Annotated in this window: 46 protein-coding genes (1 of these 46 running past the window's edge); 20 read left to right on the top strand and 26 right to left on the bottom strand. The window is 71.3% G+C overall.

Features of this window, described 5'->3' with window-relative positions; all coding sequences use genetic code 11:
* Nucleotides 1–89: 89 nt before the first annotated feature.
* Nucleotides 90–2,456 (bottom strand): LPXTG cell wall anchor domain-containing protein, encoded by a 2,367-nt coding sequence (locus IE263_RS25570; protein WP_189940099.1) that lies wholly within the window; start codon nucleotides 2,454–2,456, stop codon nucleotides 90–92.
* A 204-nt stretch (nucleotides 2,457–2,660) separates the two neighbouring features.
* Here IE263_RS25570 and IE263_RS25565 point away from each other — a divergent pair, with 204 nt between their 5' ends.
* Entirely contained in the window at nucleotides 2,661–3,656 is a 996-nt protein-coding gene (locus IE263_RS25565; RefSeq protein ID WP_189940098.1) for a hypothetical protein, read from the top strand.
* Nucleotides 3,657–3,678: 22 nt separating this feature from the next.
* Here IE263_RS25565 and IE263_RS25560 read toward each other — a convergent pair whose 3' ends face one another.
* Genes IE263_RS25560 through IE263_RS25515 form a run of 10 tightly spaced genes read right to left on the bottom strand, consistent with a single transcriptional unit; the run spans nucleotide 3,679 to nucleotide 14,929 of the window.
* Nucleotides 3,679–5,223, bottom strand: a complete 1,545-nt coding sequence (locus IE263_RS25560; protein ID WP_189940097.1) for an ABC transporter ATP-binding protein — start codon at nucleotides 5,221–5,223, stop codon at nucleotides 3,679–3,681.
* Nucleotides 5,220–6,083 carry an ABC transporter permease gene (locus IE263_RS25555; RefSeq protein WP_229911150.1) on the bottom strand — a complete coding sequence of 288 codons (864 nt, stop codon included), beginning with the start codon at nucleotides 6,081–6,083 and terminating at the stop codon, nucleotides 5,220–5,222. Before IE263_RS25555 ends, IE263_RS25560 begins: the two co-directional genes overlap by 4 nt.
* A complete protein-coding gene (locus IE263_RS25550; protein ID WP_189940159.1) occupies nucleotides 6,080–7,033 on the bottom strand; it encodes an ABC transporter permease in 954 nt (317 codons plus the stop codon). The genes IE263_RS25555 and IE263_RS25550 overlap by 4 nt, the downstream gene beginning before the upstream one ends.
* Before the next feature lie 2 nt (nucleotides 7,034–7,035).
* On the bottom strand, nucleotides 7,036–8,616 hold the full coding sequence (locus IE263_RS25545) for an ABC transporter substrate-binding protein (RefSeq protein ID WP_189940096.1): 1,581 nt from the start codon (nucleotides 8,614–8,616) through the stop codon (nucleotides 7,036–7,038).
* 43 nt (nucleotides 8,617–8,659) lie between these two features.
* Entirely contained in the window at nucleotides 8,660–9,445 is a 786-nt protein-coding gene (locus IE263_RS25540; protein WP_189940158.1) for a class I SAM-dependent DNA methyltransferase, read from the bottom strand.
* 23 nt (nucleotides 9,446–9,468) lie between these two features.
* Nucleotides 9,469–10,731, bottom strand: a complete 1,263-nt coding sequence (locus tag IE263_RS25535) for an MFS transporter (protein WP_189940095.1) — start codon at nucleotides 10,729–10,731, stop codon at nucleotides 9,469–9,471.
* A complete protein-coding gene (locus IE263_RS25530; RefSeq protein WP_189940094.1) occupies nucleotides 10,715–11,767 on the bottom strand; it encodes an enolase C-terminal domain-like protein in 1,053 nt (350 codons plus the stop codon). The genes IE263_RS25535 and IE263_RS25530 overlap by 17 nt, the downstream gene beginning before the upstream one ends.
* A complete protein-coding gene (locus IE263_RS25525) occupies nucleotides 11,764–12,852 on the bottom strand; it encodes a PLP-dependent cysteine synthase family protein (protein ID WP_189940093.1) in 1,089 nt (362 codons plus the stop codon). Before IE263_RS25525 ends, IE263_RS25530 begins: the two co-directional genes overlap by 4 nt.
* Complete coding sequence (locus tag IE263_RS25520) at nucleotides 12,849–13,676, bottom strand: Rossmann-like domain-containing protein (protein WP_189940092.1); 828 nt, start codon at nucleotides 13,674–13,676, stop codon at nucleotides 12,849–12,851. Before IE263_RS25520 ends, IE263_RS25525 begins: the two co-directional genes overlap by 4 nt.
* Nucleotides 13,673–14,929, bottom strand: a complete 1,257-nt coding sequence (locus IE263_RS25515; RefSeq protein ID WP_189940091.1) for an ATP-grasp domain-containing protein — start codon at nucleotides 14,927–14,929, stop codon at nucleotides 13,673–13,675. The genes IE263_RS25520 and IE263_RS25515 overlap by 4 nt, the downstream gene beginning before the upstream one ends.
* A 240-nt stretch (nucleotides 14,930–15,169) precedes the next feature.
* Here IE263_RS25515 and IE263_RS25510 point away from each other — a divergent pair, with 240 nt between their 5' ends.
* Nucleotides 15,170–16,735, top strand: a complete 1,566-nt coding sequence (locus IE263_RS25510; RefSeq protein WP_189940090.1) for a hypothetical protein — start codon at nucleotides 15,170–15,172, stop codon at nucleotides 16,733–16,735.
* A 7-nt stretch (nucleotides 16,736–16,742) separates the two neighbouring features.
* Here the strand turns inward: IE263_RS25510 and IE263_RS25505 are convergent, their stop codons facing one another.
* Entirely contained in the window at nucleotides 16,743–18,257 is a 1,515-nt protein-coding gene (locus IE263_RS25505; RefSeq protein ID WP_189940089.1) for a carboxylesterase/lipase family protein, read from the bottom strand.
* Nucleotides 18,258–18,391: 134 nt separating this feature from the next.
* Here IE263_RS25505 and IE263_RS25500 point away from each other — a divergent pair, with 134 nt between their 5' ends.
* Nucleotides 18,392–18,967: a GNAT family N-acetyltransferase gene (locus IE263_RS25500; protein WP_189940088.1), complete on the top strand. Its 576-nt coding sequence runs from the start codon at nucleotides 18,392–18,394 to the stop codon at nucleotides 18,965–18,967.
* 111 nt (nucleotides 18,968–19,078) lie between these two features.
* Here the strand turns inward: IE263_RS25500 and IE263_RS25495 are convergent, their stop codons facing one another.
* The gene (locus tag IE263_RS25495; RefSeq protein WP_189940087.1) at nucleotides 19,079–19,369 is read right to left on the bottom strand and encodes a DUF6355 family natural product biosynthesis protein; all 291 of its coding nucleotides are present in this window, start codon (nucleotides 19,367–19,369) and stop codon (nucleotides 19,079–19,081) included.
* A 298-nt stretch (nucleotides 19,370–19,667) separates the two neighbouring features.
* Between IE263_RS25495 and IE263_RS25490 the strand changes: the two genes are divergently transcribed.
* The gene (locus IE263_RS25490; protein WP_189940086.1) at nucleotides 19,668–21,428 is read left to right on the top strand and encodes a serine/threonine-protein kinase; all 1,761 of its coding nucleotides are present in this window, start codon (nucleotides 19,668–19,670) and stop codon (nucleotides 21,426–21,428) included.
* A gap of 16 nt (nucleotides 21,429–21,444) precedes the next feature.
* On the opposite strand, the gene IE263_RS25485 is transcribed toward IE263_RS25490, so the two are convergent.
* A complete protein-coding gene (locus tag IE263_RS25485; RefSeq protein ID WP_189940085.1) occupies nucleotides 21,445–22,899 on the bottom strand; it encodes a WGR domain-containing protein in 1,455 nt (484 codons plus the stop codon).
* 179 nt (nucleotides 22,900–23,078) lie between these two features.
* Here IE263_RS25485 and rfbA point away from each other — a divergent pair, with 179 nt between their 5' ends.
* Together rfbA and IE263_RS25475 are read left to right on the top strand one after the other, a co-directional pair.
* Nucleotides 23,079–24,020 (top strand): glucose-1-phosphate thymidylyltransferase RfbA, encoded by a 942-nt coding sequence (gene rfbA, locus IE263_RS25480; RefSeq protein ID WP_189940084.1) that lies wholly within the window; start codon nucleotides 23,079–23,081, stop codon nucleotides 24,018–24,020.
* Nucleotide 24,021: 1 nt separating this feature from the next.
* Nucleotides 24,022–24,621, top strand: coding sequence for a dTDP-4-dehydrorhamnose 3,5-epimerase family protein (locus tag IE263_RS25475; protein WP_189940083.1), 600 nt, complete (start codon nucleotides 24,022–24,024; stop codon nucleotides 24,619–24,621).
* Nucleotides 24,622–25,040: 419 nt separating this feature from the next.
* Here IE263_RS25475 and IE263_RS48765 read toward each other — a convergent pair whose 3' ends face one another.
* Complete coding sequence (locus tag IE263_RS48765; RefSeq protein WP_229911149.1) at nucleotides 25,041–25,427, bottom strand: hypothetical protein; 387 nt, start codon at nucleotides 25,425–25,427, stop codon at nucleotides 25,041–25,043.
* A gap of 156 nt (nucleotides 25,428–25,583) precedes the next feature.
* Here IE263_RS48765 and IE263_RS48760 point away from each other — a divergent pair, with 156 nt between their 5' ends.
* The 3 genes from IE263_RS48760 (at nucleotide 25,584) to rfbD (ending at nucleotide 27,729) form a co-directional block, all read left to right on the top strand.
* Nucleotides 25,584–25,766 (top strand): hypothetical protein, encoded by a 183-nt coding sequence (locus IE263_RS48760; RefSeq protein WP_229911148.1) that lies wholly within the window; start codon nucleotides 25,584–25,586, stop codon nucleotides 25,764–25,766.
* Between the two features lie 77 nt (nucleotides 25,767–25,843).
* The gene (gene rfbB, locus IE263_RS25465) at nucleotides 25,844–26,818 is read left to right on the top strand and encodes a dTDP-glucose 4,6-dehydratase (protein ID WP_189940081.1); all 975 of its coding nucleotides are present in this window, start codon (nucleotides 25,844–25,846) and stop codon (nucleotides 26,816–26,818) included.
* Entirely contained in the window at nucleotides 26,815–27,729 is a 915-nt protein-coding gene (gene rfbD, locus IE263_RS25460; protein ID WP_189940080.1) for a dTDP-4-dehydrorhamnose reductase, read from the top strand. The genes rfbB and rfbD overlap by 4 nt, the downstream gene beginning before the upstream one ends.
* Here the strand turns inward: rfbD and IE263_RS25455 are convergent.
* Nucleotides 27,726–29,000, bottom strand: coding sequence for a glycosyltransferase (locus IE263_RS25455; RefSeq protein ID WP_189940079.1), 1,275 nt, complete (start codon nucleotides 28,998–29,000; stop codon nucleotides 27,726–27,728). The genes rfbD and IE263_RS25455 overlap by 4 nt on opposite strands.
* Nucleotides 29,001–29,433: 433 nt before the next feature.
* Here IE263_RS25455 and IE263_RS25450 point away from each other — a divergent pair, with 433 nt between their 5' ends.
* The 4 genes from IE263_RS25450 to IE263_RS25435 are packed head-to-tail and all read left to right on the top strand — an operon-like array spanning nucleotide 29,434 to nucleotide 32,426.
* The gene (locus IE263_RS25450; protein ID WP_373312074.1) at nucleotides 29,434–29,925 is read left to right on the top strand and encodes a DUF2617 family protein; all 492 of its coding nucleotides are present in this window, start codon (nucleotides 29,434–29,436) and stop codon (nucleotides 29,923–29,925) included.
* Complete coding sequence (locus IE263_RS25445) at nucleotides 29,922–30,323, top strand: DUF4247 domain-containing protein (protein WP_189940078.1); 402 nt, start codon at nucleotides 29,922–29,924, stop codon at nucleotides 30,321–30,323. Before IE263_RS25450 ends, IE263_RS25445 begins: the two co-directional genes overlap by 4 nt.
* A gap of 58 nt (nucleotides 30,324–30,381) precedes the next feature.
* The gene (locus tag IE263_RS25440) at nucleotides 30,382–30,819 is read left to right on the top strand and encodes a DUF350 domain-containing protein (RefSeq protein ID WP_189940077.1); all 438 of its coding nucleotides are present in this window, start codon (nucleotides 30,382–30,384) and stop codon (nucleotides 30,817–30,819) included.
* 11 nt (nucleotides 30,820–30,830) lie between these two features.
* Nucleotides 30,831–32,426, top strand: a complete 1,596-nt coding sequence (locus IE263_RS25435; protein ID WP_189940076.1) for a polyamine aminopropyltransferase — start codon at nucleotides 30,831–30,833, stop codon at nucleotides 32,424–32,426.
* A gap of 49 nt (nucleotides 32,427–32,475) precedes the next feature.
* Here the strand turns inward: IE263_RS25435 and IE263_RS25430 are convergent, their stop codons facing one another.
* From IE263_RS25430 to IE263_RS25420, 3 genes are all read right to left on the bottom strand, one after another.
* Nucleotides 32,476–33,180, bottom strand: coding sequence for an SDR family oxidoreductase (locus IE263_RS25430; protein ID WP_189940075.1), 705 nt, complete (start codon nucleotides 33,178–33,180; stop codon nucleotides 32,476–32,478).
* A gap of 174 nt (nucleotides 33,181–33,354) precedes the next feature.
* Nucleotides 33,355–34,464: an amidinotransferase gene (locus tag IE263_RS25425; protein WP_189940156.1), complete on the bottom strand. Its 1,110-nt coding sequence runs from the start codon at nucleotides 34,462–34,464 to the stop codon at nucleotides 33,355–33,357.
* Nucleotides 34,465–34,767: 303 nt separating this feature from the next.
* Nucleotides 34,768–35,706: an SCO4651 family lipoprotein gene (locus IE263_RS25420; protein WP_229911147.1), complete on the bottom strand. Its 939-nt coding sequence runs from the start codon at nucleotides 35,704–35,706 to the stop codon at nucleotides 34,768–34,770.
* A 413-nt stretch (nucleotides 35,707–36,119) separates the two neighbouring features.
* On the opposite strand from IE263_RS25420, the gene IE263_RS25415 reads away from it, so the two are divergent.
* Nucleotides 36,120–37,748: an ABC-F family ATP-binding cassette domain-containing protein gene (locus tag IE263_RS25415; RefSeq protein WP_308430662.1), complete on the top strand. Its 1,629-nt coding sequence runs from the start codon at nucleotides 36,120–36,122 to the stop codon at nucleotides 37,746–37,748.
* Nucleotides 37,749–37,757: 9 nt separating this feature from the next.
* Here the strand turns inward: IE263_RS25415 and IE263_RS25410 are convergent, their stop codons facing one another.
* Nucleotides 37,758–38,699 carry a DMT family transporter gene (locus IE263_RS25410; protein WP_189940073.1) on the bottom strand — a complete coding sequence of 314 codons (942 nt, stop codon included), beginning with the start codon at nucleotides 38,697–38,699 and terminating at the stop codon, nucleotides 37,758–37,760.
* An 81-nt stretch (nucleotides 38,700–38,780) separates the two neighbouring features.
* On the opposite strand from IE263_RS25410, the gene IE263_RS25405 reads away from it, so the two are divergent.
* Nucleotides 38,781–39,713 (top strand): LysR family transcriptional regulator, encoded by a 933-nt coding sequence (locus IE263_RS25405; RefSeq protein WP_189940072.1) that lies wholly within the window; start codon nucleotides 38,781–38,783, stop codon nucleotides 39,711–39,713.
* Here IE263_RS25405 and IE263_RS25400 read toward each other — a convergent pair.
* The gene (locus tag IE263_RS25400) at nucleotides 39,637–40,446 is read right to left on the bottom strand and encodes an NADAR family protein (protein ID WP_229911146.1); all 810 of its coding nucleotides are present in this window, start codon (nucleotides 40,444–40,446) and stop codon (nucleotides 39,637–39,639) included. The genes IE263_RS25405 and IE263_RS25400 overlap by 77 nt on opposite strands.
* Nucleotides 40,447–40,552: 106 nt before the next feature.
* Nucleotides 40,553–41,005 carry an SRPBCC family protein gene (locus IE263_RS25395; protein WP_189940071.1) on the bottom strand — a complete coding sequence of 151 codons (453 nt, stop codon included), beginning with the start codon at nucleotides 41,003–41,005 and terminating at the stop codon, nucleotides 40,553–40,555.
* A 475-nt stretch (nucleotides 41,006–41,480) separates the two neighbouring features.
* Between IE263_RS25395 and IE263_RS25390 the strand changes: the two genes are divergently transcribed.
* The 4 genes from IE263_RS25390 (at nucleotide 41,481) to IE263_RS25375 (ending at nucleotide 50,182) form a co-directional block, all read left to right on the top strand.
* A complete protein-coding gene (locus IE263_RS25390) occupies nucleotides 41,481–47,675 on the top strand; it encodes a DNRLRE domain-containing protein (RefSeq protein WP_189940154.1) in 6,195 nt (2,064 codons plus the stop codon).
* A gap of 35 nt (nucleotides 47,676–47,710) precedes the next feature.
* Nucleotides 47,711–47,884 (top strand): hypothetical protein, encoded by a 174-nt coding sequence (locus IE263_RS25385; RefSeq protein ID WP_189940070.1) that lies wholly within the window; start codon nucleotides 47,711–47,713, stop codon nucleotides 47,882–47,884.
* A gap of 184 nt (nucleotides 47,885–48,068) precedes the next feature.
* On the top strand, nucleotides 48,069–49,106 hold the full coding sequence (locus IE263_RS25380; RefSeq protein ID WP_229911145.1) for a glycoside hydrolase family 5 protein: 1,038 nt from the start codon (nucleotides 48,069–48,071) through the stop codon (nucleotides 49,104–49,106).
* Nucleotides 49,107–49,132: 26 nt separating this feature from the next.
* Nucleotides 49,133–50,182: a PQQ-dependent sugar dehydrogenase gene (locus IE263_RS25375; protein WP_308430661.1), complete on the top strand. Its 1,050-nt coding sequence runs from the start codon at nucleotides 49,133–49,135 to the stop codon at nucleotides 50,180–50,182.
* 38 nt (nucleotides 50,183–50,220) lie between these two features.
* Here IE263_RS25375 and IE263_RS25370 read toward each other — a convergent pair whose 3' ends face one another.
* The 4 genes from IE263_RS25370 to IE263_RS25355 form a co-directional block, all read right to left on the bottom strand.
* Nucleotides 50,221–52,641 carry a serine/threonine-protein kinase gene (locus IE263_RS25370; RefSeq protein ID WP_189940069.1) on the bottom strand — a complete coding sequence of 807 codons (2,421 nt, stop codon included), beginning with the start codon at nucleotides 52,639–52,641 and terminating at the stop codon, nucleotides 50,221–50,223.
* 328 nt (nucleotides 52,642–52,969) lie between these two features.
* On the bottom strand, nucleotides 52,970–54,682 hold the full coding sequence (locus IE263_RS25365) for a VanW family protein (protein ID WP_189940068.1): 1,713 nt from the start codon (nucleotides 54,680–54,682) through the stop codon (nucleotides 52,970–52,972).
* 201 nt (nucleotides 54,683–54,883) lie between these two features.
* Nucleotides 54,884–55,573 (bottom strand): polysaccharide lyase family protein, encoded by a 690-nt coding sequence (locus tag IE263_RS25360; RefSeq protein WP_189940067.1) that lies wholly within the window; start codon nucleotides 55,571–55,573, stop codon nucleotides 54,884–54,886.
* A gap of 117 nt (nucleotides 55,574–55,690) precedes the next feature.
* The gene (locus IE263_RS25355) at nucleotides 55,691–56,974 is read right to left on the bottom strand and encodes an ROK family transcriptional regulator (protein WP_189940066.1); all 1,284 of its coding nucleotides are present in this window, start codon (nucleotides 56,972–56,974) and stop codon (nucleotides 55,691–55,693) included.
* Nucleotides 56,975–57,198: 224 nt separating this feature from the next.
* Here IE263_RS25355 and IE263_RS25350 point away from each other — a divergent pair, with 224 nt between their 5' ends.
* A protein-coding gene (locus IE263_RS25350) for an ABC transporter substrate-binding protein (protein WP_189940065.1) crosses the window boundary here: on the top strand, nucleotides 57,199–57,671 show its start. The gene runs 886 nt beyond the window's last position; the window shows 473 of its 1,359 coding nt (coding positions 1–473); it begins with the start codon at nucleotides 57,199–57,201; the stop codon falls past the right edge of the window.

Here is a 57,671-nt window from a genome sequence, read left to right as displayed (position 1 = left end):
CCACGCCCGCGGGTCCCCCACGCAGCGGACAGCCCCACCCCCTGGAAGCAAGGGGTGGGGCCGGGGTGTCCGGGTGCCGCTCCGTCAGGTCAGCCGGTGGCCGCCCTGCGCCGGCGCAGCCACCACACGAGGGCTCCGCCGACGGCGGCGAGCGCCGCGGCGAGCCCGGCGATCAGCCCGACGGGGGTGTCGGACCCGGTGTCGGCGAGGTTTCCGTCCGGGCCGTGCGCCGGCGGAGTGGGCTTGCCCTGACCGCCGCCGCCCGAGGCGGACGGTTCCGGCGCCGGGGTCGTGGGGTCGTCGTCGCCGGGCTTCGACGGGGTCGGCGTCGGGGCGGGCGACGGGTCGCCGCCACCCCCGCCGGTGTCGTTGGTGCCGCCGACGCCGGCGCCGAGATAGGCGGTGTCGGTGTCCCGGTAGGACGTGTCGTCGGCCTTCATCGACGTCTTCGTCGTCTGGTCCAGCGTCGGGTTCTCCACGTTGAACTGGGTGCGGGAGATGTTCTGCTTGGGCGACTTGGAGAAGTCGACGCCGCCGACGATGTAGATCTGGGTGGTGCCGTTGGCGGGGATCTCGTACTGGAACTCACCCTCGGTGTAGATCTTCCGGTACTTCTGGAAGAGCTCGTTCTTGTCCCAGTTCTGGTTCGGGGCGCGCAGCGGCCACCGGTCGACCTTGTTGCTGTTGATGATCGGCCGGAAGTCGGTCTCCTTCCGCGTGTCCTGCTGGCGGATCCACTCCGCGGCGACCCGGGAGGTGTAGACGCGGCGCAGGTCGGCGTACTGCGGCGCGGTGTTGATGGTCTTCTCGACCGCGGGGACGATCATCCGGTCGATGACGGCCTGGGCCGCCTTGGTCTCGGCCTCGTCGGGGGTGCAGATCGGCTCGCCCGGGCCGGGGGTGACCGTGGTCTGCGCGGTCGACTTCAGGGCCAGCGGGGCGTCGAGGATGTAGATGCCGCCGTCCTGTTCCCGGACCTTGGCGGGCTTGGGCTCGATCCAGTTCCGCAGGCCCGGCATGCACGGGTAGCCGTTCTCCTTGGGGAGGGCCGCCCAGTACTGCTTGCCGAGGTCGGTCTTGGGGTCCATGGCCTTGTAGAAGTCGTGCTTCATCTGAAGGTCGGCTTCCAGCAGGATCCGTCCGGCGTCGGTGGAGGCGAACGTGTCGTCCATGATCCGGTCGGGCTCGTCCGGGTTGAGGTTCACCCAGAACTTGTCCGGGGTGAGCGCGAGCCAGGTGAAGAAGCTGTCGGAGGCCAGTGTCATCTTGGCCTCGCCGCCCCAGCCCGGGTTCGTGTCCGGGTCGGGCACGTGGTCGGCCTTCATCGAGTACGTCATGCCCTTGCCCTTGACGGGGTCGCCGACGTACCGGAGTTCGAGGGTGGAGAAGTCGATGCCGCCGGGGCCGCCGCGCGGGAGGGTGCCGCGGGTGTCGATGTTGCGTGCGGCGCCCTGCTGACGGCGGGCGTCCTCCGGGGTGGGCGCGGAGTCACGGATGCGGTCGTTGGCCGGTCCGCGGGTGCCCTGGTTCGGGTCGGGGCTGAACCAGGTGTCGTAGCGGCTGTAGCCCCGGATCGGCTTGGTCTGCGGGATGCCGTTGTACTGGCGCTCGAAGATCCGGACCTGGTTGGGCTTGCCGCGCTCCCGCTCCAGTTCCGCGTTGAACTCGCGGAGTTTGGCGAGGGTGTTCGGCGGCACCTTCTTCCCGCCGACCAGACGGAAGGTGTGGTCCTTGGTCTCCGGCTGCCGGGCGATGATCCTGTCGGCGGCGAGCTGGTCGGCCCGGTGCGTGCCGTTCGACTTGAACTCGTTGAACTCCTTGATCCGCTGGTTGTACGCGTCGTACTTCCGGCGGGCCAGCAGCTTGCCGTTCTCGTCGCGGACCTCGACGGTGACCTCGCACAGCCAGTCCGGGCCGATCAGGTTGAAGTCCTTGACGACGCGCTGCTCGAAGGCGCTGCCCTTGTGGTTGTTGATCTCGTTGCGGATGAAGATCTTGTCGAACCAGTTGTTGAACTCACTGACCGGGCGCCCGGTGGACAGGAAGCGGGCGTAGATCTCCATGGCCTTGTCGGCGGGTTCGCCCGACGCCGCGGCCTGCTTCTTCCACTGCTCGACCGACTTGGACCGCGCCTTCTCCGCCTCCGCCCTGGTGGGCGGCTTCAGTCCGTCGAACGCCTTGCCCTGCAAGGGGAAGTTGTAGTTCTTCGGATTGCCCCGCCACTGCTCGTACAGGTCGGTCCCGGCGGGGAAGCCGGAGGTGGACGGAGTGCTGTCGTACTTCTTCTTCAACCACTTCTGGTCGCAGCGCTGGCCCTTGATGGTGGTCGCGGCGCTGGCACTGTCGACGCCGACGCCGGGAAGACCGGTCAGCGTCAGTGTGCCGGCCAGCCCGAGCGCCGCGGCGAGGCGAACGACCAGGCGCAGCCTGCGTGGTGGTCGGATGAGTGCTCTCAAGTTGTGGTTCCTCTTCCCTCGCTGGTGGGGGGCATATGAGGGGTTCGGGTGCGGCATATGAGGCCCCCGTGACGTCCGCCGCGCGGCCACGATAGACCCGCGCACCTATGAATCACACAGCAATTCGACAGCTTTGGCAGACAACTTGCGTGAATCCACAGGCACTTCACACAGCCCACGAGTCACGGTCTCTACAGTGGCCCCATGACCCGATCCGACGACCACGGCGGCGAAGCGTCCGAGCGTGAACTCGGCCTGTGGATCGCCGAGATCCCGGCGGTGCTCCGGGAGATGCGTGCCGAAGTGCTGCCCGAGGACTTCCCGTTCGACTTCCGAGCCGCCTCGCTGGAAGCGCTCGAGGCGTTCCTGCTCGACGCGTACCGGTCGGCCGACGAGAAGGTCGGCATGGACTTCCGGCCGACCGTGTGCGCGATGGTCTACCTCGGTGAGGTGCTCCTGGGCGTCGGGGGCGGACGGTGGGACTGGGAACCGCGCAAGGTGCGCGGTTCCTCGACGGGCCGGCCCGTCGTCCGGCCCGACCCCGCCCTCGGCCTCGGCCCCGTCTCCCCCCTGGCGCTCATCGCGCGCGCGACCCGCACGCGCACCGGCCGCGTCCTCACCGACGAGGTGGCCGGGCTCCAGGACGCCGTCGCACGGAGGCAGGAACAGGCTCCGGGCTGGAAGCCGGTCACCACGCTCCATCCCGAGCAGGCCGCGCACCGCACCGGCGCGGAGCACCCGGAACTCACGCGGTGGCTCGACCGGCGCGCCGAGGAGTTCCCCGCCTGGGCGCAGGAGGCGGGGGCGGCCGGGCCTTGGGACTTCTCCCCCGAGTCCCTCGACCGGCTCGAGGCCGTCCTGCGCGACCGGTTCGCCGACAGCGCCGCGATCCTCGCCGCGAAGAGCGGCTCGTTCGTCCAGGGCGCCGTCTGGTACGTCGGCGAGGTCGTCCGCCGCACCCGGGACGGCGTGGTGTGGCAGTACCGGCCCCGCACCCAGTTCGACGAGCCGCTCGAGGCGGCCATGTTCCACGCGGACGAGATCTACCTCGACACGCCGAGGGTGGCGCAGCCCGGCCTGCCCGACGGCGGGTCGGCGTACCCGATGGCGCTGCTGAACGTGCTCTTCTGGGAGACGGACGAACTCGACAACCCGATCGAGCCCCGTCTGGTCGACTTCCTCGACGACTTCGCCGGCTGAGTCCGCCTCCCGGGGGCCCGCCTCAGGGCCGTGTTCCCGCCTCCAGGCGTGCCGTCGTCTCCATGAGCGACACGGTGAAGGGATGCCGCGGCTCGGTCAGAACGCGCTGGGCCGGGCCCTGTTCGACGACCTCACCCGCGTCCAGTACGGCGATGCGGTCGGCCAGGCGGGCGGTGTCCAGGTCGTGGGTGATGAGGACGAGGGTCAGGTCGTCGCGCTCGCGCAGCAGGCCGACGAGGAGGTCGAGGAGGGCGCGCCGGGTGACCGTGTCGAGGCCGGAGGTGATTTCGTCGCAGATCAGGATCCTGGGCCGGGCGAGGAGGGCGCGGGCGAGGGCGGCGCGCTGGAGTTCTCCGCCGGAGAGCCGGGCGGGGAGGCGGTGGGGCACGTCGGGCGACAGGCCGAGGCGCGTCAGGGTGGCCAGGGCCTCCTCCCGTGCTGTCGCGGGGTCCGTGCCGCGCAGGCGTACCGCGGTGCGGGCGACTTGGTCGAGGACGGGGCGGTACTCGTCGAAGGCGGCGCGCACGTCCTGGAACACGTACTGCACGGCGGCCAGTTGGGCGTGCGAGCGCCGTCGTACGCTGCGCGGCAGCGGAGTGCCGTCGAGGAGGATCTCGCCGTCGTGGTCGCGGTGGAGGCCGGCCAGGCAGCGGGCCAGGGTGGTCTTGCCGCTGCCCGAGCGGCCGACGACGGCCAGGGAGGTGCCGGGGTGCAGGGCCAGCTCCGGCGTGCGCAGCACGACGACGCCGTGGTGGCGGGCGGTGAGGTCGCGGACGCGCAGGGCGGGCCGGAGGGTGTACGGCGACGGCTCGTGGTCCGCGGGCGGCTGCCGTGCGTCGAGCAGTCTGCGGGTCCATTCATGGCGAGGGGCGAGCCACAGCCGCTCGGCCGGGCCCGACTCCACGACCCGGCCCGCCCGCAGGACGAGCACGTCGTCGGCGAGGGCACGGACCACGTCGAGGTCGTGACTGAGCAGCACGACCGCGATCCCGCGGGCCGCGACCGACCTGAACCGGTCGACGATGCGGCTCTTGGTCAGCGCGTCCTGGCCGGTGGTGGGTTCGTCGGCGACGACGACGCGGGCGCCGAGCAGGAGCGCCTGGGCGAGGACGACGCGTTGCTGCTGTCCGCCGGAGAGCTGGTGCGGGTAGCGGCGCAGCAGGGCTTCGGCCTCGGGGAGCTGGGCGTCGGACAGGGCGCGCAGGACCAGAGCGCGGGCGGCGGTGCGGCGCCGGGCACGGGGCAGATGGCGGACCTGGGGGCGGGCGATGTCGTCGAGGAGCGCGGAGACGCGGCGGGCGGGGTTGAGGACGGCGCCGGGGTGCTGGGGCACGTAGCCGACCGGTCCGCCCCGGCCCAGGCGTACCTCGCCGGTGACACGGGCACCGGGCGGGTACTCGCCCAGCAGCGCCAGGCCCGTCGTGGTCTTGCCGCTGCCGGACGTGCCGACCAGGGCGGTCACCTTCCCGGCCGGCACACGCAGGTGCACGCCGTCGACGATCGTGCGGCCCTCGATCTCCACGCGCAGGTCGCGGATCTCGGCGACCAGGTCCGTCTCATGGCTCACGGGCGTCGTCCCCTCTTGCTCGGTCTCTTCTCCAGCGCGGCGTCGAAGAGCAGGTTGGTGCCCGTCGTCAGCGCCACGATCAGCAGCGCGGGCACCACCACGGCCCACGGCTGCACGAGCAGACCGGTGCGGTTGCGGTCGACCATGACCGCCCAGTCGGCGGCGTCCGGTGCGACACCGACCCCGAGGAAGGCGGCCGTGGACACCAGGTACAGCACACCGGTCAGCCGGACGCCGGCGTCGGCGGCCAGGGTCCGCAGGGTCGAGCGGCCGACGTGTCCGACGGCGATCCGCCACCAGGTCTCGCCCTGCATGCGCAGCGCCTCGACCGCCGGCCGGGCCGCCGCCTCGGCCGCCGCCGCCCGTACGATCCGGGCCGCGTCGGGGACGTTCACCAGCGCGACGAGCAGCGCGAGCCCGGCGGCTCCGGGCGAGAACACGGACGCCACCAGCAGGATCAGCAGCAGTGACGGCACGGCGAGCAGCACGTCCAGCGGCCGCATCAGCAGCTCCTCCAGCGCGCGCAGGCGGGTCAGCGCGCCGGCGAGCCCGACCGGCAGCGCGACCAGATACGCCAGGGCGGTGGCGACGAGCGCGGTCAACACGACGGTACGGCCGCCGTGCAACACCTGCCGCCACACATCCCGCCCCACGAAGTCGGTGCCGAGCCAGTGGCCGTCGCCGAGGGCGAAGGAGACGGTCCGGGGGCCGGGGTCGCCCGCGAACAGCGGTCCCAGGAGGGCGAGGACGAGGGGGACGGCGACGATCGTGAGGCCGAGGGCGAAGCGGCCGGGACTGCCGAGGCGCCACCGCCGTACGGTCGTGGGCGCGGGCTTCGGGGGCCGTGTCCCGGTCGTCATGCCGCCACCGCCGCCCTGGGCGTGAGCCGGTGGGTCACCAGGTCGGCCCCCAGGTTGAGGACGACGGTCAGCACCCCGAACACCACCGCCAGCCCTTGTACGACCGGCACGTCGCGTTCGGCGACGGCGTTGAGCAGGACGGTGCCGAGTCCCGGGATCACGAACAGGGCCTCCACCACGATGACGCCGCACAGCAGCCAGTCGACGGTGCGGGCGAGCTGCTGGACGGCCGGGGCGAGGGCGTTGGGCAGGGCGTGGGCGTAGCGGACGCGGGCGCCGGGGACGCCGTAGCGGCGGGCGTGGGCCGCGTACGGGGAGGCCAGGGCGTCGACCATGCCGGCCCGCACCAGGCGGCTCAGCGAGCAGACCGGGCGGGACAGCAGGACGAGGACGGGCAGGACGAGCGCGGCCGGATGGCCGAGCAGGTCGGTGCCGTAGCCGACGGCGGTGGGCGGCAGCCAGGCGAGCTCGAGCGCGAAGACCGTGACCAGGAGCACGCCGAGGGCGAACTCCGGGACCGCGTAGACAGCGAGCGTCACGGAGCTGACCAGGCGGTCGACCAGCCGTCCCTCGTGGCGGGCGGCGAGCACGCCGAGGCCGAAGCCGAGCGGGACAAGCAGCGTCAGGGTGAGGGTGGCCAGCAGCAGGGTCGGGCCGAATCCGTCGGTGAGGTACTGGCTCACCGGGCGGCCGGAGGTCAGGGACGTACCGAAGTCGCCGTGCAGCAGGCCCGCCGCCCAGTCGGTCAGCCGTTCGTACGCCGGCCGGTCCAGGTCCATCGCCTCGCGGATCGCGGCGATGCGCGCGGGGTCGGGCTGGTCGCCGGCGAGGGCGACGGCGGCGTCGCCCGGCAGCGCCTCGGTGAGCGCGAAGACCAGCAGCACCACGGCCACGGTCTGCAGGGCACCGAGGAGCAGCCGCCGGGCGACGAAGGAGCGCAGTCCGGTCACGCTCACGCGAGCCAGACCTTGTCGAAGCGGGCCCAGTCGAGCGTGTTGGCGGGCGCCTTGGCCTCAACCCCCTTCAGGTTCCGCGCCGTTCCGAGGATCCAGTCGGCGAAGCCCCAGATCAGGAAGCCGCCCTCGGCGTACAGACGGCGCTGCATCCGCTCGTAGACGGCGGCCCGTTCGGTCTTGTCGCGGGTGGACTGCGCCTGCTGGTACAGGGCGTCGAAGTCCTTGTGCTTCCACTTGGTGGCGTTGGTGGTGGAGTCGGTGAGGAGGCGTTGGGAGATATGAGCCTCGATGGGCATGGCGCCGGAGCGGTAGCAGCACAGGGTGCCGTTGTCGAGGATGTCGGCCCAGTAGGAGTCCTTGCTGCCCATCTTCACGTCGATGGTGACGCCCGCCTTGGCGGCCTGGTCGCGGAAGATGCCGGCGGCCTCGGTGAACCCGGCGGCGACGGCCGAGGTGTCCAGGGTGACCTTGAGCTTCTCGGCGCCGGCCTGCTTGAGCAGGGCGCGGGCCCTGTCGAGGTCCTGTGCGCGCTGCGGGAGGCCGTCGGCGTAGTACTCGTATCCCTTGCCGAACAGGTCGTTGCCGACCACACCCGCGCCGGACAGGGCGCCGTCGACGAGCTCCTGGCGGTCGGCGATCAGGAAGAACGCCTCGCGCACCCGCTTGTCGTCGAAGGGGGCCCGGTCGGTCTTCATGCAGAACGCCTGCATGGCGCTGCCCCGGAGCCGGACGATCTCGATCTGCCCCTTGCCCTCGTGGGCGCGGGCGGTGGTGGGATTGAGCTCGTGGGCGTACTCGACCTGGCCGCCGAGGAGCGCGTTGACGCGGGCGGACTCCTCGTTGGCGACGACGAACTCGAGCTCGTCGAGGTGCGGGGCGCCCTCCCAGTAGGCGTCGTAGCGGCGGAAGACGGCGGAGCGGCCGGGGGTGAAGGAGACGAAGCGGAAGGGGCCGGAGCCGATGGGCCTCTGGTCGAAGTCGGTCGCCTCCCCCGCGTTCTCCGGGACGATGTACGCGCCGAACGCGGCCAGGATGTTGGGGAATTCGGCGGTCGGCCGCTTGAGCACGAACTCGATGCTCCGCTCGCCGGTGGCGCGGCTGGCGTCGAGGTCGATGGGCTCCAGGGACGCCTTCGCGCGGAACGCCTGCTTCGGGTCGGCGATACGGCGGTAGCTGTACAGGACGTCCTTCGCGGTGACGGGCCTGCCGTCGTGGAAGGTGGCCTCGCGGAGGGTGATCCGCCAGCGGTCCAGCGTCTTGTCGGGCTCCCACCGGGTGGCGAGGCGGGGCTGGGCGGACAGGTCGGGGCCGTAGTCGGCGAGCTTGTCGTAGAGGGCCTTGGCGCGGGCCACGTCGGCGAACAGGTTGGCCAGGTGCGGGTCGAGGGTCTCGCTCGCGCCGCCGCCGGCGAAGGCGGCGCGCAGCCGTCCGCCCTTCTTGGGCTTGCCGTCGCCGGTGTCGGCCTTGTCGCCGTCGTCGGTGCCGCTCCCGCAGCCGACGAGGGCGAGGGCGGCGGCGCCGGTGGTGGCGGCGAGGAAGCCGCGGCGGCGCAGGCCGGGGAAGCGTTCGTCGTACATGAGGGTCCCTTGAAGTGAGTGAGGGTGTGTCGGTGGGTGGTGTTCAGGCGCTCAGGCGGGCCACGAGGTGCAGGCGGTCCCCGTCGGCGGTCACGCCGGGCGACTCGCCCTCCCGCCAGGCCGGCTCGGTGCGCGGGCCGGGTCCGTCGTGGAGGTCGAGGACCTCGAAGCCGTGCGCGGCGAGGAAGTGCCGCAGCTCCAGCGGGAACAACAGCCGCCACGCGGAGTGCTGTTCGACGGGCGGTGAGCCGTCGTCGGCCGACCAGACGCGGATACGGCGCAGAAGTTGGGCCGTGCGGTCCACGAACAGGTTCGTGGCGGACCGGTAGGTGGTCCCTTGCCAGGTGAAGGTGTCGACGGTCGGAATGTCGAGCAGGTCCGTACGGCCCAGGAAGTAGGCGCCGTTGCGCATCTCGGCGACGAGCAGTCCGCCCGGCGTGAGGGTGCGGCGGCAGGAGGCGAGGAAGCCGTCGAGCTGGGCGTTGGCGTGGCAGTACAGCAGGGAGCTGTCCAGGCAGACCACCGCGTCGAACACGCCCTCGCCCAGGTCGAAGCCGTGCAGGTCGGCCTGGACGTAGGCCGGTCCGGGGTGGTGGGTGCGGGCGTGCGCGAGCATCGCCTCGGAGAGGTCGGCGCCGGTCACCGCACGGCCGGCGCCGTGCAGGTGGGCGGCGTCGCGTCCGGTGCCGCAGCCCAGGTCGAGGACGCGTGGTCCGGCGCCGTGACGGCGCAGGCAGTCCTCGGCCCAGCGGCCGGCGAGGCGGTCGGGATCGGGGAAGCGGGCCTCGTAGAGGGCGGGGTTGTCGGTGAGGAGGTTTCCGCTGGTCATGGGGGTGCCGCTGGGATCGGCGGTCACGCGTTGCTCCTTTCCGCGTCGGGCACGGGGGCGACGGGTGCCGGGCTCCCGGGCAGCGCCCCGCGCCGGTGCAGCCACGCCACCCCGCCCGCCGACGCCGGCCCGAACAGCGCACAGCACACCCACGGCAGCCACCCGGCGTCGCTCCGCTCGCCCGTGTCCATGGCCCAGCCGACGACCGTGTTGCCGACGGCGGCGGCGACGCCCGAGACGACGTAGAAGATGCCGAAGTAGGTGCCGGTCAACTCGGGACGGCCGAAGCCGGGGATCAGCTCCATGACGAAGGGCGAGGCGACCATGACGCCGAGGTGGAGCAGCAGCGCGCCGAGCAGGACGGGCACGGCGTCGAGCCATCCGTCGGTCGCCGAGCCCGCCACCGTCGCCGGGGGCAGGAACGCCAGGCCCATCAGGGCGAGGCCCGCCGCGATCCAACGGGCCCTGCTGCCGTATGACGTGAGGTAGCGGGTGATGCGCAGCTGGAGGGCCAGGTTGGCGAGGGTGCCGACGAGGAAGACGAGGCCTGCCGCGCCGTCCCAGCCGGTCGCCTGCCGCGCGCCGTCGGGCAGCAGCAGGTAGAGCTGGTTCTCCAGGGTGAACATGCCGACCATGGCGAGGGCGAAGCCCAGGAAGGCACGGTTGCCGACCACCTCGCGCCAGTCCGCGAGGACGCTCCCCCCGCTGGGTTCCACCTTCCGCGCGGGCAGCACGAGGGCCTGCGCCACGGTGAGGACCGCGAAGATCCCGGCGGCGGTGAGCGCGGAGGTGCGGAAGTCGACGAGGAGCAGCGCGCTGCCCAGCAGCGGCCCGATCAGCGCACCGGTCGTGGCGAACACGTTGAACAACGCGAACGCCTCCGCTTTCCGCTCCCCCGCCTCCTGCGCCAGGTAGGCACGCACGGCCGGGTTGAAGAGCGCCCCCGCGAGCCCGCTGAGCACGGACGCGGCGAGCAGCACCGACAGCCCGTCCCCCAGCGCGAAAAGCGCGAACCCGACCGTCCGCAGGGCGCACCCGGCGATGATCACACCCCGTGCGCCGAGCCGGTCGGCCGCGGAGCCGCCGACGATGAACAGGCCCTGCTGGCTGAGGTTGCGCACGCCGAGGACGATGCCGACGACGGCCGCGGACATCCCCAGGTTCTCGCCGAGGTGGGTGGCGAGGTAGGGGATGAGCAGGTAGAAGCCGGTGTTGACACCCAGCTGGTTGACCAGCAGCAGCTGGACGGCGACCGGGAAGCGGCGCATCTCACGCCACGTCCTCACGTCCGGCCACCTCCTCGACTCCCAGCCCGGGACGGTCACCTGCGCGGACGACGCCGTCGGCGCCGCCGATCCCGGTCCACGGGTCGTGGGCGAGGAGCAGATGGCCGTCGAGGTCCGCCCAGCGCGCGCGGTCGGCAAGATGGACGGCGGGGGCGAGCCCGAGGGTGCTGGCGGTGAGGCAGCCCAGCATCAGCTCGGTGCCGCTGCCCTCGATCGACTCCGCGATGCGCAGGGCCGCGTGGACGCCGCCGCACTTGGCGAGCTTGACGTTGACGCCGTGCACGCGCCCGGCCAGCCGACGCGCGTCCTCGAGGCCGGCGGCGTCCTCGTCGGCGATCACAGGCAGGGGGGAGCGCTCGGCGAGAGCCGCCAGCGCCTCCGGGTCGCCGGGGGCCAGAGGCTGCTCGACGGCCTCGACACCGAGGTCCGCGAACCGGGGCAGCAGCGCCTCGGCCTGCCGCACGGGCCAGGCTCCGTTGGGGTCGAGGAGCAGCCTCACCCCGGGCGCCGCGTCGCGGATCACCCGTACGCGCTCCACGTCGTCCTCGGGGTCGGGGGTGCCCGCCTTGACCTTGATGACCTGGAAGCCGGTCGCGGCGAGGCGGCGGGCCTGCGCCGCCGCGTGCGCGGGTGCGGCGATGCCGATGGTGCGGGCGGTGGCGGCCACGGGAGGCGCACAGGCGCCGAGGAGACGGTGCACGGGGACGCCGGCGCGCTTGCCGGCGAGGTCGAGCAGCGCGGCCCCGGCAGCGGCGGTCACGGCGGGCGGGGTGTCGGCGGCGTTCAACTTCCCTTGTTCCAGGGCCTCCAGGGCCTCCTCCGGGTCAGTGAAGCGGCTCAGGTCGACGGCCAGGAGAAGCCGTGCGAGCGTGTCGGCGTCGAGGCCGTAGTACACGCTGGTGACGGCCTCGCCGTGGCCGTGGAGGCCGTCGTGTTCGACGGTGAGCCAGACGGCGTCGCGAGCGGTCATGGTGGAGCGGGAGATGCGCAGCGGCTCGGCGAGGTCGAGCCGTACGGTGCGCAGTCGGGCCTTCACTGGTCCCCTTTCCAGGGAGGGAGGCTCTTGAGCGGGTCGGCCACCCTGGTGCAGCGCACCCAGCCGGTCGCCTCGGCCGCGCAGGGGTGCGGGATCTCGACGGGCCGGGTGGCCGCGGCGGCGGGGTCGAGACCGTGGGCGGTGGTGAAGTCGTCGTCGTAGACGGTGCCGAGGTAGCGGTGCGGGCCGTCGGGGAAGACGGTGGCGACGACCGCCCCGGAGTGGACGCGGGCCGCCCAGGCGGCGACGCGGGCGGCCGCGCCGGTGCTCCAGCCGCCGGTGACGAAGCTGGAGCGGGCCAGCCTGCGGCAGCTGTCCACGGCCTCGGCGGGGCCGATCCAGTGGACCTCGTCGAAGGCGTCGTAGGCGACGTTGCGGGGGTGGATGCTGGAGCCGAGGCCGCGCATCAGGCGGGGGCGGGCGGGCTGGCCGAAGATGGTGGAGCCGGTGGCGTCGACGCCGATGAGACGCAGGGCGGGCCAGCGCCGGCGCAGGGGCGCGATGACGCCGGCGCTGTGACCGCCGGTGCCGACGCTGCACACCAGGATGTCCAAGTGATCGAGCTGGGAGGTGAGTTCGGCGGCGAGGGAGGCGTAACCGGCGGTGTTGTCGGGGTTGTTGTACTGGTCGGGCCAGTAGGCGCCGGGCAGTTCGGCGAGCAGTGCCCGCAGTCGGGCGAGGCGGGCGGCCTGCCAGCCTCCCTGGACCGCCGGACGGTCCACGATCTCCAGACGGGCTCCATGGGCGCGCAGCAACTGTCGCATGGAGGGCTCGAGTTCACTGTCGCCGACCAGCACGATCGGATGCCCGAGCGCCTGTCCCGCGAAGGCGAGGCCGATGCCGAGCGTCCCGGAGGTGGATTCCACCACCGGGTCACCGGGGAGCAGTTCTCCGCGCTCCCGCGCCCCCAGCAGCATCGACACGGCGGCCCGCGCCTTCATGCCCCCGGCCGCGAGCCCTTCGAGCTTGGCCCAGAATCCGGGGTGGGCCTCGGGCAGGCCGGTGGTGACCCGCACCACGGGCGTCCGGCCGAGCAGGGCGAGCAACTCCTGACGCGCGGTGGGCCGTACGGCGGTGGCGGTCATCGCTCGCCTCCCGCGTAACAGTGCAGGGTGCCGGGCCCGCCGTCGAGCCAGAAGAAGGGATACGGCTCCGCGCACACCGCGCTCACCCCGTGCCCGAGGAAGCGGGGCAGGACGGCGCTGCCGGTCTGGGCGAACATCACCAGCTGCTTGCCGTGCGCGAGGGCGTGCCGGCGGAGGGGCTCGAAGGTGCCGTTGCCCAGGGTCATGCCGGAGACGAGCAGCGCGTCGCAGCGGTCGGCCGCGGCGAGCGCGTCGGCGACGACGGGCTCGCCCCACTCCGTCAGCCCACCCTTGAGATCGCAGGGGACGTACTCGAGTTCGCGGGAACGCAGCGCCTCCAGAAGGGAGTTGACGACGCCGACCACGAGCACCGTGGCCCCGGCCGGCTGGTCGAGCAGCTCGACGACGGCCTTCGCCCGGGCCCGGGACTTCTCCAGGGAGGATCCGGCGGGCAGCGGAACCCGCAGGGCTCCGGCCTCCGGCCCGTGCGGGGTGACGTGCATGAGGTAGGCGTCGAGGGCGGCCACCCGCACCGGCGGCAGGGGGTGCTCCAGGAGACGGGCCACATCGGCACCGACGCAGTCGTCCAGCGCGCTCTCGGGCAGCTCGCCGGGTTCGACGGCGCAGGAGCCGACGGCTTCGGAGAGGCGCAGGCTGAGAACCTCGTTGCGATAGCCGGTGCCGCGCCCGTCGTGCCGTACGGCCTGGCGGGTGGTGAAGGCGACGGCGATCCGCTGGGTGGCCGGGTCGGGGCCGAGGGCGCCCGCGCGGACGTGGTCCACGAGAGCGTCGTACGACTGATCGGCGGGCGTGAGGACGGTCATCGGATCACCAGCTCCGCCCGTACCCGCGACAGCAGATCCTCGACGCGGTCGCGGGCGCCGAGCCCGTCGGGGTCGCCGGCCATGACGTGGCCCAGGTACTCGTTGTTGCTGCCCGCCGCCTTCACGGCTTTGCCGGACTCGGCCAGTTGGAGCTCCAACACCCCTTCTGCCCGGGCCAGTTCCTCCCCGCCCAGCGCTTCGAGCGTGCCCGCGCGCTCCGGTACGAGGAAGCCGATGGCGGCGCTGCGCAGCCCGGTGTCGGTGCGCCGCAGGTCGGGTGCGCGGCCCAGGGCGACTTCCACGAAGGCGGCGGCGAGGTCGATGCCGGTGACATGGCGGACGAGTTCGGTGATGCGATTGCCGGCGGGCCGGGGGTTGACCTCGACGACACGCGGTCCCCCGGAGGTCAGCTTGATCTCCGTGTGCGCCACGACACCGTCCGTCAGACCGAGCGCCTTGAGCGCGCCCAGGGTGGTCTGTTCGGCGGCCTCGGTGTCGGCGGACGTCAGGGCGGCGGGGAACATGTGGCCGGTCTCGATGAACGCGGGCGCCCCGCCGACACTCTTGTCGGTCACGCCGACCACATGGACCGTGCCCGCGTGCGACACGGTCTCGACGCTCACCTCGGGCCCGTCCAGCAACTCCTCCAGCAGGACGGCGGGCTCGCGCCGCTGCCCGCGGGCGTTGACCGGGAATCCCGCCAAATCGCGTACTGCTGCCGCGAGTTGGGTTTCGTCGTCGACGCGGCGGACGTACATGCCCGCGCACAGGTCGACGGGCTTGACCACGAGGGGGTAGCCGATCTCGCGTGCGGCCCGTGCGAGGTCGGCCCACTCCTCGTGCACGGCGAAGCGCGGGCCCGGCACGCCGGCGTCGGCGAGGACACGGCGGGTGGCGTCCTTGCGACAGGCGTTCCCGACCGCTTCCGGACCCGGGCCCGGCAGGCCGAGGTGACCGGCGATCCGTGCCACCGTCGGCAGGTAGTAGTCGCAGGAGGTGAGCACGCCGTCGAAGCCCAGCACCGCGTGCAGCCGCTCGACCTCGGGAAGCAGGGCCTTGATGTCGTTGGTGTCGGCTGCGATCACATTGCGGGCGCCGAGCAGCGGATGGGCCGTCCCCTCGGGCGCCGAGCGCAGGTAGTGGTGCAGGTCGCGGGTGAGGAACGTGAACTCGTGTCCGCCCTCCCGGATCGCCCGTGGCAGCAGTCTGCTCATCGACCCGACCCAGCTCTCGATCATCAGCAGATGAGCCACAACTCCCCTTTTCCGGCAGTGAGTTCAGACTTCAGGGCAGCCCGGAGCACCCCCGGAGGGGAAGGCGCCGGGCGGCGCGCACACATCCGTCACGCTATCGATAATCATTTTCATTTGCCAAGCCTTCCGGCGGACCACGGACCACAACTCCGGCTCGCCGCCACCCTGTTCGAACCTCGCTCTTCGCCCGTACACTGACAAATCAGAGGCTTGGGGGCGCTGTTGACGGGGGGAGCGGCCATGTCCGGCGATCAGTACGGCCTGCACAACCAGGGTTACTTCGTCCCACCGATGCCGCCGGCCCCGCCGCCGGCGCCGGCGGACGGCGCGCGGGCCGTCGCGGTGGCGGTGCTCAACCTCAGCGGTCTGGGCCTCGGGTACGCGCTCGTGCGCCGCTGGGGCCTCATGGCGCTCTGCTGGATCGCCACGGCCGCCCTGCTGCTCGTGGCACTGCCGGCCGACCCGGACGGTGTGCCGGGATTCGCCCTCGCCGTGTACGCCGTGTTCCTCGCCGCCGCGGCGGCGCACGGCGCGCGCGTGGGCCTGCGGACCCGGTTGGCGTGGCCCAGACAGGCGCCGATCGCCCTCGCGCTGGGGCTCGTCCTGCTCGCGGCCCCGGCCGGGGGTGTCGTGCTGTACGACGACGCGCGGGACGAGGCGGTGGAGCAGATGCTGCTCGACCGGCTGGACCAAGCCGACCGTCTGGTGGCGAAGTCCGGCAAGCAGACGTTCAGCCTCGGCAAGGACGGCTACCGCGAGGCCCTGTCCCTCTACGAGGACCTGAGCGCGGACCACTCCGGCTCTCGCGCGGCCGACCGGGTGCCCGCCCGGATGCGGACCTTCTACTCGACGGTCGGCGCCGCGTACGCGCAGGGCGACCACTGCGAGGCGATCGAGCCGCTGACCTATCTGCGCACGGTCCCGAAGAGCATGCCCGCGACGGACCTCGGGGAGCTGGAGTCCTGGCCCGACGACCGCCTGGCCACTTCGCTGTACGAGTGCGCGTCGCAGGACCTCGCGAGCGGCGGGTCCACCTGGACCGAGCGGTTCGGTGAACTGCTGACCGACTTCCCCGAGTCGGAGCAGGCCGCGAAGGTCGAGCCGGCGTTGGGCGCCGCCGTCACCCGGGCGGCGAAGGACCTGCGCGGCAACGAGCCCTGCACGGCGGTCGAACGGCTGCGGGGTCTCGCCTCGAAGATCGACGGCCTGCCCGGTGAGGAGGCGGGCGTCGACGACGCCCTCGCCAAGGACGCCGGACGGGCCACCGCCAACGCCGACTCGGGCACGTACCTGTGCGGCGTGGACCAGTACCAGGACGGTGAGTTCGAGGCCGCACAGACGACCATGAACGAGTTCGTCAAGGCCAACAGGAACCACAAGAACCGGGCCCGGGCGGAGAAGATCGCGATCGCCGCGGAGATCGCACAGACGGTACCGGCCGCCGGCAAGAGCCTGCCCACGACGCGGACCGGCGGCAGCATCTCGGTCACGGTGCAGAACGACAGCCCCGACGACATCACGGTCCTCTACACGGGCCCGGTCACCGGCCGCTTCACCCTCAAGGGCTGCGGCAGCTGCACGACGTACTCCTTCAGCAGCACCCTCTCACCGAGCTTCGAGCCGTGCAGCGACAGCGGCAAGAACTACCCGGAGCGCACCATCAGTCTGCCGCCCGGCACCACCTACTTCGTGCACAAGCCGAACAACAGTCTCTCCTCGCCGGCCTCGGACACGGCCAAGCTCCAGTCCGGCTACATCTACACGGAGTGCGCCTACGCGACGCAGACGCTGGGATCCGGGCTCTGAGGCCCCGTCACACCAGGGGCAGTGCCGCGAAGGGGTGCCGTTCCCAGAGCCGGCGGGAGGCCTCTTCCGGGTAGGGGGCGACGGTGGGCTCGGTGTCGAGGAGCTGGACGAGGCGGCGCTCGGTGTCATAGGCGGGCCAGCCCGGGTCGCCGGTGGCGGCGAACGCCGTCCAGGCGGCCCGGAAGCGGGCGGAGAGCGCCTCGGTCTCGGGGGACGGCACGGGGCCGATCAGCATGGCCCCGAGGCCGCTGTACGCGCCGAAGGTCAGGGACACGTCCAGTCCGTGGCAGGCGCCGAGCACGCCGCCGTTGGCCGGGGCGGACCAGGTGAGCTCGTACATGTGGGCCCGTCCGCCGCCGGCCACGTGCGCCTCCGCCAGGCGCAGGGAGGGCATGCGGAACAGCCAGTCGGACTGCACCAGCTCGAACAGGTGCTCCGGCGAGGCGTCGGGGAACGCTGCGCGGTAGGCCTGCTCGGCGTCCGGCGTCGGACCGAACAGGCCCAGCGCCGTCGACGCCAGCCGCTCGTCCACCCGGCCGAGCAGTCCGGCGAGGAGAAGGAAGAGGCGGTACTCGTCGCGGTTGTGCCCGGTGATCAGCTCCACGTGGCGGGCGGCGCCGCCCGCCAGGGCCTCCCACGGCGTGGTGGTCAGGACCTCACCGTCGACGACGGGCGAGAAGGGGGTCGGGGTGAGGGCCACCGGCCCCCACCGGTGCACGTACTCGCGCATCCGGGCCGTGACGGCGGCCCCCGCCTCGGGCAGCTTGCGCGGATCCACGCCGGACAGGTCGGCGACCGTCGGACGCAGGCCGAGCTCGCCGGCGAGGGTCTCGGCGATGTCGCCGGCCAGCGCGTCCGAGAAGAACGTGCCCGGCACGCTCTGCGCGACGGCCCGCCGGAACAGGCCCCTGGCCCGCTCCATGGCCATCAGCGCGGCGATGGACCCGGCGCCGGCCGACTCACCGAAGACGGTGACCTGCTCGGGGTCGCCGCCGAACGCGGTGATGTTCTCGCGCACCCACTCCAGGGCCGCGATCTGGTCGAGGAGCCCCCGGTTCGCCGGGGCGCCCTCGATCCACGCGAAGCCCTCGATGCCGACGCGGTAGTTGAGGGTGACGACGACGAGGCCGCCCTCGCGGGAGAGGCGGCTGCCGTCGTAGGCGGGGTCGTCGGCGGAGCCCCACTTGTAGGCACCCCCGTGGATCCACACCATCACGGGCCGTCGGGCCGCCGGATCCACGTCCGGTGTCCAGACGTTGACGGTCAGCCAGTCGTCACCGGCCGGCAGCCCCCCGGGCACAGCGGTGTCGGGCTCCATGGGCTCCTGCGGAGGAGGCGGCCCGAACGCGAACGCCTCCCGCACCCCGTCCCAGCGGGCCACCGGCCGCGGCGCAGCGAACCGCGCCTCACCCACCGGCGGCTGCGCGTACGGGATCCCGAGGAACACGGCCAGACCGCCCTCACGACGCCCGCAGAGCACCCCCGCCCCGGTCCTGACCTCGGGAAACTCGCCTGTGCTCATGGGTGACTCCTCGGAGGGGGCGCTGTCCGGGCGGTCATCATGCACCCAGCTTTCTTGAAAGATCAACCACCGTGCCGGAATTCTCCCCTCCTCCGCCAGACTCAACCCAGACACCGACACCCGAGGGGAGCACCATGCGTCACTTCGGCCAGGAAGTCCTCACCGTCGCCCACGAGTTCACAGAGGCGTACGCCGAGGTCTTCACCGCCCCGCCCTGGCAGCACCGGGACGTCGAGGAGACCCGGGCGGCGTTCCGGGAGCGGTTGGAGAGCGACGCGCACCGCCCCGGTTTCCGGGCGGTTCTCGCGCTGTCGGACGCCGGCGCGGTGGACGGCTTCGCGACCGGCTGGACCACCGGGAGGCCGTTCCGCTCGGACCGCGCCTACGGCAAGGTGACCCGACGGCTCGGCGCCGACCGGGTGGAGCGGCTGTTGGTCGGCGCGTTCGAGGTCGACGAACTGGGAGTGCGACCGCACGCGCGGGGCACGGGTCTGGGGCGACGCCTGCTGTCCGCGCTCACCGGCGCCGCACCCGACGGGCGGGCCTGGCTCCTGACCTGGAACGAGGCGCACGACACGCTCGCGTTCTACCGCCGCCTGGGCTGGCGGGAGCCCGAGCCCCTCCCGGGCGACGAGACGGACGTCGTCGTCTTCCTCTCCCCCGGCACGCCCCTCGAGACCGGCTCCTCGACGGCCACAGCCACGCCGTAGGCCGCGCCCGCGGCAGCGTCCACGCGCCCGCCGCCGGCGCGGGGACCCCGGCCGAACAGTCGATCCGGTACGGCTCCCGCACTCATGGGAGCCGTACCGCGGCCTGGCGCGTCAGCAGGTCCGGCCGACGTAGTAGGCGCCCTGGATCTTGTCGGCAGAGCCCAGCCACGTCCTGCCCGGCCCGACGCATCGCTCGTAGTCGGGCGCCAGGGCGACCTCGACCTTGACGACCACGTGGGAGCCGTCGGAGGTGCAGTGGTTGTAGAAGGCGTCCGAGCCGGTCTCGTAGAAACCGCACGGGTCGGCGGCCGCAGGCCCGGCGGTGACCGTCGTCGCGCCCAGCGACGCCAACACGAGGGTGGCGGCACCGAGGGCGCGGGTCACGATACGACGTACACGCACAGCAGAACTCCTTGCTGGTGAAGGGATCAGGACCGCCTCAGAATCGCCGTGCCGCACACCCGCGGTTGATCGAATACCGCCCGCTTCACCTGGTGGATCGTTTTGCTTGTCCGCCAAACGAGTGTCGACGGGGCTGATGACAGGCAGGGCACGGCAGGAGGGGTACGGCAGGAGCCGTGGATCCGCTCCGCCCCGGCAGAAGTAGGCGAAACCCCTGATCACAGGCCGCGGGCTGAGTTAGCCTCGTTCTCCCATCGAGTGCGAACTGACTTACGACGAACATCACTTCGGGAGTTGCGTGTCTGACCAGCGGCCATCACCGAACTCCGCGGCCGACGAAGCCGCCGCGCTCCGGCAGACCGGGGCCTCGCCGCTGCGGGTCGGCGACCCGGGCCGCGTCGGTCCCTTCGTGCCGCTGGCGCTGCTCGGCAGCGGCGGGATGGGCCGGGTCTATCTGGCACGGGCCGCCGACGACGGTCCCGGGCTGTTCGCGGTGAAGGTGATCCGGCCGGAGTACGCCGAGGACGTCCGGTTCCAGCGCCGGTTCGCACATGAGGCGGCGGTGCACGCCCGGCTGGGTCCGCCCCACACGCCGCGGTTACGCGGCACGGGGTGGGACGACGAACTGCTGTGGATGGCCACCGAGTACGTTCCCGGACTCGATCTGGCGGACGCCGTACGGCAGGACGGCGCCCTGACACCGGCCACCGTCTGGCGGTTGGTCACGGAGCTGGGGCGGGCGCTCGCCGCCCTGGCCGCCGCAGAGGTCGTGCACCGGGATCTGAAGCCGTCCAATGTGCTGCTGTCGCTCCAGGGCACGCATGTGATCGACTTCGGGATCTCGAAGGCCGCGGACGCCAGCGCGATCACGGGCACCGGCAACCGGGTCGGCACCCCGGCCTACATGTCGCCGGAGTATCTGCGGACGGGCCACTGCGACACGGCATCGGACGTGTTCTCGCTGGCCGGCACCCTGCTGTACGCGGCCACCGGACGTGCCCCCTTCGGCGACGGCACGGGCGTCGACGTGATGCACCGGGTGGCGTTCGAGGAGCCGAATCCGGAGGTGACCGGCGCGGTCACGGCGGCCGACCCGGAGCTGGGGGCGCTGCTGACCGCCTGTCTGGCCAAGGAGCCCGAGCGGCGCCCCACCCCGCAGGAGCTGATCGACACCGCCGAGGCGCAGACCGAGGCAGGTACATGGCCGGAGCCGCTGCACGGCCAGGTGCTGGCCCGGCAACGGGCGTACGAGACGCTGCACCGTCTCCCCGTGGAACGGGCGGCCCGCCTCCGGCCGTCGGACAACCGGATGAAGCCGGCGGCGGTGTCGGCGCCTCCACCCGTGCAGGCGGACCCGACGCCCGCACCCTCCGCCGAGACCGAACCGGCCCGGACGCGTCCGGCGGCGGCCCGGCCCTGGGTGCGCAGGAAGCGGGTCTGGGCCGTCGCCGCGGGCACCCTCCTGTGCGCCGTCGCCGCGACCCTCTTCGTCCTGCTGCCCGGGGACGGTCCGGCGACCGCCGCCTCACCGGAGACCGCCGCGTCGACGCCCGGTGCCTCGCCCGGCGATCCGTCCGGCAACGCCGCCCTGCCGGGCGCATCCGACGTCCCCGACGCGGCGTCCGCCGCGGGTGCGCCCAGCGGACGTGCCGTCGTGACCGACGACGGCGGCACAGCGCAGCCCGAGCCCTCCGTCGCGACCACCGGCAGCCGGACGGACGCCCCCACCGCCCCTGTCGGCGACACCAGCCCCTCCGCGACCCCGGCCCAGTCCCCCACCGGCACCGCACCGACCGAGCCCGGATCCCAGCCCTGGAACACCGACTGCACGTACTACGCCGGCAGCGGCCGCACCCGCCCAGGAGACAGCGGCAAGCGGGTGCTGCAGGTGCAGTGCATGCTGACCGAGCGCGGTTACACCCTGGGCGATGCCGGGGTGAACGGCGACTTCGGCCCCGGCACGGAGTCGGCGGTGCGCAGCTTCCAGAACGCGAGGGGACTCACGGCCGACGGCATCGTGGCCCACGACACCTGGGCTGCGCTGCGCGACGCCGAGTGACGGCCGGGACGCCCGGTCAGAGCAGTCGCCGGATGTCGCCACGGACCCGGTAGAAGCCGCCGGCCGCCGGGTGCAGGGCGTCCACGACGTAGCGTGCCCCGGGCTCCCGTATGGTGCGCGGGAACTGGACGTTCCACGACGAGTCGTAGCCCTCGGACACCACGTGCACCCGCAAGCGGCCGTTCTGCTGGACGCATTCGACGACGACCGCTCCGGCGGGGGCCTGGGCGACGGTGGTCACGGCCGCCGCGGCCGTGGCCGGCGCGTAGGTGGGCAGGGCCGCGGCGAGCTTGACGTCCCGCGCCACCGGCACCGTGCCCTCCTGCGCCGCGGCGATGGCCGTCTCGCTCGCGTCCACGCACACCAGCGAGCCGTCCGTGGTCACCAGGTACAGCCGCTCGTCGCGGTACTGCATCGACAGAGCCGAACCGCTGCCCGTGCCGAGCTTCCACAGACGCGTGCCGTCGCGGTCGAAGCAGTAGACGGACGAGGCCGCGTCACCGGCGAAGACGAACCGCCCGCTGGGCGAGGTGGCGCACGAGTACACCGAGCTGTCGCAGGCGTACGTGGCCTCGATCGCGCCGGTCGCCTTCGACAGCCGCTGGACCACGCGGTGCGCGGTTCCCGCGTACACGACGTCGTCCTCCTGCCAGCCGAACAGGACGCCGCCGCGGGTGGGTGTGTGCCACAGCTGGCCACCGCCGTCGGGCGCGTAGGCGGTGACGCCCCGGTGGTGGCCGTGGTAGACGGCCCGGTCGTCGGCGCGGATCATCCAGGCGTGCTCGCCCTGACTGCGGCGGGCCCACTGGTGCTCGTCCTCGTGGTCGATGACGGTGAGCCGGCCGTCGCGGTCCGAGACGTGCAGGACGCCCTCGTGGATGTCCAGCCAGAAGATGTCGACGTCCGCCGCGATGTCGTACGCCGCGAACGGCAGCTTGGAGGACAGGTCGTAGACCCGGCCGTCGTCGCAGCCCGCGTAGATCCAGAAGTCGTCGGCGACCAGGCACTTCACACCGTCCGGCAGGCTGAAGCGGGCCAGGACGCCACCCTCGTGGTCCAGGGTGTAGACGTCGCCCGCCTGGTTGCCGACCCAGCAGCGCTCGTCGTCGACGTGGATGCCGAACGCCGAGGAACCGGTACGGAACCGCCACAGCACGGGCGCCACGGCGCGTGCGGTGGACGGCGCCGAGGTCACCTGACGCCGGGTCACCGCCCGCGGCGCTCGCTGCCCGGCGACGGCCGGCGCGTACCCCTTGCGGACCTTCTCCCCGATCTTCTTCGCGGCCGCGGCACGAGCCTTCTCCGCCGTGGGGAACGTCGTCGTCTGCGTCTGTCCGGCCGCACCGATCCGTCCGTAACGCACCGTCACCACCAGGCCGTCGACCGCCACCTCGTAGAACTTGTGCGCGCCGCCGCCGTCCTCCGACAGCTCCAGATACGTCGTCGACACGGTGGTGGACCCAGCGGACATGGCAAACCCCTCCCCGGAGCGGACCTGCGGCCTCTCCGGCAGGTCCCACTGATCACACCGTACGAGGAGCCACTGACAATCACCCCGACGCCGCCCGCCACCCACCGACCTGTACGACATACACACCATGAATCGTGTGAAAAACAGTCATTCATGGATTACTGGCCTATGGTGATGCCGTGCGTGGAATTCTGTTGGCCGGGGGAACCGGCTCACGACTTTGGCCGTTGACCCGCTCGGTGTCGAAGCAATTGCTGCCGGTCTTCGACAAACCCATGGTCTATTATCCGCTCTCCACGCTCGTGATGGCCGGAATCCGGGAGATTCTGATCATCACCACCCCCGAAGACCAGGACCAGTTCCGCCGATTGCTCGGCGACGGCAGTCAACTGGGTCTGCGGCTCACGCACATGGCACAGGAGCGCCCGGAGGGCATTGCTCATGCTTTGGTGCTGGGCGCCGACTTCATCGGGGACGAGTCCGTCGCCCTGATTCTGGGCGACAACATCTTTCACGGAAGCGGCCTCGGTACCCGGCTGGCACGTCATGACGACGTGAAAGGCGGCAGGGTGTTCGCCTACCAGGTCGCCAACCCGTCGGCCTACGGCGTGGTCGAGTTCGACGAACAGGGCCGAGCGGTGTCCATCGAGGAGAAACCGGCCCGCCCCAGATCGCGCTATGCCGTGCCCGGACTGTACTTCTACGACAACCACGCCGTGGACATCGCCCGCGGCCTGCGCCCCAGCCCCAGGGGCGAGTTGGAGATCACCGACCTCAACCGCGTCTATCTGGAGGCCGGGGCGCTGCATGTCACCCGGCTCGACCGGGGCACCGCGTGGCTGGACACCGGAACCTTCACCTCCATGGTTCAGGCCTCGGAGTTCGTCCGGGTGATCGAGGAGCGCCAGGGCTTCAAGGTCGGCTGCGTCGAGGAAGCGGTCTGGCGGGCCGGCCTGATCGACGACGACCGGCTCCGGGAACTGGCCCGGCCGCTGCTCAAGAGCGGGTACGGCCACTATCTGCTGGGGCTGCTGGACGATTCCCGGCACGTCGTCATGCCTCAGCGGGTTCCGGAGTTCGTGTGCGACACGAACGAGCTGAGCAGCGGAAGGACGTCATGACGTGAGAACGCTCGGTATCGAGGGAGCATGGGTGGACACGCCCACCGTGTTCACGGACGGCAGGGGTCGATTTCACGAGTGGTTCAAGGGCGGGTTCTTCCAGGACGCCGTCGGCCAGGGATTCTCACTCGAGCAGGCCAACTGCTCCCGCTCCGTGCGCGGCACTCTCCGCGGAATCCATTACGCGGCGGTCCCGCCGGGTCAGGCCAAGTACGTCACCTGTGTGAGCGGCGCCGTCCTCGACGTGGTGGTCGACATCCGGGTCGGCTCCCCGGGTTTCGGGACCTGGGAGGCGGTGCGGCTCGACGACACGACGCACCGCTCCGTCTACCTCTCCGAAGGGCTGGGCCACGCCTTCATGGCATTGGAGGACGACTCCACTGTCGTCTACCTGTGTTCGCAGCGATACGCGCCGCAGCGCGAGTACGGGATCAACCCGCTCGATCCGGCGTTGGCCATCGCCTGGCCCGACGACCTCACCCCGCTCCTTTCCGACAAGGACGCCGCCGCGCCCACGCTGGCGGAAGCCGAGCGGCAAGGCCTGCTGCCTTCGTTCGAGGACTGCACCGCGTACCGCAGAAGTCTCATGAGCGGCGTTTGAGAGGGCCGACCTCTTGCCTCCGGAACGGGAGCCGGAGGCAACCATGGGAAAGGCCGCCGAGAAAGTCAGCCGTTTGCGGGCCGAACTGAAGCCGCTCGGGTGATCCTCCCCCACAGGACGGGTGCAATTAGTCATATTTCATTCACGGCGAGTGAATGAATGTCGACGTCCGTGGCCGAAGGTGATCGGCATGCAAGCGATATGAAGCACCGAGTGCGCGCTTGCTGTCTGATCCCTCCCAAACATGAGGAAGGTTCTCCTTGAGCCGTAGAACGAGCCGAATTTCGCGCCTGAAGTCCGCCACCATGGTGTCGGCGGGCGCGGCTGCGGTGGCGCTCAGCGTTGTCCCGAGCACCGCAGCAATCGCCGGAGAGACGTACAAACCCATCGCCGTGGAGCAGCTGGGCGCGCAGCACGTGTCAGAGGCGGCCATCGCCGACGCGGTCCGCAGGGCCGGCGGGGATGGCGCGGCGCGGGTGCACCAGTACGGCGACAATGGTCACGCCGATGACCGGCACAGAGGTCACGCCGATGACCGGGACAAGGGTCCTCGAGGCCCGCAGGGTCCCCGAGGCCCCAAGGGCCACGACGGCAAGCCGGGCAAGCCAGGGCCGCAGGGTCCCCGTGGACCGCAGGGCCCGCGGGGACCGCAGGGTGCACAGGGTGCCCAGGGAGCTCAAGGTGCCCAGGGAGCTCAGGGAGCCCAGGGTGCACAGGGAGCCCAGGGTGCACAGGGAGCCGCTGGTGTTCAGGGAGCCCAGGGAGCCCAGGGTGCACAAGGTGCCCAGGGAGCCCAGGGTGCACAAGGTGCCCAGGGTGCACAAGGTGCCCAGGGAGCCCAGGGTGCACAGGGAGCCCAGGGTGCACAGGGAGCCCAGGGTGCACAGGGCGCGCAGGGTGCCCAGGGAGCCCAGGGCGGGCTTGACGGCATCGTCGTCCGGACCAACACCGTCGCCGACACCATGACGGCGACTGCGTCGTGCCTCGCCGGCGAGTCCGTGGTCGGTGGCGGATTCGCCGCCTCCACGGGAAACATTCGGGACAACTTCCCGAGCGGTGGTCCGCCGCCCACCGGGTGGACCGTCACCACCACCTCCGCCCAGACGATCACGGCCTTCGTGCTCTGCGCGACGACGACACCGTAGTCCCCGTGCGGGGGTGCCCCGAGGCTTCGGCCCCGGGGCACCCCCGCATTCCGTCCCGAAAGAGATCTCCGACAGTTATGCGCATCCTCGTGACCGGCGGCGCCGGATTCATCGGTTCCGAATACGTCCGGCGGCGGCTGAACTCGGATCCGGCCGCGCGGATCACCGTCCTCGACAAACTCACCTACTCAGGGGTCGAGGCCAATCTGACGCCGGTGGCGGCACACCCCGGCTACACCTTCGTCCGGGGCGACATCTGCGACCCGGACGTGGTCGACCAGGTGATGGCGGGCCAGGACGCGGTGGTGCACTTCGCCGCCGAATCGCACGTCGACCGGTCGATCGACGGGGCCGGTCCGTTCGTCCGTACCAATGTGACCGGCACGCAGGTACTCCTCGACGCGGCCCATCGGCACGGCGTCGGCCGCTTCGTCCACGTGTCCACCGACGAGGTGTACGGCTCCATCAGCGAAGGCTCCTGGACCGAGGACCAGCCCCTGGCGCCGAACTCCCCGTACTCCGCGTCGAAGGCCGGCTCCGACCTGCTCGCCCTCGCCTACCACCGCACCCATGGCCTGGACGTCGTCGTCACCCGCTGTACCAACAACTACGGGCCCCACCAGTTCCCCGAGAAGCTCATCCCGCTCTTCATCACCCGCCTGCTCGACGGGAAGACAGTCCCCCTGTACGGAGACGGCCGCAACCTCCGCGACTGGCTGCACGTCTCCGACCACTGCCGGGGCATCGACCTCGTCCTGCACGGCGGCCGGGCCGGGGAGGTCTACCACATCGGCGGCGGGACCGAACTGAGCAACCACAAGCTCACGGGCCTGTTGCTGGACGCTCTCGGCGCGGACTGGGACCGGGTCGCGTACGTGGCCGACCGCAAGGGCCACGACCTGCGCTACTCGCTCGACGACAGCAAGATCCGCGAGCAGCTCGGCTACGCCCCGCAGGTGCCCTTCACGGAGGGTCTGGCCACCACGGTCGCCTGGTACCGCGAGAACCGTTCCTGGTGGGAGCCGCTGAACGAACGGGCCGAGCCGCGATGACCACCACGTGGCTGGTGACCGGCGCGCACGGGCTCCTCGGCCGGGATGTGCTGGCCGAGCTCGCCGGTGATCCGGACATCGTGGTGACGGGACTGAGCCGGGACCGGCTCGACATCACCGATCCGACCGCCGTGCGCGCGGCCGTCGCCGGTCACGGGGTGGTCGTCAACTGCGCCGCCTGGACGGACGTCGACGGCGCCGAGCGGTCCGAGGCGGCGGCCACGGCCGTGAACGGCACGGGCGTCCACCACCTCGCACGCGCCTGCGCGGACAGCGGCGCGGTCCTGCTGCACGTCTCGACCGACTACGTGTTCCCGGGGGACGCCCGCCGGCCGTACGCCGAGGACGCACCGACAGGACCCGTCAACGCCTACGGGCGGAGCAAACTGGCGGGGGAACGGGCAGTCGCCGAACTGCTGCCGCACACCGGCTATGTGGTGCGCACCGCCTGGCTCTACGGCGAGCACGGCCCCAACTTCGTGGCCACCGTGCTCGAACTCGCCGCCCGGCGCGCCACCCTGGACGTGGTGGCCGACCAGCACGGTCAGCCGACCTGGTCCCGTGCGCTCGCCGGCCGGCTGGCCGCCCTCGGCCGTGCCGCGCTGGCCGGGCGGGCACCGGCGGGCATCTACCACGGCACGGCCGCGGGCCGGACCACCTGGTGCGGCCTGGCCCGTGAGGCCTTCCGCCTCAGCGGCCTCGACCCCGAGCGGATCCGCCCGGTCGGCTCGGAGAAGTTCCCGCGCCCGGCCGCACGCCCGACGTTCGGTGTACTCGGTCACGACAACTGGCAGCGGGCCGGCCTCGCGCCCCTCCCCCGGTGGGACGACCAGCTGGCCTCAGCCCTGAAACTGCCCGTCTTCGCCGCTCTGTCCGCCGCGGCCCGGTCGTCGGAACGGGCCCGGCCCTAGACCGACAGCAGGCCGCCGCACCGTTCGGCGCCGTCCTTCATCGCGATGAGGTTGGCGATCACGTACGAGATGTTCTTCTCGGAGTGCCACTCGGACGGGAAGACGGTGGCCAGCCGCGAAGTCTGGAACCTGGCCTCGAGGTCGGGCACGAAGGCGCGGTACGCGTCGTCCGTGTAGTACCAGAACGAGTTCTCGTTGTAGTACGCGACGTGATTCGGGTCCTGGTAGGCGCCGCGGCCGTCGGAGCTGGGCGTCGTGGTGAGGAGCATGCCGCCGGGTGCCAGCAGCCGGTACAGCTCGTTGATCAGCGGCACCTTCGCGGGCACGTGCTCGAGGAAGTTCACGGCCCGCATCAGGCCGACGGAGTCGTCGGGCAGGTCCAGTCTGCCGGGCAGGGTCGCGACGATGTCGACGCCCTTCCCCGGCCGCTTGTCCACGCCCACATAACCGGGCGGCTTCCCGTGGGCCGCGCCGAGATCCAGCGCCATCAGTCCCCTCCGGTAGGTCCAGGCAAGGGCGTTGGCCTCGATGTACTTGTCGTACAGGGCGACCGTCTCGCGCTGGATGTGCGCGTTGATCTCCGGGTCGCGCTGGGTGTTCGCGGGGTGCATCCGCTGGAGGTACAGACAGCGGGGGATGTGGTGGAAGTCGCCGACGTGGAACAGACGGCACATCAGGTCCTGGTCGTCCAGGACGGTACGGGCGGCGTCGTAGCCGCCGGCCTTCACGTAGGCGTCCTGGCGGAACGCCCGTACATGGTTGGGCGCGTACCAGATGTAGGCGACGTTGTGCGGAGTCGGGGCCATGGATCTGACCTGGAGCAGTTTGCGGCCGTCGACGCGCACCTCCTCGTAGTGCCAGCCGTGCGCCTCGTTGAAACGGCTGTCGTCCCGTTTCCCGGCCTCGGTGATCTGCGCGGTGTTGCTGTAGACGAAGACGGCGTCGGGATGCGCGTCGAACGCCTTGCCGAGTTCCGCCAGGCACGCCTTCGCCAGCAGGTCGTCGTGGTCGAGTTCCACGAGGATCTCGCCGCGCGCCAGTTCACAGGCCCTGCGCTTCGCCGCTCCGACGCCGACGATGTCGTCCGCGATCTCCAGACGAACCCTCTCGTCGGGGTGCTCCGGCCGCCACCGGGCGCCGTTGTTGAGCAGGACGATCCACTCCCAGTCCGGACAGGTCTGCGCCTGCAGCGTCGCCAGGCACTCGTCCAGGAAACGGGGCCGGTGCGTGGGCGTGAAGACGGAGAACCTCGGGGTGGCGGTCGACGTCATCTGATGCTCCCTACTTGGCTCGATGTCGGTGAGGGGCTTACGAAATCCCGGAGTCCCGCCGGTACTTGAGAACCCGGCGCAGAACCGGTCGCGACGGACGGATCGAGCCACCGTCATGTCCCTCGACGTTACGATTCCGCGCTGATGACCTCGGCGTTCGGCAGGCGACGGCGAGGTACGACCACCCGAATGCACGCGCTGGAGACGTGCGATCGACCGGCCGTCCCCTCACGCCTCCCGCACACGGCAGCGACGTCCCGGACCTGCGCACGCGGCCGGAGAGCCCTACCGGCGGCGGTGCGGGAGCCGGCCCGCTCGACCGGAGCCCGTCGTTCCCACCCCCGCCCCTCAAACCCCATGCGCCTCGTGTGCCATACTCAGCGCCGCTTGTAGCAAGATCTGACCGGGGGGGGTCCCACTGCGCGCCATTTCCTTGGACGCTCCCTATCTGGACACGGACGCGGATCAGCTCTGCTTCTCCCTGGACCTGGCCGAGCGGCCGGCCCTTGCCGAACGCGCGGTGACCGTGGGCGGACTCGACGTACGACTGCGGCTGCTCGGCGCCTCGCACCAGGTCTTCGCCGGCCCCGTGCGGGAGACCGTGGCGTGCCTGCTGGGCTCGGTGAAAGGCCTTCCGGCGACGCACACCCGGCATCTGCCGGGCTGGACCTACGACTTCGCCGCCCGCACCCGGCAGCTGGTCCCCGAGGAGTTCAGCGCGCAGGTGGCGCGGATCCTCGGCCGGGTCGCCGCCACCGAGGACAGCCTGTGCGGGATCTTCCCCGGGTCGCCGGAGGCGCTGACGGCCGTGGTCGTCGAGGCGGCCGACGGACCGCCCGGCCGCGGGCTGGTCTGGCGCACCTGGCACACCTATCCGCAGAACGGCCAGATCGTATCGACGCACACCCGGCTGGAGGCCCGATGAAGAGCGCCCGACTCACCCGCGGAGCGGTGGCGGCCGTGCTGGCCGCGGTCCTGCTCACCGCCTGCTCCTCCGGCGGAGAGAACGGGGTCCCGCGCGGCTGGATCAGCGACAAGTACACCGACAGCGGGACGGGCTGGGTCGCCCCGACCAGCACCCCGAACGCTGTCGCGCAAGCGATCCACGACCACCGCCGGGCACTCGACCGCGCCACCGGCGACAGCATGGAGTTCCTGCGCTACGGCGACGACCTGGTCACCGTCTCGCCGTACCGGAGCGGCAGCCGGATCGAGATCGAGGACTACCGCAACGGCTACCACCGCCACAGCCAGTACCTCGGCAGCTGGCCCGACCCGGACAGCGCCAGCTTCCGCGGCGGCGGCCCCGGCGAAGGCAAATGACTCCACGGCACAGGCACCTCCCCCCAGACCCTGACGCGCCCTGAAGAAAGGCAACGCAGTGACCGAGATCTTCGAGTCGACCGGCCAGGCCCTGCTCTACGGAGTCGTGGGCCTCGCCGTGATGGCCGCCGGCTTCATCGCCCTCGACCTCGTCACGCCCGGCAAGCTCTTCCACGTGGTGTGGACGGACCGCAACCGCGGCGCGGCCGTCCTGCTGGGCAGCCAGTCCGTCGCCGTGGGCCTGGTCATCATGGAGGCCATCCGGGCGAGCGAGTCCGAGCAGGGTCTGGGCTACGGCCTGGTCAGCACGCTTCTCTACGGGCTGGCCGGAGTGCTGGTGATGACGCTGGTCGGCATCGTGATCGGCCTGCTCACGCCGGGCCAGATGGGCGCGGTCGTCCTCGACGACAGCGACGGCCGTCCGCACCCCGCCGCCTGGGTCCAGGCCGGCATGTACCTGGGCACCGCCTTCATGGTCGCCGCGGCACTCTCCTGAGCACCGCACCCATGAGCGCCGGCACCCTGCACGACACCGCGGCACCCTCCCGCCCCCCGGCCGTCCGCCACTCCCGGGGGGCGCGCTTCCTCCTGCTGCTCTCCGTCTTCCTCTGTGCGGCCTGCGGCCTCGTGTACGAGCTGGCGCTCACCGCGCTGGGCAGCTACCTCATCGGCAACTCCGTGCTGCAGACCTCGGTGGTCATCTCCGTGATGGTCTTCGCGATGGGCATCGGCTCGCTTGCCGCGAAACCGCTGCGCCGTCGTGCGGTGGGCGCGTTCGCGCTGGTGGAGGGGGCACTGGCGCTGGTCGGCGGGCTGTCCGTGCTGGTGCTGTACGCGGCGTTCGCCTGGCTGCAGATCTACACGCCCGCGATGGTCGTGATCGCGCTGGTGGTCGGACTGCTGATCGGGGCCGAGATACCGCTGCTCATGACGCTGTTGCAGCGGATCCGGCGGCAGGAGGCGGGCAGCGCCGTCGCCGACATGTTCGCGGTCGACTACATCGGGGCGCTCGTCGGCGGGCTGTGTTTCCCGCTGCTGCTCCTGCCGACGTTCGGCCAGTTGAAGGGCGCGCTGGTGGTCGGCGCGGTCAACGCGGTGGCCGGCGTCATCGTGGTGGTGTTCATCTTCCGCCGGCAGACCCGGCGTTCCGTCCGGATCGGTCTGCTCACCGGCGTCACGGCGGTGCTGGCCGTGCTCGGCACGGCGTACGTGCTGGCGGACGACCTCGAGGTCACCGCACGGCAGCAGATGTACCGGGACCCGATCGTCCACGCCGAGACCACGCCGTACCAGGAGATCGTCGTCACCCGCTCCTCCGGCTTCACGGGCGTTCCGGACATGCGGCTCTTCCTCAACGGCGACCTGCAGTTCAGCTCCGTCGACGAGTACCGCTACCACGAGTCGCTCGTCCATCCCGCGCTGTCGGGCCGCCGCGGCAACGTGCTGATCATGGGCGGCGGCGACGGGCTCGCGCTGCGCGAGGTGCTGCGCTACGAGGACGTGCGGGAGGTGACCCTCGTCGAACTGGACCCGGCGATGACCCGGCTGGCCCGCGACTTCGAGCCGTTGCGCGAGCTGAACGACGAGGCGCTGGACGACCCGAGGGTCGAGGTGGTCGACGCCGACGCCTTCAACTGGCTGCGTGGCGCCCGGCAGCAGTACGACGCGGTCGTCATCGACTTCCCGGACCCGGACACGGCGGCGCTGGCCAAGCTGTACTCCGTGGAGTTCTACCACCTGCTCGGCCAGGTCCTGACGCCGCAGAGCAGGGTGATGGTGCAGGGCGGGTCGCCGTTCTTCGCACCGAAGACGTACTGGTCGATCGCGGAGACGATCGAAGCGGCGGGGTACGCGACGGCCGAGTTCCAGGTCGACGTACCCAGCTTCGGCAACTGGGGCTTCGTACTGGCCAGCCCCGGCGGCGGCACGCCCCCGCCCCTGCGGCTGGCGCCGGACGCACCGCGGCTGCGTTACCTGGACGACGCCGTGCTGAAGGCGGCCATGGTGTTCCCGGTCGACCGGCGCCGCGAGGACGTACGGCCGAGCACGCTGATGGACCCGGCGGTACTGGAGTACGTGCAGAACGAGTGGGAGAACTACTGAGCAGTGGCTCGGGGTGGCGGGGCTTCCGGAGATGCCCGGGAGCGTGGCGCTAGTTCGCCAACTGGGGGTAGAGCGTCACCAGGTCGCCGGAAAGCCCTGCCTTGACGCTGCGGGAGATGTCGTCGGCGAGCACCTCGTGGGCGCCCGTCTCGAGCCCGTCGAGCGCGAGAGCGGCGATGTCACGGGGGCGGGACTTGGGCGCGTCGACCGCCGACGTCATGTCGGTGTCGACGTAACCGACATGCAGTCCGGTGACCGCGATGCCCCGTGGACGCAGCTCCAGGCGCAGGGAGTTGGTCTGCGACCACAGGGCGGCCTTGGAGGCGCTGTAGGAGCCGGCGATGCCCACCCAGGAGAGCACCGAGTGGACGTTCAGGACGTGCCCGCCGCCGTTGCGCTCGATGAGTGGTGCGAAGGCACGGGTGACCAGCAGCGGCCCGTAGAAGTTGGTCTCGAACTCGCGGCGTATGTCGTCGACCGGCGACTCCAGGAAGGAGGAGGCGCCGAGCGACACACCCGCGTTGTTGATCAGCACGGTGACGTCACCGGCCTGCGCGGCGGCGGCGGCCACCGACGCGGGATCGGTGACCTCCAGGGCGAGCGGTACGGCGTCGGGGTGGGTCACGGTGCGCGGGTCGCGGGCCGTGGCGTAGACCTTGCCGGCCCCGCGCACGTACAGCTCCTCCACCAGGGCTTTGCCGAGCCCGCGGCTGCCGCCGGTGACGAGTACGACGGCGTCCTTGATCGAAGTCATGTCCATCTCCCTATGGGAAAACGATCGGTTTCGAGTACAGTAAACCGATCGGTTTCCGACCGCAAGCGCGAGCGCCACCCAGACCGACGGCCGGGCCACCGCCGCCCGCACGGAGAGCGCCCACGCGCGGGCTACCGCCTCGACGCGAGCATGCCTGTGAGGATCAGCGGGCGATCAGTCGACATACGATTCGAGTGTGCCGCGGCGCCGGACGTCGAGTGTCGCGCAGTGGAACGAGCCGCCGAACGGCGCGTAATGCAGCAGGTCACACGGAATGGGCTCGAATCCCCATCCTTCGAGTGCGCGCAGCATGTCGGTGTGGTGCCGTTCCGCGATCACCCGCTTCTCGTCGACCATGAGAACGTTCATGTTGAGCCACTTGCCGCACATCGAGGTGACCTTGAGCACGCGGTCGTCGATTCGGTTGGGCTTGGGGGCGATCAGAACGTCCCACGACCTCAGCACGTCGGGCAGGCGGTCGACGTCGATGTATTCGGGATTGACCAGCACCTTGCCCGGCGCGAGCAGGAGGAACGTCGTGTCGATGTGCATGGGCGTGCGGCAGCGACTCTCGATCTCGTGGATGCGATAGCCGGGTCCGAGATGGCGGCGCAGCCAGTCGATGCCCATCTGATTGGTGACGTTGCTCCGCGTCACGAAAAGATCGCGCCCGGCGCGCACGAAATCCGCCGCGTCGAATACCGGCTCGAATTCGGTGAGGATGTAGCGCATGGGCTCACCCTCCTTGGGAGTACGGAAGTCCGCCTCGAACAGTTCGTCGGTGAGCTGCGGTTTCGGTGCCGCCGTCCAGCGCGCGCCGCGCCGGAAATAGTCCTTGAGAAGCGCGCGATAGGAGTGGGTCTCGAAATAGCGGCACGGCCAGGCCATCGGTGTCTCGATGATCTCGTCGCCGATCACGAGCATGCTGTCACGCGGGCAGGTGTTGCAGAAACCGCGCGACGACCAGTCGGGGGTGCCGAAGCGTCGCCTGTGGTCGACCGCGTCCGGGCGCCTGACCGTGACGCCGAGAGACTGCAGGAGCGTGATGAACTGGTCGAGCTCGTCCTGGGCACGCTCGATCAGCATGCGCGGGTACTTGAATCCGGCGGCAAGTCCCTGCAGCCGCGCCGCCCACGGTGGGATGTTGCAGGAAACGACCGGATGGTCGGACGGAATCGTCGCGCCTTCGAGGCGTCCGACGACGATCTCCTCCAACGGGTCCCATTCATTGTGTGAATTGACCGGAGAAACGCGAGATTCCGCGACATGGGAACGAGATTCCACGGCCGGGGAAGACGTCTGGGTGCCGTCGCCTTCCGCCGCCGTCCGAACGCTGAGCCTCTGCACTACCGCCACCTTTGATCGCTTTCGATCGCGACAGCCCGTCCAGTGCCGAATGCCCCGTGCCGGGTGGATGACACCAGGTTGCTGGACCATGGGAATGGTGAAGCGGAAACCCGGCAGGCGCGTGCTGCCGCGCCGACCGGGTCGTGACCGTCCACCACATGGACGGAGGCCTGCCCGTGTTCATGGGCGATCGGGCGGACCTCACGGCCGAGGACGCGCCCGGACTTGGCGGTGGAGGGCTCAGCCGAGGACCCCGGTCTCCCCCGATGTCCCCGTCTCCTCCGACGCTCCCAGCTCCGCCGCGTCCTTGAACATCTCCATGAGGTCGACGGTCTCCGAGGCCGGCGGGACGTACACGTCCGCCTCGGCGCCGTAGTCGGACATGGTCATGCTCATCTCGATGGCGCCCTGGGGACTGTCGATACCGACGTCCATCCGGACCGGCAGGTCGTCGTCATTGACCCAGACCTCGGTGTCGTAGCCCTTGATGCCGGACTTCTCGATGTTGTCCAGGAGCTTCTCGCGCTCGTCGGCGTCGAGCATCTCCAGGGACTTGTTGGTCCCCATCATCTCCTCGACGGTGAGCGTGCCCTTGTAGTGCCGGGCCTCGACCCCGTCGATCTTCTCGCTGCCCACGTGCTTCAGGTTGGGCGACTCGAGCAGCATCGCCAGCTGCTGCGTCGGGTCCTGGTTCATGTCGGCCAGGCCGCCGGACAGCTGTTTCGCGACCTGCTCGTCCCCCGCCTCCTTGGCCGCGGCCCCGAGGTCCAGCTTCATCCAGCGCTTGCCGTCCATCTCCCGGGCGGCGTCCTCGCCCCCGTCCATGTACATGACGTTGTCGCGCCAGATGATGCGCATCCGGTCCGGGGCGTCGGGGTCCGAGGCGAGCGCCGAGCCCTCCGCGGTCATATCCATGACAGTGGGGTCCCAGCCCATGATCCCGCTCATCGTCATGTCCCCGCCGCCGTCCATCGAGGCCGGCATCGACATGGTCATGTGGACCCGGGCGGACTTGGCCTCCGCCGTCTTCTCGTAGGCCGCGGTGAGAACCTGCAGAGCGGTCCGCTCCGTCCCCTGCGCACGGCCGCCCTCACCCCCGCACGCCACGGCGCCGGCGAGCAACAGGGCCGCCCCGGTGGCTCCGGCGGTTCTCCGTCGTACGATGCCGCGCTCGACCATGGTGAAATGTCCCCCCTGGACTCGGTGAAGTTTTCCTGCCCCCTGTGCGAGAGACCTTATCCAAAGGCCCTCTTGACGTCCCGTGGGTTTTCAGGACGACGACGTCCCCCCCTCCGCACGGCGACGCCCACGCCCGTCCTGTGTGTGCCGGTTCACCGCGGGTGAATGCAGGTGAATGCAGGTGAATGCAGGTGAATGCAGTGGATTGCTATGATGAACGCATGAGTTACGTCCTCTACCTCTGACCCGGGCCGCAGGCTCCCCCCTCACCGCATCCGTGAGGCAGCCGGAGCCGCGACGTCGCCCACGGCCCGCCGCTCTGTTCCGGGGCGCGGCCGTTCGTCAGATCCGAGGCTCGCTTCCACCCTCACCCGCACAGGGGTGAAGTGTGCCTCCTTCCGGAGGAAGAGAACGTGAACCCCCTTGCTCTGCCTGCCCGCGACCGGGCCCAGCTGACCTGCTCCGGCATCCGCGTCGACCGCGGCGGCCGCACCGTCCTGCGCGATGTCGAGATGAAGGTCTCGCCGGGATCGCGCTGGGGCATCGTGGGCGAGAACGGACGCGGCAAGTCGACCCTGCTGCACGTCCTGGCCGGCACGCTGCCCCCCGACGAAGGGACCGTGCGCCGCGTCGGCACCCTCGCCCTCGCCGAGCAGGAGATGCCGGCCGAGGACGAGCGCACGGTCGGCGACGCCGTCGACGAGCACCTCGCCGACGCCCGCACCGCGCTGCGGAGGCTGGATGTCGCCGCGGCGGCCCTCGCCGAAGAACGGCCCGGCGCCGCACAGGACTACGCCGACGCCCTCGAAGCGGCGCAGGCGTTGGACGCCTGGGACGCCGACCGCCGGGTGGACGTCGCCCTCGCGGGCCTCGGCGCGGTCAGTGACCGTACCCGCCGTCTCCGGACACTCTCGGTCGGACAGCGCTATCGGATCCGTCTGGCCTGCCTGCTGGGCGCCGGCTGCGACTTCCTGCTGCTGGACGAGCCGACCAACCACCTCGATCTGGCCGGGCTGGAGTACCTCACGGCCAGGCTGCGTGCCCATGCGGGGGGCGTCGTCGTGGTCAGCCACGACCGGGCGCTGCTGTCCGACGTGGCCACCACGGTCCTCGACCTCGATCCCACCCGCGACGGCCTTCCGCGCGTCTACGGCGGTGGGTACGCCGGCTACCGCGAAGGCCGTGAGGCCGAGCGGATCCGGTGGGAGGCGGAGTACGAGCAGCAGCAGACCGAACACACCCGCCTGCAGCAGTCCCTGTCCGACGCGCAGAACCGCCTGAGCACCGGCTGGCGCCCGGACAAGGGCACCGGCAAGCACCAGCGCGCGACCCGCGCCGGTGCCCTGGTCCGCTCCGTGCACCGGCGCCAGGACGACCTGGAACGGCACAAGGTCACCGCGCCCGTCCCACCCCAGCGGTTCCGTCTGCCCGACCTGCCCGCCCGGCCCGGCCCGCTGCTGCACGCCGAAGAGGTGACGGTCGACGGACGGCTGCACCGGCCGACCAGCCTCTCGGTGAAGTCCGGCGACCGACTGGCCGTCACCGGGCCGAACGGAGCGGGCAAGTCCACGCTCCTGTCCGTCCTGGCCGGGCACCTCGCCCCCAGCACCGGACGGACGCACCGCCGGCGGAAGGTGCGTCTGCGTCTCCTCGGACAGGAGTCGCCGCACGCCGGCTCCGGGCGGGCTCATGACCTCTACCACGCGCACACCGCGCGCCTGGTCAGTGCCGGAGTCCTCAGGGAGAGCGAGGTGGTGGGGCTGTCCACGCTGGGCCTGCTCACCTCACGCGACGCGGGCAAGCCGGTGGCCGAGTTGTCGATGGGCCAGCAGCGCCGCCTCGACCTCGCCCTGGCCCTCGCCGCCCGGCCTCACGTCCTGCTCCTGGACGAGCCCACCAACCACCTGTCCATCGCCCTCGTCGACGAACTCACCGAGGCGCTCCGGGCCACCGACGCCGCCGTCGTCCTGGCCACCCACGACCGCCAGATGCAACGCGACATCCGCGACTGGCCCCACCTCACGCTGCGAACGGAGGCGTGAGGCGCGTGTTCAGGCTGCCGGTGCGGCGTCCGGCGTAGTTCTGCGGCAGTCGGCTTCGGGGGCTTCGCGCGGGGAGGTGCGGTGGGCGCGTTCGACGGCCTGGCCCCAGTACGTTCCACTGACGATCAGCGTGGCTCCGAGGAGGGAGAGCACGGTGAGATGTTCGTCGCCGAAGCCGACGCCGACCAGGACGGCCCAGACCGGTTCGGTGCCCAGGAGAAGGCTGGCCCGCGTCGCGGACGTGCGCTGCACCGCCCAGGTCTGGGCCAGGAAGGCGAACACGCTGCAGAACAAGGCCAGATGGACGAGCTGGGCCCAGGTCGCCGCGTCGGCCCGGGCCAGAACCGGCAGCCCGCCCGCCGCGGGCAGGAGGAACAGCGCCGTACCGACGACGCTCTGCACGGCTGTCAGCTGCAGCGGGCGCAGCGTCCGGCCCGCGGTGACCCGTCCGACGAGCACCACGTGCGCCGCCCGGACCACCGCTGCCGCGAGTATCAGCAGATCACCGGCTCCAGGAGCGCGCAGACCGTCGCCGGACACGAGCAGACCGACGCCCCCGACGCACAGACCGGCGGCGAGGAAGAAGCGCGTCGGCGGTCCACCCCGGCGTCCCGCGCGGTCCAGGAGCGGTGTGAGGACAAGTGTGAGGCTGATGATCAGGCCCGCGTTGGCCGCGCTGGTGTGCGCGACGCCGTACGTCTCCAGTACGAGGACGGCGGCCTGGGTGAGGCCGAGGAGGACGCCGTACCTGATCTCGTCCCGGGTGAGGGAGCGGCGTTGCCGTGCGGCGGCGACGACAGCGACGCAGGCGAGAGCGGAGATGGCATAGCGCAGGAACAGGACGATCAACACCGAAGTGGCGTCCGTGGCCGCCTTCGCCGTCAGATAACTGGAGCCCCAGACGACGGCGACGGCCAGGAGCACCACATCCGTACGACGGGTGGCTGGCATGGCGCCAACGATTCCCGACCAGCATTTTGAAGTAAATGACGAGTTGCTCAAGTAACCCTTTAGCGAAGCTACACTGATCTCGTGGACGAGAGACAGCTGCGTGTCCTGCGGGAGCTGGGCGAGCTGGGAAGCGTCACCGCGGTCGCGGAGGCGATGCGGGTGACGCCCTCGGCGATCTCGCAGCAACTCCGGCTGCTGCAGCGTTCGATCCCCGTCCCGCTCACCGAGCGCGACGGACGGCGGCTGGTCCTCACCGCCGCCGGGCAGGCCCTGGCCGACGCGGCGATCGGGGTGGAGACGGCTCTGGCCCGGGCGCGCCACACGATCGACGCATTCGTCGAAGAGCCCGACGGCGCCGTGTCGGTGGCGGCCTTCCACAGCGGAGCCGCGGCGTTCTACCCCCTGCTGCTGCGGCGGCTCCGCGCCCCGGGATCTCCCCGGCTCGCCCTCCACGACGAGGACGTCGCGCAGGAGGACTTCCCACCCCTGACCCGCCACTACGACCTCGTCATCGCCCACCGGCTCGACCACGCGCCGCCATGGCCTCGGACCGCCACGGTCACCGCCCTGCTGCGGGAACCGCTGGACGTCGCCCTGCCCGCCGATCACCCCCTGGCCGCGAAGCCCCGCCTGACAGCTCGCGACGTCGCCGACCAGCCCTGGATCACCGTTCACGACGGCTTTCCGCTCATGGCCACCATCGAGGCCATCTCCGCCGCCGCCGGCCGGCGGCTCGACATCGCCCATCGTGTCAACGAGATCTCGGTGGTCGCCGAGCTGGTGGCCGCCGGCGGTGGGATCGCCCTGATGCCGCGCTGGACGGCCCGCCCGCACCCGGCCGTGGTCCTCAGACCGCTCAGCGGCCTTCATGCCCGCCGCCACATCGACGTGCTGCATCGCCCGGAGCGTGTGGCGCGAAGGGCCGTGCGGACCGTGCTCACGGAACTGTCGCGCGCCGCGGAAACCGTTCGGAGCCGAGGCGGCGACGCGGGCGAGCAGGAGGCAGAGGGGTAGGAGGCGACGTGACGTGGCTCGCACGGCACGGCAGATGCACACGGCGGTCGACCTCATGGTGGCGTGATGTGTGGGAGTGCGACGGCCGATCTCGTGGCGGGCGCCGGTGTCGCAGCCGTCGGGTCGGCCGCGGCGAAGCCGCCTCAGGGCCCGGCCGCGGGGCACCGACGTCACCCGTCCGTACGGATTCCCGCGCGCTCGGCGTGCAGTTCGGAGCGGACGAGTTCAAGAGGCGGCCCGTCCAGTTGCGGCCGCGCCCGGCGTTGTCGCCCCGGAAACCGGAGTCGATGTCGTCGTGGACGAGCGTCGAGTCGTCGGTGGCCAGGAGGATCTCGGCCAGGGTCGGGTGCTGGGTGTACTTGGCGCGCAGCAGCGCGGTCAGCACCGCCGTACGGGCCTGCTCCCAGCCGTCGCGTCGAGGGGCGCCGGCGGCCTGCGTCCGGGCGGCGAAGGCGCTGTCCGCTGCCGTGATCGCGGCCCGGTTCCCGGGGTCGGCGACGGTGAGGGCCCAGTAGGCGTGGGCGACGGAGGGGTAGGTGACGCCGTCGGCGTCGATGGGGGCCGGGTAGTCGTTGCGCAGGGCCTTCGTGCAGCACGCTCTTCGCCCACTGAGCCCCCGTACGACACGGCCCGCGCGCGTCCGCGCACGCCGGACGGAGATGACGGCGCGGGCCGAACCGGCCGCGTGGGCGGTCGACGCCCCTGGCGAGCGGGCGGCATCGTGAGGGGCCACGCGGTGGTGCGGGGCCGCCCCGCGTCAGCAGTCAGTCGGCCGGTGGCAGGTCCGGACGGGGCCCGGCCTGCCCTGGATCCCTGCCGGCTGGTGAGGTCAAGAGGGTTCAGTTCCCCGCTTCCTCGGCCAGGAAGGCGCTCAGGCTGTCGAGGAGCATCGTGCTGCCCTGCTCGGACATGTCGCGTTCCTCGGCGGTGTCGCAGGTCTGGCGGAGCACGATCCGCGTGCGGTGGCCGTCCTGCTCGTCGAGTTCCATGGTCATGACCGCGGGCTCGGGCTTGCCGGGCACGTCCATGCCGATCGTCAGGAGGCGGTTCTCGGTGACCTCGAGGTAGGAGCCGGTCAGCGGGAACTGTCCGCCGTCGGGCGTGACCATCGTGGCCTTCCACGCTCCGCCCGGTCGTACGTCCATCTCGACGGAGCCGATGGCGGCGTGAGCCCACTGGGCGTACTGCTCGGCGGTGGTCCACGCCCGCCACACCTGCACCGCGGGGGCGTCCAGCGTTCGGGTCAGCGCGTAGGAGAAACCGTCGGCCGCGGTGGTCTGCTCGGTGCTCATGTTCTCGTCTCCTCGTCTTTCGTGCCCTTGCTCGGGACTGTCGGACCTGTAGACGCCACCGGGCTCGGCAAGTCATCGGTCTGCCGGGATGTTTCTGTGGACGACTGCGCCGGCCGCGGAAGACGTGGACCGCGTGCGGGGTGCCGGCCAGGGTGTGCGGGGCCAGGGCGTGGTGCGCCCGGACGTGGACCCAGGCGTTGCCGGTGCGCAGGGTGAGGACCTCGCTCGGTGAAGTCGAAGCCCCGCGCAGGGGACGCGCCGCCCCCGCGCCCCCGAATGTTCATCTCAGGTTGACTGACGAGCCGTCATGCGGCTTTCCCGGGCCTGGTTACTTTGCGGATCGATCACTGTTCCTTTACAGAAGGATGGGTCCGTGAGACCAGTGGAAGCGCTGCCCTCGGAGGACGAGAGAGGGTGGGTGTGGCATGAGAAGAGCAGAAGTCTGCGGTGGCTGGCCGGCGGACTCGCTGTTCTCATGACCGTGACCGCGCTGGAGGGTGCGGCGGCCGCCGCTCCGCAGGAGGAGCCGTCGGCGGCGCCGAAGCGGGCGGCGGTGACCTCGGCGGCGGACATCCCGTCCGCGAAGGTGGCCGCCCGGCTGTCGGGCAGGCGGGTGGAGGCGCTGAGCGAGCGCACCGAGTCGTCGACGACATGGGTGAACACGGACGGGAGTCTGACGACGGAGCTGTCGGCGGGTCCGGTCCGTTTCGAGCGGGACGGCGACTGGGTCGATGTCGACGTGGACCTGCGGGAGTCCGGCGACGGCGTGGAGCCGGTGGCGCACCCGAACGGGCTGCGGCTGGCCGGGAGGACGGGCACGCCCGCCACGTCGCTGAAGGCCGCCCGGCAGGCCAGGGCCGTCGACCTCGTCACCCTGGGCGAGGGCACCGAGCAGATCACCCTGCAGTGGAAGGGTGGCCTGCCCGAGCCGAAGCTGGCCGGGACACGGGCGGAGTACGTCAACGCCGTACCCGGCGCGGACGTGGTGGTCGAGGCGACCCGCACCGGCTTCGAGCAGTACGTGGAGATCAAGCGGCGCCCCGAGACCGCCGACTACTCCTACACGCTGCCGCTGAAGGCCAAGGGCCTGAAGGCTAAGCAACTCCCCGACGGCAGCGTGCTGTTCACCGACGCCAAGAACAGACAACGGGCTGTCATGCCCGCGCCAGTGATGTGGGACTCCACCGTCGACCCGCGGTCCGGCGAGCACACGCGCCGTGTGCCGGTGACGATGAAGGTGGTGCAGAAGGCGTCCTCCATCGATCTGGCCATCACGCCCGACCCGACGTTCCTCGCCGACCCCGAGACCCGCTACCCGGTGACGGTCGACCCGTCGACCTCGGCGCTGAGCAACGTCTTCGACACCTACGTCCAGCAGGGCGAGACCGTCGACTTCTCCACCGGCATGGAACTGGACTTCGGCTACCCGGGCACCACGAACGCCGACGGAACGCCGCGCACCGCGCAGTCGTTCATCAGCTGGAACACCTCGCCGATCCGTGACGCCCTGGTCTCCAGCGCCAAGCTGAGCCTGTGGAACTTCCACTCGGGCAACACCGACTGCAAGGCCTATCCGTGGGAGGTCTGGTCGTCGGGCGCGGCCTCGGCCTCCAGCCGGTGGACGAACCGTCCGACGATGACGGCGAAGAAGGCCACCTCCACGGAGACACGCGGCAACAGCGGGTGCACCTCGGCCCCGGACGGATGGATCAACGCCGATGTGACGACCCTGGCGCAGGACTGGGCGTCGGCCAAGGCCACCCGGGGACACATGGGTGTGCGGGCCTCCAGCGAGTCGGTGGTGGCGCAGTGGAAGCGGGTCAACTCCGCCAACGCGGCGTCCAACCCGCCCAAGCTGGTGGTCACCTACAACTTCCGGCCCAAGACCGGCACCCAGCAGGAGGCCGGTCCGCCGTACTTCTCCTACGGCGGCGCCTACACGGTGAACACCACCACGCCGACCCTGCGGGACACCTTCGTCGACGCCGACGGTGACAAGGTCAACGGCACCTTCCAGATCTACGACAACGCCACCGACACCCAGGTCGGCGAGGTGCTGGTGTCGAAGTACGTGGCCTCGGGCGTGGCGGCCTCGGTGACCGTGCCGGCCGGGGTGCTGACGAACGGCAGGACGTACAAGTTCCGGACCAGCCCCTACGACGGGACGCACTACAACACCGGCTGGTCGGCGTGGAAGACCTTCACGGTCGACACCACGGCGCCGTCGGCCCCGTCGAAGATCGTCTCCACGGACTACCCGAGCGGCCAGTGGGTCAAGGGCGAGGGCCAGGCGGGCGCGTTCACCGTCACCCCGCCCGCCGGAACGGACCACAACTGGCTGGAGTGGTCGCTGGACGGCGTGACCTGGACCAAGGTCGTGACCAGCGGCTCGAGTGCGGACCGGAGCATCAGCGTCACCCCGCCGCGCAACGGCACGCACACCCTGCAGGTGCGGTCGGTGGACAAGGCGGACAACAAGTCCGAGGCGAAGGAGTACGTCTTCCACGCCGGCTCGGGCGGGTTCGTCCAGCCGTCCGAGGGCGAGCGCACCGCGCGCCGGCTGCCGCTGGTGGCCGAGGCCGAGGCGGGCAGGTACGACCGGGTGGCCTTCTCCTGGCGCCGCTCCGAGGCGGACGCCTGGGTGCGGATCCCCGTAGGGAACGTCACCTCCGGCGGCAGCGCGCTGACCGCCTGGCCGGTGCCGCTGAGCAACGGCAGGAACGCCCCGCTGGTGTGGAACGCGACCGACACCGTCGACCCGGACGGCACCGTCCAGATCAAGGCGGACTTCACCGGCCCGAACGGCGCCGCGAGCAGCACCGCCCCGCTCGGCGTGGTCGTCGACCGGGCCGCCGACGGCGCCGCCGCCACCGAGATCGGTCCGGGTTCGGTCAACCTGCTCACCGGCGACTACACCCTGTCGGCCACCGACGCCTCGTTCTTCGGCATGACGGTGACCCGCAGCGCCTCCTCCCGCAGCCCGGGCCAGGGCGCGCAGCAGGAGGGCCAGGCGGCGATCTTCGGCAAGGAGTGGGTGGCCGGCACGGTCGCCGAGGTGACGGAGTCCGACTACACGCACCTGCGGCGGGTCTCCGACACCGCGGTCGACGTCGTGCTGGAGGAGGGCGACGCGATCCACTTCACCGCGAACGCGGCGAAGACCGGGTGGATACCGGAGCCCGGCGCGGAGGACCTGACCCTCAAGGGCAGCGTGACCGGCTCGTTCACCCTCAGCGACACCGAGGGCACGGTGACCACGTTCACCAAGCCCGGCGCGGGCGCGACGACCTGGCAGGTCACCAGCACCCTGCTGGAAGGCGTCGCCAACACCACCACCAAGGTGGTCTCCGAGACCGTGACGTCCGGCGGGAAGACGCTCGCGCGTCCCAAGCGGGTCATCGCCCCGACCTCGGCCGCGACCACCGCCGCCTGCGAGGCCGACCCGGCGACCAAGGGCTGCCGGGTGCTGGAGTTCGTCTACGCCACGGCCACCACGGCCACCGGCACCCAGACCGACGCGGAGTTCGGTGACGTCACCGGTCAGGTCAAGCAGATCCGCCTGTGGGCCACCGCCCCGGGCGCGAGCGCGGCGACCGCGACCGCCGTGGCCACGTACCGCTACGACTCCGAGGGCAGGCTGCGCCAGACCTGGGACCCCCGGACCGGGCAGCAGGCCGAGACCCAGTACGCCTACTACGAGGGTCGGGTCACCTGGCTCCAGCCTCCGGGCGAGCTGCCGTACTCCTTCGACTACGGCAACGCGGGCGGCGGCACCGCCCCGGGCGACGGCATGCTGCTGACGGTCAGCCGTCCGACGCTGCAGCAGGGCACGGCCGACGTCACCGACGGCGACGCCGTCACCAGCGTCGTCTACGGCGTGCCGCTGACCGGCGGCGCGGCGCCGTACGCGATGGGCGCCGCGGATGTGGCCGCCTGGGGCCAGCTCGACGCCCCGAGCGACGCCACCGCACTCTTTCCCGCGGACTCCGTGCCGCTGTCGCACGACGGGGCGGATCTGACCTCGGGGAACTACGGCCGGGCCACGGTGCACTACCTGAACGCCTCCGGCCGCGAGGTCGACACCGCCGCCCCGGGACGCAACATCAGCACCACCGAGTACGACCGCTTCGGCAACACCGTGCGTGAACTGACCGCGGCCAACCGGGAGTTGGCGCTGGGCACGACGGACGAGCACAAGGCGACGCTGAGCGACCTGGGCATCGTCTCCCGTCCGGCCTCCGAGCGCGCCCATCTGCTGTCGACGACCTCCCTGTACGACGAGGACGGCACGCGCGAACTGGAGGAGTTCGGGCCGATCCGCCGGATCGACCTGACGGAGGACCTCAAGGACGGCACGACCGTGCTGGTCGAGGCGGGCACCTCGGTGCCGGCCCGGAGCTGGACGGTCAAGGAGTACGACGAGGGCCGCCCCACCGACGGCACCGCGACCGTCAAGGACCAGGTCACCCTGGAGATCACCGGCGCCCGGGTGCGTGACCACTACGCGGTGATGAGTGAGAAGCGGGTCACCGAGACCCAGTACGACTGGGCCAAGGGCCTGCCCACGCTCACCGTGCAGGACTCCGGCGGTCTGAACCTGACCACGTCGACCGGCTACGACGCGCAGGGCCGCGTGACCTCCCAGACGCTGCCCGGCGGCACCGGCGACGACGCGGCGACCCGGATCACCGAGTACTGGGCGGCGGACGGCACCGGCTGGTGCAAGGGCCGTCCCGAGTGGGCCGACCAGGTCTGCTGGACCGGACCGGCCGGCACCATCACCGGCGGCGGAAGCAACCCGTCCGAACTCCCCGACTCCACCACCGAGTACGGCTACTACGGCCAGACCACCAGGACCGTCGACACCGCGGGCGGCCAGACCCGCACGACCACCACGTCGCACGACGACGCGGGCCGCCCCGTCACGGTGACCGTCACCGGCGGACTGGGCCAGGCCGTACCGGTGACCACCACCGAGTACCACCCGGCCACCGGCAAGGTCACCCGGATCACCTCCCCCACCGGCGGCACGATCACCCAGGCGTACGACCAGCTCGGCCGGCTCATCTCCTACACCGACGCCGACGGCGGCAGGACCACCACCGAGTACGACCGGCTCGACCGGCCGGTCAAGGTCAGCGACACCGTCCCCTCGACGGTGACGTACACGTACGACCACACCGCCGAGCCGCGCGGCCTGGTGACGAAGGCCACCGACTCGATCGCCGGTGCCTTCTCGGCCACCTACGACGCGGACGGCACCGTCGCCACCGAGAAGCTGCCCGGCGGCTACACGCTGACCTCGACGGAGGACACCACGGGCGCGGCCGTCTCCCGCGTCTACACCCGCGACAGCGACGGCGCCACGGTCTACACGGACACCGTCACGGAGAACGCCCACGGCCAGGTCACCAGCCACCAGGGCTGGTCGGCCCAGAAGTACACATACGACCGGGCCGGTCGCCTCAGTGGCGTCGACGACACCGTCGGCGAGATCTGCACCCGCCGCGCCTACAGCTTCGACGCGCGCACCAACCGCACCGCGCTGACCACGGCCACGGCCGAGTCCGGCAGCGCCTGCACCTCCACGGGAGCCACCACCACCCGGCACACCTACGACAGCGCCGACCGGCTCGTCGACGCGGGCTACGCCTACGACGCCTTCGGCCGCACCACCGCCCTGCCCGGCAGCACTCTCGAGTACTACGCCAACGACCTCGTCCGCCGGCAGACCGCGGGCGGCAAGCGCCAGACCTGGCAGTTGGACGCCGCGCTGCGGCTGCGCTCCTGGACGGTCGAGACGGGCGGCGGCACCACCTGGACACAGACCGAGTCCAAGGTGAACCACTACGACGGCGAGGGTGACAACCCCCGCTGGATCGTCGAGGACACCGGCACCGGCGCGCTCAGCCGCAACGTCGACTCCCTGTCCGGAGACCTCGGCGCGACCACCGGTGCCACCGGTGACACGGTCCTGCAACTCGCCACCATCCACGGCGACGTGGCCCTCCAGCTCCCGCTGGACACCGCCAAGGCACCGGTCGCCCTGGACACCGACGAGTACGGCAACCCCCGCCCGGGCCAGGTGGCGGTGCGCTACAACTGGCTCGGCGGCAAGCAGCGTTCCAGTGAGACCCTCACCGGTCTGACCCTCATGGGCGTCCGCCTCTACAACCCGTCCACCGGCCGCTTCCTGTCCATGGACCCGGTCTACGGGGGCAACGCCAACGCCTACGAGTACGTCAACGCCGATCCCCTCAACCGCTATGACCTGGACGGCCGTTGGGGCTGGTTCAAGAAGAAGTGGAGGAAGTTCAAGCGCAGCGGCTTCGTCCGCTGGCGCGGCTGGCGCACCACCTGGCGCTTCGCCTCCTACGGCGTGGGATTCGCCGCCGCCGTCGGCTGCGGTGTGTCCATCGTGTGTGCCGTGGGCGCGGGTGCGGCCGTCGGTGCCATGACCTACTGGGCCGGTGGTGGCCGGATGTCCTGGCGCGGCACCGCCCGTGCGGCCGGCTGGGGCGCGCTCGGCGGATACCTCACCCGCACCATGCCCAACGCCTGGAAGGTGGGCCGCGCCGGAAAGTGGTCCAACCCCCGATACCGGCGGGTCAAGGTGCACCGGGGTTGGCGCTTCTGGCGCAACCAGCGGGTGTGGCGGCGCATGCTGTAGCGGGCCGCCGGGTCCGTGTCCCTTAAAGGAGTGACATGAACAAGCTGGTAGTTGTCGCGGAGGCCGTCGCGGGGCTGGCCCTGCTGGCCGTGACCGCCACGGGCGCCCTCGCCGTGGCAGCGGCCGTCGTGGCGGTGCTGGTCGGCACCGGCCTGCTGGCCGATGCCCTGCAACGGGTCCGCTCGGCCCGGCGATCACAGCAGGACTGACGCGACGGACGACTGCCCCACCCGGCCGAAGGGTGGGGCAGTCGCCTGTGCGGCTTCTTCCGCCTGACCCAGGGGAGTGAACATTCCCCACCCCTCAGACGAAGCGCGTCGACGTTGCATTACATATGACGATTTTCTCGTCACATTTACCGTGCAGCACCGTCTCAGGGAACTGGAGGAAGAGGTGCGCTCACCGACATCCCACAGCCGTTGGGTCGTCCGAGGCTCACTGGCTCTGGCGGCAACACTCGGCCTTCTGTCCGCCAACACGGCGCACGGACAGGAGAACCAACCGGCGGCCAAGGCCGGAACCCCGGTCCAGCAGTACGGCAAAATCCGCGTCTGCGGCACGCAGCTGTGCTCCCAGTCCGGCCGGCCGATCCAGCTGCGCGGCATGAGTACGCACGGTACGCAGTGGTACCCGAAGTGCCTGACCGGTGCCGCGCTGGACGCCCTCGCCTACGACTGGAAGGCGAGCGTTCTGCGGGTGTCGACCTATGCCCGGGAAGGCGGCTACCACAAGAACCCGAAGAAGTTCACCGACCTGGCCAGCCGGTTGATCGACATGGCCACGGCCCGTGGAATGTACGTCATCGTCGACTGGCACACGATCCACCCGGGCGATCCGCACCAGGATCTCGGCAACGCGCTCACCTTCTTCAAGCAGCTCGCCGAGAAGCACAAGCACAAGCGAAACGTGATCTACGAGATCGCCAACGAGCCCCACCATGTGCCCTGGACGACCATCAGGCGCTACGCGGAGAGGGTCATCCCGGTGATCCGGAGCCGTGATCCCGACAGCGTGATTCTTGTCCCGACCCCTGCCTGGGCCACGTTCGGCCTGGCGCTGGGTTCCGACGAGCAGGAAGTCATCGCCGATCCCGTCCGCGCCGCCAACGTCATGTACACGTTCCATTTCTACGCGGCGGTGGCGCGCGAGAAGTGGATGGCGTCCCTGGACCGTGCTTCGTCCAAGCTCCCGGTCTTCGTCACGGAGTGGGGCACCCCGTCGTGGAACGGATGGGGCAACGACTTCGCCATGGCGCAGAAATGGGTCGACCTGATGGCGAAGAAGAAGATCAGCTGGACGAAGTGGAGCATCTCCGACAGCAGGCGCGATCTCTCGGTCTACAAGCAGGGCGCCTGCAGCGCCGGGAAGTTCGCCGGCACCCGTGTGCTCAAGCCCGCCGGAGTCTGGGCTCGCGACCGGATCAGGGGGTGAGTGCCTTGCCGTCCTCACGCACCCACGTGACCCGTGCCGTGGCCGCCGTGACCATGGCGGCCGGGCTCCTGGTTCCCCAGGCCGCGACCGGCCACGCCGCGCCGGACCCGTCCGTCCCCGCCCCTCGGATCCCCGCAGCCGTCACGACCGTCTCGTCGGGATGGAACATCCCCTGGGGCCTGAGCTGGCTGCCCGACGGCTCCGCGCTGATCAGTGAGCGCGACTCCTTCCAGCTCTTCAGACTCACCCCGTCCGGCGTCAGGACGAAGGTCGGGACCGTGCCGCACACCGTGAACGGCACACCCGAGAGCGGCCTGCGCAGCATCGCCGTGTCACCCGACTGGAGCCACGACCACCACATCTACGTCTATCACGCGACCGCGGAGGGCAACCGGATCGCGCGGATGACCTACGACGGCTCCACGCTCAGCGGGTACGAGACGCTCGTCACCGGCATCAAGAAGGGCGGGAAGAACGGCGGCCGCATCAAGTTCGGCCCGGACGGCTACCTGTACGCCACCACCGGCGACGCATGGACGCCCGGCGACGCGCAGGACAAGAACTCCCTCAACGGCAAGATCCTGCGCATGACCACGGACGGCAAGCCGGCCCCGGGCAACCCCTTCGGCACCCTCGTCTACTCCTACGGCCACCGCAACCCGCAGGGCCTCACCTGGGACGAGCAGGGCCGCCTGTGGGAGACCGAGATCGGCGAGCACGCGTACGACGAGGTCAACCTCATCAAGCCGGGGAGGAACTACGGCTGGCCCACCTGCGAGGGGGCCTGCTCCGTCGCCGGCATGACCAACCCCAAGCACCAGTGGCGTCCCGCCGAGGCCGTCCCGAGCGGCCTCACCTACGCCGACGGCGCGCTGTACATCGCCGCGCTGCGCGGCCAGCGGCTGTGGCGCATTCCGGTCACCGGCACGACCCTCGGCACCCCCGTCGCCCACTACGTCAACACCTACGGCCGGATGCGCCTTGCCGAGAAGGTGCCGGGCGAGGACAAGCTGTGGATCACCACCGACAAGGCCGGCAAGGACGCGGACAGAGTGCTCCAGGTCGACCTCGGCTGACCAGGACCGCCGGCGGCCGACGTTCTCGCCCCCGGCGGTCAGGTGACAGGCAGTCCGTAGGCCCGGTCGAAGTGCTGGGCCACGAGGTGTCCGGCTCCGTCGCAGGAGAGCTGCCAGTCGTTGACGCCGGTTTCACGGCCGTCGGTGAAGTTCCACAACAGGCGGCCGGAGGCGGTGTCGATCGCATAGAAGCCGTTCCTGTTCTCGAAGGCCGGAACGTAGACGGCGTGCGCCCCCACCGCGATCGGGTTGTCGATGTTGAGGCGAGGGGTCTCGCAGAACCAGCGCCGGGACCCGTTCGCCGCGTTGAAGGCGTGGACGCCGTAGGGGTCGGTGCCGATGGCGTAGACCGTGTTGCCACCCGCCCCGAGGGAGGCGAACATGCCACGTTCGGCCTTCGCCTTCCAGCGGAGCCTTCCGGTGCTCAGTTCCAGGGCGACGAACTCGGAGCCGATGGCGAAGACGGTCTGGCCGAGCACGGCCAGACCGGGCCGGAGGTCGTAGCCCACCTGGTACCGCCAGCGCAGGCTGCCGCCGTCGCGGGTGTGGCGGACCGCGACGTTGCGCAGTCCGTCGGCGTAGACGAAGTACTCGTCGGTGATGACGGGCTGCAGCGGAACGCCGACGTCCACCGGGTTGATCGGTATGACGATGGCCTGCCGGGCCCGGAGGTCGACGGCGAAGACCGCGTTGGTGGAGGTCGCGACGCCCCGCTCCGCCGACTTGCGCTCCAGACTGGCCCCCAGGACCGAGACGGCGTAGCCGTCGTAGCTGCCGAGCAGTTGATCGAACTGGAAGTCCTGGCCGAAGTCGAGGGTGAACTGCTCGGCGCCGGTGGCCGGGTCGACGCCGATCAGTGTCGCGCCGGTGCCGAGCGCGATCGCGGCACCGTAGGTCAACAGGACGGGAGTGGGAGAGACGCTGATGCCCTGGTAGACCCACTTGGGCTGGGAGCCGTTCTCCAGGTCGAGGCAGACCATGTTGCCGGGGCGGGTCTTCATCAGGGCCGTGCCGTCACGGAAGACGGCCGGGGCCTGCAGCAGCGGGCCACCGCGGTAGGTCCAGGTCGGCTCGGGGGCGGGGCCGAGCGGGCGCACCGCCTCTGCGCCCGACCCTCTTCGGGCGGCGACGAGGGCTGCGCCCCCGACGAGCGCCGTACCCGCGGTCGCGCTCGCGGCGAGGACCGCGCGCCGGGAGAGGCCGGGGCGGGCGGGGGTGCGGCGATGCGCGGGCGCAGGTGCGGGCGCGGGTGCGGGTACGGGTGCGGGTGCGGGTACGGGTGCGGGTGCGGCGGAACGTTCCGCCGCCGGTTCCTCCAGGGGGACGAAGGATTCCTGTTCCGGCGGCTCGGCGGCCGGCCCCACGCCACCGGTGCCCCCGGCCCCACAGTCGCCGATGCCACCGGCTCCCCGGGCACTGCCCCGGCCGACCGCACCGCTTCCGCCCTCGGCGGCCGCCGTGTCGTACGCCGACCGCCCCACCGTCGCGTACGCCGGCCCGCGCCGACCGGACGCGGGCGGCTCCGGGGCCGACACGTCGGCCGGGGCCGCCTCGGGCGTGCGGGCGAGTTGATCGAGGTCCGTCGCGGCCGCCCGGCGGTCGGCGACCATGGCGGCCACCGGCTCGGGCAGCCAGCCCTCCTTCAGCACCTGTTCGGCGCCGCCGGGAGCGCAGGCCGCGGAGAGCCGGTCGGGGGTGATACGAAGGGCCGGGTCCTTGGCGTGACAGAGGCTGATGATCTTGTCCAGCGGCTCGGGCACCAAGGTCAGGTCGGGCGAACCATGGGCCACCTGGTAGAGCAGCGCGGCCCCCACGGCTCCACCGAACGGCGAGTGTCCGGACGCGGCGAACGCGAGCACCGAGCCGAGGCAGAAGACGTCTCCCTCCGGCCCCATCGGATCACCGGTGGCCTGTTCGGGACACATGTAGTCGAGGGAGCCGAACAGGGCTCCGGAGCCGGTGAGTTCGTAGCCGTCCCGGGCGCGGACGATCCCGAAGTCGATGACGCGCGGACCGTCCGCGGCCAGCAGCACGTTGGACGGTTTGAGGTCGCGGTGCACCAGTCCCTCGGCATGCACCGCGATCAGCGCCTCGGCGATACCCGCGCCCAGCGCGAGGACCGTCTCCATGGGCAGCGGCCCGTGTTCGGCGACCGCCTCGGCCAGGGTGGGGCCGGGGACGTAGGCGGTGGCGAGCCATGGCGTCTCGTCGTCCGGTGCGGCGTCCACCACGGGTGTCGTGTAGACGCCGCCGACCGCCGCCGCGGCCGCCACCTCACGCCGGAAGCGGATCCGGAAGTTCTTGTCCTCCGTCATCTCCGGACGGATGACCTTGACCGCGACGGTGCGGCCCGCCGACGACGTCGCCAGGTAGACCCGGCCCATACCGCCTGCTCCGAGACGGGCCACGAGACGGTAGGGCCCTAGCTGCTCGGGATCTTCTGGGCGCAGTGGTTGCATGCCCTCAGCCGCCTGTTCTCGGTGGTCACGGGCGGGAGTCCCGCCCACGCTGCGGGGGAAGGCCCTGTGGGGGGTCTGGCGACAGACTAGAGGCTGGAGTGACGGACGAGAGTGCTTACTGACATTCGATTCCACTTACCCGAAGGTGAGTGTTCCTCCCGTCTTCCGCCGCGGACGAGGAATTTGACGCTACGTCAGAGATCGGGTGACACGTGCTCGCGCTGCAGGAACTGTGCGCGATGAGCAACAAGTGCAAGGGGAAACCACTCGCGCGGCCGAAGACCTCCGATGTGCCGAAGGTCACGCCGCGTTGGCGGCCGCTTTCGGATCACGGGGAGGCTTCGCAGATGATCTCGTCACGTGGGGTGTAGTGGGTGGTGCGGAACGGCTCCCGCTTCACTTCCCTGCCGTCGTCGTAGAAGACCCGCTCGACGGTGACGTCGAAGCCCTCGAGCGGGGTCTGCGGCACGCACTTCTTGTCGGCGCTCACCTTCCGCTTTGGCTGTTCCACGTTGGTGCGGGGCCCCTTGACCGACTTGATCTCGTCGTACTTCTTCGTGCCGAGGAAGGTGATGGTCACCGAGGTGTCGGTGGACTCGGCCTGGATGTAAAGGGCGTTGCCGGAGTCGTTGGTGAACCTGAGGTCGAGGCTGCCCCAGGCGACCGTCGCCTCACGGCCCTCCGGGTAACGCTCGATGTAGAAGGAGTGGGCGCCGTACTCCACGGGCTTGACCCCGGCGAAGAACATCGCGTTGAACACGGTCGTGGCCACCGCGGAGACACCGCCGCCGGGCGCCTTGGCGAACTGATCGTCGAAGATCATGACGCCCTCGACGAAGCCGTTGGCCTCGGTGCGCTCGCCCACGGTCCGGTTGAAGCTCCAGGTCTCGTCGGGCATGACGACGGAGCCGTTGATGAGCTGCGCGGCCCGCCCGATGTTCTTCGTGCGGTACGCGGCCGGTTCGAAGTGGACGGTGAAGGAGGACATCTTCTCCGTCAGCCCGAGCCGCGCGGCGTTGTCGCGGGTCACCTCCGGCTGGATCCGTTGCGCGACCACTTCCCCGGTGCGGGCGGCGCCCGACTTGGTGAGCAGCGGCAGCACGGCCTTGCTCAGCGCCTTGTCGGTGATCCGTACGCCGGTCCGGGCCTCGTCGGCCACCACGACCCGGTCGCCGTCCAGCCGCAGCCGGGCGTTCTCGGGCGTGGCGGTGATGCCGAGCAGGGAACGGGCCACCGCGGGGGACCGGCGCAGGCCCTTGCCGTCCAGCTCCGGTGTCAGCCTGCCGGAGCCGTCCGGCCGCATCGTCAGGTGCTCGCCCAGAACGGCCTGGCTGATGGTGAAGTGCTTGCCGCCCGTGGTGAGCGTCACGGGCGCCGACATCGCCGGCTGCGCGAAGTCGCGCACCGCTCGTCGCACCTCCGCCGCCGTGACCTGCGGCTCCGTCCTGCGGGCGGGCAGGGCCGTGACCGTGTCCGCCTCGCCGCGCAGGAACGAGGTCCGCAGGGTGCCGACTGCCGCATCCACGTCGAGTGCGTAACCGGCGTGCGGGGCGACCTGCTCGACCCGGCCGTCGGCGAAGTTGACGGCGCCGTCACGGACCTTCTGGTCGAGCGTCTTCGCCAGCTTCCCGAGAGCGGTGCGGGCCTTGTTCTCGTCGAGGCGTACGACCGGCTCGATGTCCTCCCCTGAGCGGAAGAACCCGCCGATCACGCTGAACGGATCGGAGCCCGTGCGCCGCGCCCGGTCGACGGTCTGCTCGGCGTCGAAGGTGAGGCCGGCCTGCCGCGGGTCGACGGTCCCGCTGCGGTCTCCGACCTTCACGGCCAGTTCCTGCGAGCCGACGGCCGCCAGGTGCTCGTCCAGCTTGCGGACGGCCTCCGTACGGCTGAGGCCCCCGAGATCCATCCCGCGCACCGTGGTGCCCGCCTCGATCTCACCGCCCGTGATCAGCAGTCCGGCCAGATACAGCGCGCCGACGCCGACGGTCAGTGCACCGCCCGCCAGGGCGAGGGGCGGCACGGAGGCTATTCGGGGGCGCATGGGTCTCCTGGAAGGGCGATCGGTGGGCGGTGCACCCGCTGAGACAGCGCCGTCCGGGGTGGCAAGCACCCCAAGCTACCCATAACGGGTGATGAGTGCGTATGTCCCAGAACACGTATGTTCCGGATCACACCGGATGTTCCTGCTGCTCGTCGGCCGTCGGACGCCCCGTGGGCGGGTCGGAGGCCGCTCACCCTCCGGTCACCGCCTCCAGTAGACGATGTTGCGGAAGCGAGCCTCGGCACGGCCGGAACCGTGGTGGTAGACGCCGTTCTTGAAGTAGCGGGTGGCGGGGCCCCGGTCGTCGACCGTCAGGACGAGGGAGTCGTCGAAGTAGACCTTGATGGTCCCGGTCCCGCTGCTCGCCCGGTGGGCGATCTTCACGTTGAACCAGGTGTCGTACGCGCCGGTCCTGAGCACCGTGCCGTCGTAGCGCCGCACGGTGCCACCGTCGGCGTCATGGACGTTGAGCATGATGTCGGTGGCCGGGGTGCCCGAGGGGCGGACGCTCCGCAGGATCTGGACGAAGGACGCGCCGTCGGTGCCGGACGGAAGGTAAACGTCGGCGTCCCACATGTGGTCGCCCGTCCTGTAGTCGACCTTCCAGCGCATCTCGGTGCGCGGGTCGGTGGAGCTGCCCTCCTCGAACGGCTCGTCCGTGGCGTACACCCACATGCGGTGGACACCGCCGCTGTGGCTGTGCCGGTCGCCGAGGTCGAGGTTCCAGGGCTTCTGCCAGCTGTACGTGAACGAGGTCTGTGTCCAGCCCTCGGTCGGGTCGGCGGCCGGCACCGCCGTCGCGGCGCCGGCGCGCGCGGCCGGCGGCAGGGTGAGCGCGGCACCGCCGGCCAGCAGGCCGGTCCCCGCCCTCAAGACGGATCTCCTGTTCATCACGCGTCGTCCTTTCCGGACCGGAGGCGGCCGGCTCGCCGCACTGGGCCGCCCTGCCACCGCCACACCTCCTGCACCTGCGTTCCGCCCCAGTACAGCGACCTTACTGACGCTGCGTCAAACTCCTTGTGCAGCAAGGCTGGTGGGCCGAGTACGCAGCACCACCTCCACCGACGACAGGGCGAAGTGCACCGCTCCGGTCAGGACCGCGTCGTCGGCGAGCGTGGAGAGCTTCCAGTGCGGGGGGTCGACCAGCAGGCCGTCCGCGTGTTCCCGGGCCGCGGCGAGCAGCAGTTCGGCGGCGGGGGCGGTCGCGCCCGAGGGGAACCGGCCGGTGCCGAGCACGACCAGGGCCGGGTTCAGGGCGAGCAGCACCGGCGCGACACCCTCCGCGAGCCGCCGTCCGTACGCTGCGATCTCGGCCACCGCCGCCTGGTCGCCCCCCGCGGCGCCCGAGATCGCGGCGGCGGGCAACGGCTCGAGCCCCGGTCGCCGCCCCGCTGCAGCGGCCCCGCCCCCACGCGTGCCCTCGCTTCCGCTCCCGTTCTCCTCCGGGAATCGGATGAAGCCGATCTCGCCGGCCGCCCCGTGGTGCCCGCGCAGCAGCCTGCCCCCGGCGATGACGCCGGCGCCGAGGCGTTCGCCGAGCAGTACGAAGATCATGTCGCTGCTGGTGCCACCCGCCCCGGCCCCTCGCCACTGCTCCCCCAGACAGGCCAGGTTCGCGTCGTTCTCCACCGCGACGGGGCAGCCCAGGGCCTCCCGTACGATCCCGACGACGTCCGTGCGAGCCCAGGACCGCAGGTTGTCGGCCTGACGCACCCGTGTGTTGTGGCGGTCGACGAGGCCGGGGGTGCCGACGGTCGCCGCCCAGACCCGGGCCGCGTCCACGCCCGCGTCCGCCATCGCGCCCAGCGCGCTCGCCGTGACGGCCTCGGCGCGCGCCGCGCCGCTCACGTCGGCGCGTACGGTGGTGCGCCGGACGGCGACCGGGGTGCCGTCGAGGTCGGCCAGGCACGCCGTGACCGAGCGGGGCCGGACGTCCACACCGACGACGTATCCCGCGTGCGGGCGGAAGCGGAAGCGGCGCGCGGGGCGGCCGGGGGAGCGTTGACCGCGGGTGGGTACCGCGGGGACGACCTCGATGAGTCCGCTGTCGACCAGTTCCTCGGCGATCGTCTCGACCGTGGGACGGGACAGGCTGGTCGCGGTGACGATCTCGGACAGCCGCGGGTGCGGGTCGGCCGTGCGGACGACCGCGAGAACGGCCGCCGCGTTGGTGACCCGCAGGTCCGCCACGCCCACCACGGCCGGCGCGCCGGGCGTGCCGGGTTGCCCGGCGCCACTGAGCGGCCAGACGGCCGGCTCCTCCGGCTCGGTCACCATGTCCGGGACTGCCAAGGCATCCTCCTCACCGCGCGGCCGAGGCAGGGCGCCCCGCCCGACACCCCACCGCTCAGATCCACGGCTGTCCGGCTCTTGACGGCCTCCAACCCGCTGCCGATTATATAACGCAACTGCGTTATTAAACAGCGTGGATCTCTCGCCCTGTGCCCCGCCCATGCCCACGCCACCGGCCCGGCCCCACCCGGCGACCCCTGTCTCCACCGTCCCTGGAGAACGCCATGCGCCCCACCTCTCCCGCCCCCGGCCACCTGTCCAGACGCACCCTCCTCACCTCCGCCGCCGCGCTCGCCGCGGCCTCCCCGCTGCTGGGCGCGTGCGGCAGCGCCCTGACTCCGGGGGCCAAGTCGTCGGCCACCCCCAGCAGTTCGGGTCCCGTGTCCACTGCGGTACCGACCGGGAAGATCACCCTCGTCGTGGCCGACGCGGACGACACGACCATGACGCCAGGGCTGCTCGCGGCCTTCCACGCGAAGTACCCCAACGTCTCGTTCAAGCGGCAGTACACCGGCTGGGACGACTACCTCAAGAGCGTCAACACGACGATGTCCGCCGACTCCGCCCCGGACATCGCCCAGTTCGTCTCCGGCATGCAGAACCTGGTCAAGGGCGGCCTCCTGCTGGACATGAGCCGTTACGGCACCGCGTACGGCTGGGCGGACACCTTCCCCGGACTCGACCAGATCACCTTCTC

The organism is Streptomyces aurantiogriseus, from assembly GCF_014649375.1.
Lineage (GTDB): Bacteria > Actinomycetota > Actinomycetes > Streptomycetales > Streptomycetaceae > Streptomyces > Streptomyces aurantiogriseus.
This window is presented reverse-complemented; position numbering and strand designations above follow the sequence as displayed.

Bases quoted from the DNA above. Each gene is read 5' to 3' on its own strand.
- IE263_RS25565 (WP_189940098.1), top strand. From the start codon at position 2,661: ATGACCCGATCCGACGACCACGGCGGCGAAGCGTCCGAGCGTGAACTC.
- IE263_RS25555 (WP_229911150.1), bottom strand. From the start codon at position 6,083: ATGACGACCGGGACACGGCCCCCGAAGCCCGCGCCCACGACCGTACGG.
- IE263_RS25545 (WP_189940096.1), bottom strand. From the start codon at position 8,616: ATGTACGACGAACGCTTCCCCGGCCTGCGCCGCCGCGGCTTCCTCGCC.
- IE263_RS25540 (WP_189940158.1), bottom strand. From the start codon at position 9,445: ATGACCAGCGGAAACCTCCTCACCGACAACCCCGCCCTCTACGAGGCC.
- IE263_RS25525 (WP_189940093.1), bottom strand. From the start codon at position 12,852: ATGACCGCCACCGCCGTACGGCCCACCGCGCGTCAGGAGTTGCTCGCC.
- IE263_RS25520 (WP_189940092.1), bottom strand. From the start codon at position 13,676: ATGACCGTCCTCACGCCCGCCGATCAGTCGTACGACGCTCTCGTGGAC.
- IE263_RS25510 (WP_189940090.1), top strand. From the start codon at position 15,170: ATGTCCGGCGATCAGTACGGCCTGCACAACCAGGGTTACTTCGTCCCA.
- IE263_RS25505 (WP_189940089.1), bottom strand. From the start codon at position 18,257: ATGAGCACAGGCGAGTTTCCCGAGGTCAGGACCGGGGCGGGGGTGCTC.
- IE263_RS25500 (WP_189940088.1), top strand. From the start codon at position 18,392: ATGCGTCACTTCGGCCAGGAAGTCCTCACCGTCGCCCACGAGTTCACA.
- IE263_RS25485 (WP_189940085.1), bottom strand. From the start codon at position 22,899: ATGTCCGCTGGGTCCACCACCGTGTCGACGACGTATCTGGAGCTGTCG.
- IE263_RS48760 (WP_229911148.1), top strand. From the start codon at position 25,584: ATGACGGCGACTGCGTCGTGCCTCGCCGGCGAGTCCGTGGTCGGTGGC.
- rfbB (WP_189940081.1), top strand. From the start codon at position 25,844: ATGCGCATCCTCGTGACCGGCGGCGCCGGATTCATCGGTTCCGAATAC.
- rfbD (WP_189940080.1), top strand. From the start codon at position 26,815: ATGACCACCACGTGGCTGGTGACCGGCGCGCACGGGCTCCTCGGCCGG.
- IE263_RS25455 (WP_189940079.1), bottom strand. From the start codon at position 29,000: ATGACGTCGACCGCCACCCCGAGGTTCTCCGTCTTCACGCCCACGCAC.
- IE263_RS25445 (WP_189940078.1), top strand. From the start codon at position 29,922: ATGAAGAGCGCCCGACTCACCCGCGGAGCGGTGGCGGCCGTGCTGGCC.
- IE263_RS25435 (WP_189940076.1), top strand. From the start codon at position 30,831: ATGAGCGCCGGCACCCTGCACGACACCGCGGCACCCTCCCGCCCCCCG.
- IE263_RS25430 (WP_189940075.1), bottom strand. From the start codon at position 33,180: ATGACTTCGATCAAGGACGCCGTCGTACTCGTCACCGGCGGCAGCCGC.
- IE263_RS25420 (WP_229911147.1), bottom strand. From the start codon at position 35,706: ATGGTCGAGCGCGGCATCGTACGACGGAGAACCGCCGGAGCCACCGGG.
- IE263_RS25410 (WP_189940073.1), bottom strand. From the start codon at position 38,699: ATGCCAGCCACCCGTCGTACGGATGTGGTGCTCCTGGCCGTCGCCGTC.
- IE263_RS25395 (WP_189940071.1), bottom strand. From the start codon at position 41,005: ATGAGCACCGAGCAGACCACCGCGGCCGACGGTTTCTCCTACGCGCTG.
- IE263_RS25390 (WP_189940154.1), top strand. From the start codon at position 41,481: ATGACCGTGACCGCGCTGGAGGGTGCGGCGGCCGCCGCTCCGCAGGAG.
- IE263_RS25385 (WP_189940070.1), top strand. From the start codon at position 47,711: ATGAACAAGCTGGTAGTTGTCGCGGAGGCCGTCGCGGGGCTGGCCCTG.
- IE263_RS25370 (WP_189940069.1), bottom strand. From the start codon at position 52,641: ATGCAACCACTGCGCCCAGAAGATCCCGAGCAGCTAGGGCCCTACCGT.
- IE263_RS25365 (WP_189940068.1), bottom strand. From the start codon at position 54,682: ATGCGCCCCCGAATAGCCTCCGTGCCGCCCCTCGCCCTGGCGGGCGGT.
- IE263_RS25360 (WP_189940067.1), bottom strand. From the start codon at position 55,573: ATGAACAGGAGATCCGTCTTGAGGGCGGGGACCGGCCTGCTGGCCGGC.